Consider the following 57,671-nt stretch of genomic DNA (forward strand, 5'->3'; position numbering starts at 1 on the left):
GAAGGTGCGGCTCATCGCCTCGACCCGCCGCTTGAACGACGCCTCGCCCGCCACCGCCTCGATCAGCCCGCCGACCTGCGCCGCCGTCACCTGCTTGATGTTGCCGCGCAGCCCCAGCCCGTGCGCCACGACGCGGGCGGCGTTGAAGGGCTGGTCCCAGCGGCAGGGGAAGACGATCATCGGCACGCCCAACAGGATGCACTCCTTGACCGCCCCCAGGCCGCCATGCGAGATCATCAAAGAAGCCTTCTTTATCAGCTCCAACTGCGGTGCCCAGTTGATCAGCAGCACGTTGTCGGGGACCGGCCCTAACGCGGCGCAGTCCATATGCCGACCGATAGCCAGTACCAGTTGCCTGTCCGGCTTCGCGCGCAACGCCTCGATGAGCACGCGATAGAATGTCACGCTCTCGTCGTAGAGATGCGGCTGGCAACCAACCGAGCAGTAGATGAGCGGCTTCGACGCGTCGAGCGCGTCCCAAGGGAACGCATGCAGCTCCCGACGTTGCATGTCTATTGAAGCCTCGATGTTGAAGTGGTTCGGCTTCCGGCTGGCACCGGGGAAATTGAAGGCTTCGGGACAAAACACCAGCACGGGCAGGTCGGGATGGCCGCTGCCGGGGGCGGGCCTGCCCAGCATCGGCATCTCGAAGTACGACGCGCTCACCAACAGACTGGGGACGCCAAATTCTCTGGCCGCCTTGTAAGCCAACCCGCCGATCAATGTATCAACTATCAACAAGTCGGGTCGTACTTCCGCGGTTATCCTTTCAAGCTCATTCTCGATCTGCCTGAAGATCGCCGAAGACGCCCTGCTGGCCACTTCGATGGCGGCCAGGGCTTTCATCGCCCGGGTGACCTGCATGATTGCGGGCGCGCGGCCCGTGCCGTCGCCCGCGCAACGGCTCTCCAGGATGGGGATGAACTCCAGCCCTTGAGCAGTCAGGTACGCCTCGAACTCCGCAAAGCCCAGGTAACAGACGCTGTGGCCGGCCTGCTTCAACGCCTTCGCCAGCTTCAGCGTCGGGTTGAGATGCCCGTACTCCGGGAACGGGAAGACCATTATCGTCGCCATCAGTTTGCCCTTAATCAGGTCGCCGGAAGCTTCCGAGCTAGCCCGACAAGCGAACAGCCGTGAACGCCGTGCGGGGACCAGCCGACAAGCTGGTTCACGCCCCCTGCCGCGACGGCCACGCTCGGCGCTTACTCGGGGATGAACCACCTCTTGCTGCGGAAGTTGATGAGCGAGCGTTGCTTCTTCACGAACACATCGACGCCGATTGAAATACGCTCGCCGTCGCCCATGAAGGGGCGGACTTCATGACGGACGTAGCTCGGGAAAAGGAAGAGGCGGCCTTCTTCAGCCGGGACGCTGACGCGCCAATCTTCATCCCAGAGATTGGACGCCGTGACGGCGGCATCGACGCCGTGGCAGCGATCCATGAACCCGGGCCGGAAGTAGACGGTGTGACCGGATTCGCCCGCCCCATCGGCCTTGGCGGCACCGCCATTGCTGCCGTTGCGGACCTGATAGTGACCGCTGACGAACGCCGGGTCATGGTGATGGACGGCGAGGCCCTCGCCGAATCGCATGACGTTGGCCCAGCAGTTGATGCCGGTGATCTTCATGCCCGGGTCATCCGGGTCGCCGACCAGCGCCATGTAATCGCGCACGCTCTGCAACACCATCTGCCGGAAGTCACGGATTTCCGGGTAATCCCATTTGAGCACGTTGCTGACGAAAGCATCAGGGCGCAAGTCGGCCGCCGCGGTCACCTTCAGGGCCGCCCTGACCTTGCGTTCATGCTCTAGAATGATGCCGGCGAGCTTGGGGTTGAGGTGGCTATAGTCCTTGACCTCGACCGACAGCGTTGTTGTCGGCCATAAGACCTCGGGCCGTAGAATGGTTTCGAGCATACTCATCTCCTTGTCTTTCAGGTGCCGGCGGCAGCTCCCGTTCACGCTCGCAGGCCGTGATCTTCCGAGTGCTCCGTTTCGGCCTTTTGCTCGGATAGCTGTTCGATCTCGTTGAGCATTTCCGCGCTGCCTTCGCCATCCAACTGTTCCATCTGAGCCTGAACGATAGTCAAAGACATCTCAGCAACGGTCGGCGCTTCGAAGGCGGCAATGACGTCCAACTCGACTTGAAAGGCGTCACGAATCTGGGTGATGAGCTGGACCGCCAGCAAAGAGTGCCCGCCCAACTCAAAGAAGTTGTCATAGATGCCGACGGTCTCAAGGCCGAGGACGTTGCCGAAGATGGCGGCCAATTCTTCCTCCAGCTCATTGCGCGGGCCGGTGTATCCGTCGGCCATTTCCGGTCGCCGCGAATCGACGTCGGGCAGATTCCGGCGGTCCAGTTTACCGTTAGCGGTCAGCGGCAATGCCGACAATGACACGAAGAAGGCCGGGACCATGTATTCGGGCAGCCGTTCTTTCAAGTGGTCCCGCAGATCACTGACTGAAACCTCTGCGCCTTCTGCCGGCACCACGTAAGCGATCAGTCGTTCGTCGCCGTTAGGGCTGCGGCGCGCGATGACGACGGACTCCTTGACGGCCGGCGACTGGCCGAGGACGCCCTCAATCTCCCCTGGCTCGATGCGATGGCCGCGAATCTTCACCTGATGGTCGGCGCGGCCCAGGAAGGTGAGGTTGCCATCGGCAAGGCAAGCGGCAAGGTCGCCCGTCCGATACAGCCGCGCACCCGGCAGCGGGTTGAAGCCGTCGGGGATGAAGCGTTCCGCCGTCACGTCGGGGCGATTGAGATAGCCGCGCGCGAGGCCAGGCCCGCCGACCAACAACTCCCCCTTAACTCCTATGGCGACAGGGTTCATCAGCGGGTCGAGCAGATAGATGCGCTTATTCTCGATGGGCCGGCCTATGGGCGGTGCCTCGGACGCTGCCGCCGTCCGCTTGAACAGCGAGGCGCAGACCGCCACTTCGGTCGGCCCGTAGGCGTTGATGAAGAGACGACCCTCCGCCCAGCGCGCGGCGGTTGCCGCGGCGCAGTTCTCACCAGCCGCTATGATGGTCCGCAGCGCCGGCAGGTTTTCAGCCGCCGTCTCCGCCATAATCGAAGGCGGCAGGGTGACGGCGGTGATCCCTCTCGTCTTCAACTCCTCGGACAGGAACGGGCCGACATACATGGCCTCGGGCTCGCCCATCTCCAAGGTCGCCCCAGCCGCCAGGGTGGTGAAGACCTCCGAGACCGACGCGTCAAAGCCGAACGGGGCGAACTGAAACACGCGGTCGCCGGCGTTGATGTCGAAGGCTTTGATCTGCGCCTCAACCAGACAGCTCGCCGACCAGTGGTTAACCAACACGCCTTTTGGCTTGCCGGTTGAACCCGAAGTGTAGATGACATAAGCCGCGTTCTCTGCAACGGCGACGCCCGGCAGGTCATCCCCGCTGTGCCGCGCGATGACCGGCCACTGGCTGTCGAGCTCGACCTGGTGGGCGGCAAAATCCGGCCAGGTGTCGGCGAGGCGGGCCGGCGTCAACAGCACCGGAGCCTGCGTGTCTGCCATCATCAGCCGGATGCGTTCCTGCGGATAGGCAGGGTCAAGCGGCAGGTAAGCGCCGCCAGCTTTCAAGACCGCCAGCAGGCCGACGATGGTGGCGACAGAGCGGTCGGCGCAGACGGCGACAGTGACCTCCGGCCCGACCCCCAGCGTTTGCAGGTAGCGCGCCAGTTGGTTGGCCCGGTGATTCAGCTCGCCGTAGGTGATGTCCTCATACGCTGTCCGCAGGGCGATGGCGGCCGGGGTGCGCGCCGCCTGGACCTCGAAGAGCCTGTGCAGGCACCGCTCCCCGGCATACTCGACCGCCGTGTCATTCCATTCGACCAGCAGCTCGTGACGCTCAGGGGCGGTCAAGATATGCAAGTCGCCGATGGTGCTGTCGACGTGCTCTAGCCCGGCACTCAAAACGGCGTTGAAATGTCTGACGAAGCGCCCGACGGTGCTCGCGCGGAAGAGGTCGGTCCGGTACGTGACTTCGCCGACGACGCCGGCCGGAGCCTTATCAAGTTTGATCGCCACGTCAACGCCGACCTCAGGCATCTCGTCGTGGATGTTGGTCAGCGCCAGGGCAACGCTAAACAGCGGGTTGCGGTCTGCCGCCGGCTCAAGGCCCAGGTCCTTGACCAGGCGGGCGAAGGGGTAAGCCTGGCGGGCGTAGGCGGCTTTCAGGGTGTCCTGCACCTGCAAGAGGAAGGTACGAAAGGCCACACGGACATCCATCTCGTCGGCAATCGCCAGCGCGTTGGCATCTGCGGCAGGGGCGGCGTCCTTGCTCAACGACGGGCTGCCGACGGTGATGGCGTCACTGCCATTGTATTTCTGCAAACAGAGCTTGAGGGCCGCCATCAGAAACGTGTAAGTCAGCAGGTCGTCGCCCCCCGTGACTCTCATGAGATTCTCGTACGTGGGTCCGGTTACAGAGACGGCGATTGCCGCACGCGGCGCCGCGTCGCCCGCCGGCCTTTCAAAATCCAACCTGAGGCCGGATTCGCATCGCTCGCCCGACAGCTTCTCGACCCAATAATCCCGTTCGGCTTTCAGCTTTGCGTCAAAGATGAGATGTTCTGCTTTTGCTGTGCTCATGGAGACTCTCCTTATATATTCCTGACTGAGGAACCGGTCGGACTCATCCGGTTCGCATCATCTGGTGGTGTGTGAATGGCTGTGCGGGCAAAGGCAGTTCGGCGGCGGCATGGCCGCAGAGGAAGTAACAGCCCGCGCGGGTGGCAGTCTGGCCGTTGCGCTAGCCAGCACCCTAGAACAAAAACTGGCCCTCCGCGGCCTGTGCCGGGTCATTACTCGCCGAGGCCGCGGCGCACTCAAGGCCGTCGAGCGGTCGCAGCGAGACGTCCAGAATCCGCCGCTCCGGGTCGGCGGAGACCGCCGCCAGCAGGGCGATAAACGACTCGATCATTTCGGCGATGGTCTGCTCGTCGAAGAGGTTGCGGTCGTAGGTGAAAAGGCCCTGGACCTCTTCGCCGAAGTCGGTGATGGCCAGGTGCAAGTCTATCGGCGAGGTATTCGTATCCATCTCGAAGGCGGCCAACGTAAGACCCGGCAGAATCGCGTCGCGCCGGCCAGAGATGTGATCGAGGACGAAGACCACCTGGAAGAGCGGCGTGTAGTTCGTCATGCGCTGCGGCTGAAGCGCCTCAACAAGCAACTCGAACGGCAGGTCTTGGTGCGCCTGCGCGCCGAGCGTCACGTCGCGGACTCGCACCAACAACTCTTTGAAGGTCGGGTTCGCCGAAAGGTCCGTGCGCAAGACCAACGGGTTGACGAAGAAGCCGATCAGCGGCTCGATTTCCCTGCGATGACGATTCGCCACCGGCGACCCGACAACAATGTCGTCTTCGCCTGTGTAACGATGCAGGAGCGCCTGAAATCCCGCGAGCAACGTCATAAACATCGTCACGCGTTCTTGCGAGCTCAGACGTCTGAGCGCCGCGGCCAGCGATGGCGCGAAGCTGAACGCCTGACTGGCACCGGCGAAGTTCTGAACTTTTGGCCGGGGGCGGTCCGTCGGCAGAGCCAGCAGCGCCGGGCTCCCCGCCAGTTGCTTCTTCCAGTAGGCGAGCTGCGCCTCTAACACCTCGCCCTGTAACCACTGCCTCTGCCACAGGGCGTAATCGGCATACTGGAGGGCCAGTTCGGCAAGCGGCGAGGCGTGGCCGGCGCTGAAGGCCCGATAGAGATGCGACACCTCGCCGATCAGCACATCCATTGACCAGGCATCGCTGACGATGTGGTGCAGGGTAAACAACAACAGGTGCTGCTCGGTGCCGAGCCGCAGCAAGGCGGCGCGGGAGAGAGGGCTTTGCGCCAGGTCAAAGGGGCGGTCGGCTTCTTCGAGCGCCAGCCGGCGGGCGATGGCCTGCTTGTCGGCTTCCGGCAACGCGGACAGGTCAACGAGCGGCAATTTCACATGCCTCGGCGGCGCGCTGACCTGTACAGGGCTGCCGTCCCGCATGGCGAAAGAGGTGCGCAGGATGTCGTGCCGCCTTTCAATCTCGGCGAGCGTCTGCTCCAGCCCCGCCGTGCTCAGCCGCCCGCTCAGCCTCACAGGATTCTCAAGGTTGTAAGCCGAGTTGCCCGGCTTCAGCTGGTCCATGAACCAGAGCCGCTGCTGGGCGTAAGAAAGCGGCGCTGGCCCGTCGCCTCCCGCAGGCACCAAAGGCGGCGTCTCGACTGCCGGCTCGTTCTGCGTGGCCGTTTCGATGCGGCGGGCCAGGCCGGCAATGGTCGGCGTCACGAAGACCGCCTCCATAGGGATCTCTGTGCGGAACAGGTCACGCAGCCGGGAAATCATTTGCACGATCAGCAGCGAGTGTCCGCCCAGTTCAAAGAAGTTGTCGTCGATGCTGATGGGTTCAAAGCCCAGCAATTCCTGCCACAAGCCGACGAGCGTTGTTTCGACCGCGTTGGCCGGCGCGACGAATGGCGATTGCAGGTTTGGCCGCGCGTGAAGCGTAAGCCCGGCACCTCGCTCCGAGGGCTTCGCCTGCCTGAGCGATTCGAGCTTGACCCAGCGGTCTATGCGGGGCTGCAAGGGTGCCGTCGATACCACCAGATGGCCGAAGCGTTTCAAGGCCAGGGCCCGCCGCACCATCTCCACGCCTTCTTCCGGCGTCAGCGCCAAGTCGCCCAGCCCGAGGGCAGCGCCGGTTGTGGCGTCGCCGCCTTCTGAAGCAAAGCGCCATGCGTCCGACCCCAGGCTGATCCAGGGCGTCGAATCGCCGCGGTTATGTTTACTGGCGAAGGCGTCAATAAACAGGTTGGCCGCCGTGTAAGCCGTGAATCCCAACCCGCCCAACACAGAGGTCAGCGAGGAAAACAGGAGGCAAAAATCCAGATGGTGGCCGCGCAAGACCTCCTCCAGCACCAACAGTCCCTCCACCTTCGGACGCACGTGCCAGCCATACTCCACTTCGCCCGTAGCCTGTATGGAGCGAAATGACTGCTCCCCGACGACGCCGGCTGCGTGAATGACGCCGTGCAGAGCGCCAAATCGTTCGACGGTCTGCGTCAACACGCTGCGCATCTGTGTGGCATCGCCGAGGTCCGCGTTGAGCGTCAACACTTCGCTCCCCAGTTCCTCTAGCGCCAGTAATTTTCGTATCTTGCCGCTCGTCTGGTCCGCATCGCCATGCCGCGCGAGCCAATCGGCCCACTGCGCCCTGGGCGGGAACGGCGAACGCCCCACCAGGACCAGACGCGCCTGCACGCTCTTCGCCAAGGCTTCGGCCAGCACCAGGCCGATCTGGCCGAGGCCGCCGACGATCAGGTAGACGCCGCTTTCGCGCCACCCGGGATCGGTAGCCGCTCTGGCAGCAGGCGGAATCGCCTCGAACTCCTGCGCCCAGCGGCGATGGCCGCGGAAGGCCACGACCGTATCGGCTGAGTCGCTGACCACCTCTTCATAAAGCTGGTCAATCAACTCCGCCTCCTCCCGACTGCCGGGCCGCGGCAGTCGGACGTCGATGCTGCGGCATTCGATATTGGGATACTCCTGCGGCATCGTCTTGAGCGGGCCGAGCAAGGTCATCTTGTCCGGGCAGAGTTCCTCTTCGCCCGTGATGTCCTGCATACCGCTGGTTATGGCACAGAGCCGGAGCGGCTTGGTGATGGCGCGTTTGCTGAGGGCCTGGGCCAGGAAGACCAGGCTGTAGAACCCCAGATATTGCGACGCGGCAAAGTACTCAAAGGCCGGCTCCGGCTCTCCGCCCGGCACCGCTTGCCACAGGTGGACGATCAGTTCCGGCACCTGGTCGTCCTCGATCAGATGATCGAGCAGGCGGTCATAATCACTCCGGGCTTCAGGGTTCAATCCGTAGGCGGAGCCGCCTGCGGTAAACGACTCGCTGGCTTCGACGGTCGTCACGGCCCAGCCGGCCTGCCTGAGCCTCGCGGCCATGCGCCCGGCCAGCGCGCCTTCGGGGACGAATAACAGCGCGCGGGCGGCGTCGGCCTTGCCTTCGCGTTCGCGGATAACCGGCCGGCGTTTCCACACGGGCAGGTAGAGCCAGTCGGCGACCTCGGGCAATTTGGCGAGGCGGTCAGCGCCGCCCTGTGCCGTGGCGGCGGGCGTGTTCTGCCGCTCAACCCAGTACCGCTGGCGCTCGAATGCGTAGGTCGGCAGCGGCACGCGACGGCGCTTTTCTTCGGCGCGGAAGGCGTCCCAATCCAGGCTGGCTCCGGCCAGCCACAGCTTGCCCAACGTCGTCAGCAGGAATGCCTCGTCGGGCTGCGGGTCGAGCGAACTGGGTAATGACGAGAGCACGACCCGGTCCGCCGAGCGATCATTGGCCGGGTGCAGAATTGAAAGGCTGCTGAGCGATTGCCCCGGCCCCACTTCCAACAACACCGTCTGTGGCTCCGCCCACAGCCGCTCGATGCCGTCGGCAAAGCGCACGGCCTGGCACATATGCCTGGCCCAGTAGTGCGGGTCGGTCGCCTCTTCCACCGTGATCCAATCGCCGGTCACATTCGACACGTAAGGAATCGCCGGGGGATGCAATTCGATATGGTTGAACAGCTCTGCAAAGGGTTCGGCGATGGGGTCCATCATCCGTGAATGAAACGCATGGCTGGCCTGTAGTCTGCGGGTGGCGATGCCTTTGGCCGTCAGCTCACCCTGGAGCCGGTCAACCGCCTCGACGCTGCCGGCGACGACGCAGAGCGAGGGGCCATTGACTGCCGCCAGCGAGAGCCGTTCGTCGAGCATCGTGCGCAGTTCCGCCTCCGATAAAGGCGTTGCCAGCATCGCGCCGGCTGGCAGTTGATGAATCATCTGCGCCCGCCGCGCGACCAGGGTTAACGCGTCTTCTAAAGAGAAGACCCCCGACAAACATGCGGCGACGTATTCGCCAATGCTGTAGCCGATCATGCCGGCGGGGCGCACCCCCCAGGTCATCCACAGCCGCGCCAAAGCGTATTCAATGACAAACAGCGCAGGCTGCGCCAGAGCCGTCTGGTGCAGTTCCTGCGCCGCCTGATTGGCGCAGCCTGCCCCGCCGCGCAACAGTCGCCTCAGGTCGAGAGCCGGCGGCGTGCCAACCGGCGGCGTCTTCGCGGCCTGCCCTGCATCGGCAAACAGAGCGCCGCGAAGGTCGCGGCCCAGCAGCGGCCTGAGCATCTCGCAGCACTCATCGACCTGCTTGCGAAACAGCGGCTCGCTTCGGTAAATCCCGCGAGCCATATTGACGTACTGCTCGCCGAGGCCGGAAAACATGAAGGCGATAGGGCGGTCGTTGGCTTCGCACGCGGTCGTCGGCATGGCCTTATCGTCCCCGGCTCGCAGCACCTCCAGGGCCGCCGCAGAGCCATCGCAGACGAGCATGCGGCGGTGGCTGAACCGCCGCCGGCCTTCGCGCAACGTGTGGGCGACATCGGCGAGGTTCAAATCGGCGTGTTGCTGTAGGTGGTCCGCCAGGTTGGCCGTCCCGGCTTGTAGCGCCTCACGGGTTCGCGCCGAGAGCAGCAGCAACTGCCAGTGTCTGGAGGGGGCCGGCGGCGGCGGCGGCGGCGCTTCCTCCAGGACGATGTGGGCGTTGGTCCCCCCCATGCCGAACGAGCTGACCCCGGCGCGGCGCGGTCGGCCCTCGCTACTCCACTCGCGCAAAGCGGTATTGACGTAGAAGGGGCTGTTCGCGAAATCGATCTTCGGATTCGGTTCGGTGAAGTGCAGACTAGGCGGAATCATCTTGTGCTTAAGCGCCATCACCGTTTTGATCAGGCCGGCGATGCCGGCGGCCACGTCGAGATGTCCGATGTTGGTTTTGACCGAACCGAGCGCGCAAAAGCCTGTCCGGCGAGTTCTGGCGCGAAAGGCTTTGGTCAGGGCCGCGATCTCGATGGGGTCGCCTAGCTCTGTTCCCGTGCCGTGGGCTTCGACATATTGAATGCTGTCGGGCTCGACCCCTGCCGCCAGGTGGGCCGCGCGGATCACGGCGGCCTGGCCCTCAATGCGCGGCGCGGTGTAGCCGACCTTGAGATTGCCATCGTTGTTAATCGCCGTGCCTTTGATGACCGCGTGAATGTAATCGCCGTCGGCCATCGCGTCTTCGAGCCGTTTCAGCACGACGACGCCGACGCCGTTGCCGCCGAGCGTTCCCTGCGCCCGCGCGTCGAAGGCGCGGCAGTGGCCGTCCGGAGAAGCAATCCCCCCGTCGTGGTAGAGGTATCCGGCCTCTTCGCCGGCCCTGACTCCACCCGCTATAGCCATGTCGCACTCGCCGCCGAGCAGACTCTGGCAGGCCAGGTGGATGGCGACAAGCGAGGTCGAACAGGCGGTCTGCACAGTGATCGATGGGCCTTCCAGGTTCAACTTATACGACACCCGCGTGCTCAAAAAATCCTTGTCGTTGGCGAGGCCGATCTGAAAGACACCGACCGAAGCGACCAGCTCGGGGTTGGAATAGAGGTTGCGCAGGTAGCGGCTCATCGACGCGCCGCCATAGACGCCGATCACTCCGTCGTAACGCTCGGAGTTGTACGCCGCCTGCTCAAGCGCCTCCCAGGCGCACTCCAGGAAGAGCCGCTGCTGCGGGTCGATGATCTCGGCCTCGCGGGCCGAATAACCGAAGAAGCGCGCATCGAAGCGGTCAAAGTCTTTGAGCACGCCGCCGGCCCGCACATAATGAGGGTTGCGGTAGGTGGCCGGGCCGACCCCGGCAGACTCCATCTCCTGCTCGGTGAAGAAGCTGATGCACTCCTTGCCGTCCCGCACGTTCTGCCAGAACTCATCAACGCAGCCGGCCTGCGGAAAGCGGCCTGCCATGCCGATGATGGCGACGTCCAATTCCGCGCGCGCAGAGGTCGCCGGATCATTCATAGCTTGCCTCCGCCTGGCTCGTCATGGCGAGCTTCCGTTGCCGCAATCGCTGCCTCAGCCGGACCTGGTTCTGGTTGCGCCGCTCGATACGCTCGTCCGTCGCCGGCAACGACGGTTGCCCGTCTGGCCGGGACAAGTGCGTAGCCAGCGCATTGATCGTCGGGTGGTCGAACAGCTCAATCATTTGTAGGCGCCGCGCCAGCAGGGTTTCCAACCGCTCGTGAACCTGCATGAGCAGGAGCGAGTGGCCTCCCAGGTCAAAGAAATTGTCGTAGACGCCGACCTTCTCCAGGCGAAGCACGTCCTGCCAGATCCCGGCGATGTCACGCTCCAGCTGCGCCCGCGGCGCGACGAACGGTGCTTCTAACTCGGGCCGTTCTTCCGGCAGTTTCGCGAGGGCGTGCAGATCGACCTTGCCATTGGGGTTCAGCGGCAGGGCCGCCAGTTTGACGAAAGACGACGGCACCATGTAGGCCGGCAGCTTCTCGCGCAGGAAGCGGCGCAGGTGGTCGATGCCGGGCACCGCCCCTTCGCCCGACACCAGATAGGCGACCAGCCGCGTGCTGCCTGAACCGTCTTTCTGTGCCATCACTCTGGCCTCTCGCACGGACGGGTGTGACAACAACGCCGCCTCGATCTCGCCCGGCTCGACCCTGAAGCCGCGTATCTTGACCTGCTCATCAATGCGGCCTATGAAATGGATCTCGCCATCGGTCGCATAACGCGCCAGATCGCCGCTCTGGTAAAGCCGCGCCCCCGGCTGACGGCTGAACGGGTCGGGGAGGAATCGTTCCGCGGTCAATTCCGGCTGCCCGACGTAGCCCCGCGCCAGCCCCGCGCCGCCGATGTAAAGCTGTCCCCTGACCTGCTCCGGCACAGGATTGCCGGCCCGGTCTAACACGTAAATCTGCGCGTTTGCCGCCGGCCTGCCGATCCCCACCGTTGCCTCGGCGTCGGCCCCAGGCTCCCACTTCTTGATCATGCAGCCGACCGTGGCTTCCGTCGGCCCGTACTCGTTGTAGATCTCCACGTGGCCGCCGAAACTCTCGAAGACATCGCGGGCGAGGCTCGACTCGAACGCCTCCCCGCCGACGATCAATCGCTCGATGGGGCAGTCGAGATTATCGCGGTGCCGGATCATCATCAGGTGACTGGGCGTGAGCTTCAGGACGCCAGCCGTGCCGTCCCGCAGAATCTCGTCAAGCAATGGCTCCCTGCCCTCCTGCCGGAAGACCTCTATGCGGTTGCCCGTAATCAGCGGCGTGTAGATAGAAGTGACGGTCAGGTCAAACGAGAGCGACGAGTATAAACAGAACCCCAGTGCCGCATCCCGCAAGTAAACGTCCCGCGCCCAGACGATGTAATTGCTCAAGGCCGCATGCGAAATCGCCACCCCTTTGGGTTTTCCGGTCGAGCCCGACGTGTAGATGATGTAAGCAAGGTTCTGCCCTGAAGCCTTCGCGGGCCGCCGGTCGCCGCCGACCTCGACGCGCCGCGCCCAGTCTCCATCCAGGCAAACCAGCTTCCCGGCAAACGCCGACAATCGGGGGAGCAAGTCTTCCTGTGTCAGCAACACGGCGGCCTGGGCGCTCTCCAGCATGTAAGCCAGGCGCTCGGCCGGGTAATTCAGGTCGAGCGGCACGTAGGCGCCGCCCGCCTTCAACACGCCCAGCAAGCCGACCACCAGGTTGAGGCTTCGTTCAACACAAACCGCCACGCACGTCTCCGGCCCGACCCCTAGCGTCGCCAGGTGAGTCGCCAGCCGGTCGGCGCTGGCCTGTAATGCCCTGTACGACAACTGTCCTTCGGGGCCGGCGACGGCCACCGCATCCGGCGTGCGCGCGGCCTGCTCGTCGAACATCTCGTGTATGCACAGTGGCGCAACGTCAGGGCGGCGCGTGTCATTGGTTTCGACCAGCAAATGGTGGCGCACGGATTCCGACGCCCGGGCGATTTCGGCGACCCGGCAATCGGCATCGCCCGCCATCGTCTTCAGCGCCCGTCGCACATCCGTCAATAGTCCGGCGATGTGGTGCGCAGCAAATCGTTCGGCGTCGTATGCCGCGCGCAGGCGCAGCCGCGCGCCGGGCTCGGCCACGAGCATCAGCGGGTAATTGACGGCCTCGTTGCTTTCGACTTCGGTGATCTGAAGTTGTGCCCCGGCGCGCTCGCGGATGGCACCGTGAACCGGGTAATTCTGAAAGAGGAACAGGTACTCGAACAGCGGCACGCCGCGCGCCACCTCGCTGCACGCCTGGACCTGCATCAGCGGCGTCAGCTCATAATCAAGTGCCCGCGTCTGTCCGGCCTGCACGCGCTTCAGGAACGCTCCGACCGTCTCTTCGGCTCGCACCTGCACGCGCACGGGCATGGTGTTGATGAACAGGCCGACCATCGCGTCGATGCCTTCGAGCGGTGCCGCGCGGCCCGAAACCGTGGTCCCGAAAACGACATCGGTCTCGCCGCTGTAACGGCTCAAAATCAACGACCAGACGCCTTGCATGATCGTATTGACGCTGACCTGCAAATGTTTCGCCATCTCCGACAGTTGCCGGGTCTCGTCGGTATCGAGCAGCAGGACCTGTTCTTCCCTGCGCTTGCCTTGCTGTGCGGGCCGGCCCGCATCACAGGCCAGGTGAGTGGGCGTGGTGAAGCCTTTCAGCTCCTCTTTCCAGAATGACTGTGCGGGCTGGTGGTCTTGCCGCTTCAACCATGCGACATAATCTCTGTAGGGCCGCGCGCGCCGCGGTTGCGGCTCTCGTTGCAGGGCTTCGCCGTCATAGCAGGCGAATACTTCCTTGATAATCAGCTCGCGGCACCAGGCGTCGTAGAGCAAGTGATGACTGCTCCAGACGAAGAAGTAACTGTCTTCGCCCGTGCGTAGCAGGGCCAGGCGCAACAGCGGCGCGCGGGAAAGATCGAATCCCGCTTCGGCGTCGCTTACGAGGAACTGCCGCAGACGCGCGCACTGCTCGTCGGGGCAAAGGGGCCGCCAATCCTCTTCATGCCAGGGGACCTCGACTTTTTCGTGGACAAGCTGCAAAGGCTCTTGTAGCCCTTTCCACAAGAAGGAGGTCCGCAAGGCCGAATGCCGACCGACGACGGTCTGCCATGCGCGCCTGAAGGCTTGCGGGTCCAGCCGCCCGCCAATGCGACAGCTCGTTTGCACGAAGTAGAGGGCCGGGCCGGGCGCGTAGAGCGAATGAAACAACACGCCCTGTTGCATGGGCGAGAGCGTGTACAGGTCCTCAACCGATGCCCTGCGACCGAGCGCTCGGTCGAGCGTCTCCTGATCGAGGTTGGCGAGCGGGAAATCCGACGGCGTATAGCCGCCGACGCCCGGTGATTGGCAGTGAACGATGAGGGCGCGCAAGCAAGCGGCAAACAAGTCAGCCAGATTCGCTACCGTCTGGCGGCGGTGAATGTTCTCGCTATACGTCCAGTCGATGCGCAGTCGCCCATTGACGATCAACCCATTGAGGTCGAGCAGATGGCCGCGTGGATTATCGCCGTCCTGCACGGGGCCGGGGTTTTCTTGTGCCGGCGCAAACGGCGAAGCCTCCGAGAAGAGCTGGTCGAACTGCCCCAGGTAGTTGAAGCTGATCTGCGGGCGCGGCAGCTCGTCGAGTCGCCGCAGGCTGTCCGGGTCGCCGCTCAGGTAACGCAAAGCGCCGTAGGCGAAGCCGCGTCGCGGGAGCGCACGGAGCTGTTCTTTGATCTCCTTCAACACGTCGCCCACATGCCGCTTTCGCAATTGCAGGCGGACGGGAAAGATCGTCGTAAACCATCCGACCGTGCGCGACAGGTCAATGTCTTCGGCCAGCGCCTCGCGTCCATGCCCTTCGAGATCGATCAGCACGTCGTCCTGACCGGTCCACAGGGTGCAAGCGTGGGCCAGGGCGCTCAAGAGCGCGTCATTGATCTGCGTATGGTAAGCCGCAGGCACGTCTCTGAGCAGCGCGCGGGTTTCTTCGGCGCTCAGCCAGACCGACACGGTGCGCGCCGAAGCCACCGTGTTGCAGCCCGCCGGCTCATCGACCGGCAGCGCACTCGCGGCGCCCTCCCACGGGGCGGCGAGCCAGTACTGCGCTTCCTGTTTGAGCGCCTCCGTCTGAGCGTAGGATTGCAGCCGCTGCGCCCACTGGCGGAAAGAGGTCGTTCGGGGCGGCAACTGCACGGTCCCGCCCCGCGCCAGTTGCTCGTAAGCGCTCTGCAAGTCTTCGAGCAGGATTCGCCAGGAAACGCCATCGATGACCAGGTGGTGAATAATGATTAAGACCCGGTCAGCCTGCTGCTGGCCGAATTGAAAGAGCGCCACGCGCAGCAGCGGCCCGTCGGATATGTTAAGGCTGCGTTGCAGGTCGGCGGCAACGCTCTCCAGCGCCGCCAGTTGCTGCGCCTCCGGCACGCCCGATAAATCGACCCGCTGAACCGCCGCGCGGTCGCCGGCTGGCGAGCTGAACTGTCGCCAGTGCGTGCCCTGCCGGCGGAAGCGAAATCGCAGCGCGTCATGGTGCTGCAAGAGGTGGCCCACGGCTTCTTCCAACAGCTCCGCCTTCAGGGCCGCCCTCGCGGTCAGCAGAACGGCCTGGTTCCAGTGGTGCGGATTGGCGTAGCCCTGGTCAAAGAAGCGCCGCTGGATGGGCGTCAGTTCGACATCGCCCTCTGCCGCTTCGGGCTCCGCCACATTCGCCGGCGCTGTATGGACGGACGCGGCCAGCGCGGCGACCGTCTGGTGCTCGAAGAGGTCCACGGGGGCCAGGTTATAGCCGGCCTGTCTGGCCCTGGAGACAATCTGTATGCAGAGGATGGAGTCGCCGCCCAGCTCGAAGAAGTTGTCCTCAATGCCGACTCGCTCGACCCCCAAGACCTGCGCCCAGATGCCGCACAGCGTTTCTTCGACGGTGTTGGTCGGCGCGTCATAGCCCCGCCGCCTGGGCTGTATCTCCGGCCTGGGCAGCGCGCGCCTGTCAATCTTGCCATTAGGGGTCAGCGGCATGGCCTCTAACACCACACAGGCGGCAGGGTACATATACTCTGGAAGCCGCCCCCGCAAATAATCCATCAACTCGGCGGCGGGCGGCGCTTGTCCTGTACCCACGACATAGGCCACCAGCCGCTGCACGCCGGGATCATCTTCGCGCACCAGCGCCACGGCCTGCCCGACTGCCGGATGCTGCGCCAGCACCTCTTCGATTTCGCCGAGCTCGATACGGAAGCCACGGATTTTCAACTGGTAGTCCGTGCGTCCAATGTAGTTTACGTTCCCATCATCTAGATGCCGGGCCAGGTCGCCCGTGCGGTACATACGGGTTCCGGAGCCGGTAAAGGGGTCGGGGATGAACCGCTCGGCGGTCAAATCCGGCCTTCCCCAGTAGCCGCGCCCGAGGGCGGGGCCGCCGATGTAGAGGTGTGCGGCTGCCCCTGGGGCAGCCGGAGCGAGCTCGTCATCGAGGAGATAGGCCCGCGTGTTCGCTATCGGACGACCGATAGGGGCGCTCGGCCCCTCAAAGGGCTCGCAATGCCAGAAGAGCGTCTGGATAGTGGCTTCCGTCGGGCCGTACAGGTTGCACAACCCGCATGCCAGTTGCCGTAAGGCTTTCTCCTGCAACTCGCTGCTCAACGCTTCGCCGCCGCAGAAGGCTTGCCTGAGGCTAGTGCAGGTGTCGAGGCCGCCGGCCTCAAGCATCAGCCGCAGTTGTGCAGGGACCAGTTGCAGAACGGTCACCTGGTTTTCCCTCACGGCCTGCACCATGTATTCGCCGTCGGCATGTCCTGAGGGGCGAGCCATAACCAGCTCGGCGCCGCTCAACAACGGGGCCCAAAATTCCCACACCGAGGCGTCGAAGCTGAAGGGCGTCTTCTGTAGCACGCGGTCCGTTTCGCGCACCGAAAACTCCCGGTCGAACCACGCCATGTGGTGCGCCAGCGAGCCGTTGCTTATGGCGACGCCTTTGGGCTTGCCCGTCGAGCCGGAGGTATAAAGGACGTATGCAAGTTGTTCGGGAAAGACTCGCGGCTGCGGGGCGAGGCCGCTTTCCTGCGCGATGATCTCCCAATCGGCGTCTACACAGACCTCGATGGCGAAGCCCTGCGGCAGCCGCGCCCGCAGCCGCGCTTGCGTCAGCACGATTGCCGCCCCGGAATCTTCCATCATGTAGGCCAGGCGCTCAGCCGGGTAGCCGGGGTCAAGGGGCACGTAAGCGCCGCCGGCTTTCAGGATGGCCAGTAGCCCGAGCACCAGGTCAATCGACCGCTCCATGCAGATGGCGACTCGCACGTCCGGCCCGACGCCAAGCTGTCGCAGGTAATGGGCTAGCTGGTTGGCCCGCAGGTTCAACTCGCGGTAGCTCACCTGTGCGTCTTCATGGCGCACGGCCACGGCGTCGGGCCGCCGTGCCCCCTGCGCCGAAACTTGCTCGGCGATGCTGCCCTCACCTGGAAGCGGCGACCGCGTATCGTTCCATTCAACCAACACCTGATGCGTTTCGGCCTCGCTCAGAAAGGCGATTTCGCAGATGCGCTTGTCGGCCCCGCAAGCGATCTCGTCCAGCATGCGTTGCAAGTGTCTGAGGATGCGCGCAGCGGTTGCCTCATCAAAGCGGCGGCTGTTGTAGAGCAAGCGCAGTTGCAACTGCCGGCCAGGAATGGCGACGACCAGCAGCGGATAATTAGGCTGCTCGTTGATCTGCACCTCGCCGATTTCGATGGCGCCGCTGTCACCGGCAGGGCTGCTCGACGTGCCGCGTGTCGGGTAGTTCTCGAATACCAGGTAGGTGCTGAACAGCGGCACGCCGCGCGGCACGTCGCTCCAACCCTGTACGTCGACCAGCGGGCTGTATTCGTACTGGCGCGCTTCGGCCTGCTGCGATTGCAGGGCTTGCAGCCACGACAGCAAAGGCGTCTGCGGCGACACCTGCACGCGCACGGGCAGCGTGTTGATGAACAACCCCACCATAGATGCGACGCCGGGCAGGTCTGCCGGGCGTCCGGAAAGGGTCGCCCCGACGACCACGTCTGGATCACCGCTATAACGGCTCAGCAGGAGTGTCCACGCGCCGAGGATGAGCGTATTCAAGGTGACGCCATGGCGGCGGGCCAGCGCCTGCAAGGCTTCCGTCATGGCCGCCGGTAAATCGGCGCGCACCTCGCGGTCGCTCGCCTCCTGTGTCGATGCCGCCGCGCTAGAGGCTTGCATCGGCAGCGGCGTTGGGGAGCGAAAGCCGCCCAGGAGCCGCCGCCAGAACCGCTCAGCGCCCGCCATGTCCTGTTGCTTCAGCCAGGCGATGTAATCTCTGTATGGGCGAGGGCGGTCCAACGCCAGGTCACGCCCCCGCCTGAAGGCTTCGTAGTAAGCCAGGGTCTCTTCCATGACGATCATAGAAGACCACCCGTCGAGCAAGAGGTGATGCTTGGTCCAGACGAACTGGTGCGCGTTCGAGCTCAGGCGGATCAACGCCATCCGCATCAACGGCGGCACGCTCAGGTCAAAGCTACGCTCCCGGTCAATCCGCAAATACTCTTCCAACCGCTCCTGATGTCGGTCTTCGGGCAGGTGCCGCCAGTCGGCAGTTTCCCAAGGCAACTCGACCTGCGAGCGGACAATTTGCAGTGGCTCGTCGCGCTCCTGCCAGGTGAAGAGGGTGCGCAGGATGGGGTGTCTATCAACGACCCTCTGCCAGGCCCTTTTAAACGCCACGACGTCGAGATTGCCGTAGAGAGGGCAGCTTAACTGCACCACGTAGGCGGCTCGCGAGTCGGGGGCATAGATGCTGTGAAACAGTATGCCCCGCTGCAATGGCGACAGGGGATAGATCGCTTCGATGTTCCGCTTAGTCATAAGCTGTCCGGTCAGGCAGTGGGTTAGCCGAATTTCGCCATCAGGGAATCTAACTCGTTCTGGCTCAGGGCCACGTCGGGAAAATCCGAAGGGGTCAGGCCGCCGCTCGCGTCGGTCAGGCAGTGGTTGATGATCGCTCGCAAAGCCGCCAGGAAGTCCTCGCCGAGTCGCTCCATCGTCACGCGCCGGTGGACATTTTGACTATAGCGGAAAGAGAATTGCAGCCGCCCCTCGGCGACATGCCCGATCACCTCCAGCAGGTGCGGGCGGGCGGCTCGCGGGCTATTGTTGGGAGCGCGCAACTCCCGCATGCCCGCAAACAGCGGGCTGTTAGAAAAGACCTGGTCGAACTGTCCGACGTAGTTGAAGCTGATCTGGGCTTGCTGGCAGGCTCGCAACCGCGCGGCGACCGCGGCGTCGCCGCTCAGATAGCGCAGCAGGCCGTACCCTGTTCCGTGCTGCGGCAGCCGCCGCAGTTGTTCCTTGATCGATCTTAGGGCGGCCCCCGGTGCCGGCGAGTCTCCGGCATCCAACAGCACGGGGAAGCGCGTCGTGAACCAGCCGACCGTGCGCGATATATCGACGCCGGGCAACAGGTCGTGTCGCCCGTGGCTTTCCAGGTCGACCAGCAGTCTTGAGGAGCCGGTCCAGCAGGCAACCGCCTGTACCAGGGCGGTCAGTAGGATGTCTTCAACTTGGACCCGGTAGACGCCGGGGACCTCGCGCAGCAGTGCCTCGGTCGCTTGCGCGTCGAGTAACACCGTCACCGCACACGTCGAGCCTTCAGAGTTGACCCCGCCGTTCAGCTCGGCTGGGAGCATGGCCACAGGTTCGTCGGCGCCACTCAGCCAGTAATCGCCCTGCCGCCGCACCTCAGGCGATTGGGCGTACTCGGTCAATTGCTCCGCCCATTGCCGGTAAGAGGCCGTCTTGACGGGCAGAGTCACGGGCTGCCCGCCTGCAAGCTGCCCGTAGCCGGTTTGCAGGTCGTCGAGCAGCACATGCCAGGAGACCACATCGACGGCCAGGTGGTGAATGATAATCAACAGCCAGTCGGGTCGGCTGCCGCCGCGTTGAAAGTGGAGCACCCGCAGCAGCGGCCCTTCGGCAAGGTTGAGACTGGCCTGCGCTTCGGCGGCCAGGCGTTCGACGGCCAGCCTTTGGTGCAATTCGGGCAGGGCCGCAATATCGACCTCGGCAAAAGGCAGCCCCGCATCGGGTCTTGAATAAACCTGGCGCACCGCCTCGCCGTGGCGAGTGAACCGCAGCCTGAGCGAATCGTGATGCTCTAACAAGCGCCTGAGCGTCTCAGCCAGCAGGCTCGCGCTCAAGGGCTGCCGCGTTTCGAGCAGTAGAGACTGGTTCCAGTGGTGCGGGTCGGCGAAGTCCTGCTCGAAGAAACGGCGCTGAATCGGTGTGAGCGAAACCTCGCCGCTTACCGGCCCCTGTTCGGCCACAGGCCGACTGTGCTTACGCACGACCTCGGCCAGTTCGGCAATCGTCTGGCGCTCGAAGATGTCCCGTTCCGTCAGTTGATAGCCGGCCTCTCTCGCCCGCGAGACAATCTGAATGCTGAGAATGGAATCTCCCCCGAGCCGGAAGAAATTCGCGCCGGTGCTGACCCGGTCGAGGCCGAGTACGTCAGCCCAAATTCGTGCCAGGTGCGCTTCAACCTCAGTCTGCGGGGCCGTGAAATCGGCCTCAGAGCCCTGCTCGCGCGTCTCCGGTGCGGGAAGTGCCCGCCGGTCAACCTTGCCATTGGCGGTCAGCGGCAACGACGGCAGCAGAACATAATCGGAGGGCACCATGTAGTCGGGCAGCCGGTCCCTGAGATAGCCCCAGATCGCCTCGGGTTCGAGGGCGGTCCCGCCGTTGGTATCGATGTAGGCGACCATCCTCTTGTTTCCGGGGCGGTCTTCGCGCGCCAGCACAACCGCCGTGCGCACGAGCGGGTGCTCGGCCAGCACGGCTTCTATCTCGCCTAACTCGATGCGGAAGCCGCGAATCTTTACCTGATGATCGAGGCGGCCCAGGAAATCGATAGCCCCATCGGCCCGCCGCCGTGCCCTGTCCCCCGTACGGTAGAGTCGCCCCCCGGCCTGCCGCGCGAATGGGTTTGGCAGAAATCTCGACGCCGTCAGGTCGGGGCGGTTGAGATAGCCGCGGCTCACCCCCGCGCCGCCCAGGTAGATTTCCCCGCTCGCGCCGCCGGGCAGGGCATTCAAGCCGTCGTCCAGAATGTAAACCAGCGCGTTGGCGAGCGGCGGGCCGAGCGGCAGACTGGCTGACGGCTCGCCGCCGCTCTCGCCGGCCTTCACCTCGTAGGCCAGAGCGCCCACCGTCGTTTCCGTCGGGCCATAATGATTGATGACTTTGCAGTCCGGCTGCGCCTCTTGCAACTGTCGCACCCATGCGGCGGACGCGGCCTCGCCTCCGAGTATCAAGGTACGGCGCGGGCGTATACGTTGCCCGCCGCGCGTCGCGTGCAGGGCCGCCAGGTGCGAAGGCGTTATCTTGAGGTAATCGATGAAATGATTCTCGAAGTAATCGCCGAGCGCCGCCGCATCCTGCATGGCCTCGGCGGAGATGACATGCAGGCAGCCGCCCGTGAGCAGTGCCGGGAATATGGCCGTGTTTCCGAGGTCGGCAGCGAGCGTTGACAGCGTCGCGTGCCCTTCGCCTTCCCTGATCCTAAGCAGGCCAGCGATGGCGCGGCTGTAATTGACCAACTGGCGATGTTCAACCGCCACGCCCTTGGGCTTGCCCGTCGAGCCCGACGTGTAGATGACGTAGACGAGATTCTGCGGGCTTACCGCCGAGGCCGCGACGGCGGCGCTGACCGAGCCGGGCGATTCCCATTCCGCGTCGAGGGCGATCATCTCCACCTTGAGATGAGACATCTCCTTCGCCATCCGGCGCTGCGTCAGCATGAGAGTCGCCTGACTGTCTTCCAGCATGTAGGCCAACCGGTCCTTCGGGTACGCCGCATCAAGCGGCACGTAAGCACCGCCGGCTTTGAGCACGGCCAACAGGCCGACCACCATATCGATGCCGCGCTCCGCGCACAAGGCAACCGGCACGTCCGCCCTTACCCCTCTTCGCCGAAGCTCGTGGGCCAGGCATTCGGCCCGCCGCCCCAAGGCGGCGTATGTGACTTGTTGGTCCTCGCACACGACCGCTATCGAGTCTGGCGTCCGCTTCGCCTGCTTCTCAAACAGCTCGTGAACGACCTCTTCAGCGGCGTCGCCGGCCCCTGTATCATTTAGCTCAACCAACTGGTGCTGCCGCTCTAACTCTCCGAGCAGCGGCAACTCACCGACGTGCGCGCTGGGGTTGGCAATGGCCGACTCAAGCAGGACTTTCAGCGCGTCACCTAGCCGCCGCACCCCTTCCACGTCAAAACGTCCGGCGTCATAGTGCAACTCCAGGTCCGGCCCTTCTTCTTTTTCGAAGCAGGCCAGCTTCACCTCATAGGGCTCGATACATTCAAAGCGGCCGGCGCTGGAGAAGTCGCCGTCGCCGCGGTATGAACGGGCGGGCTGAGCGACAAACTCGAAGAGGGCCGAGCAGAATGGTGGCCGCTCCGGCTCAGGCCCCGACGGCGCGAGCCGTTCCCAGGTGAAACAGTCCTGCCAGGTGTAGCTCTCCTCGACCGACTGGCGGACGCAGCCTAAGACCTCCGCGAAGCGCGAATGACTCTCCATGCCGCACTCGACCGGCAGGTATCTCGCAAACAGCCCGAGTGCCTTGTCCAGTTCGGCATATTTACGCCCATCAGAGCGAACGCCTACATTGAAAGCGCGCCCGCCGGTCAGGCGAAATAGCAGAGCCATCCAGGCGCTCAACAGAAAGACGGACGGCGGCACATCAAGCCCGCGGCTGACGCCGGCGAGCTGCGCCGCCCTCGCCGCGTCGAGCGGGCAAGCGATCATGGCCGGCGTAAAGGTGGTCACGCGGCGGCTCGCCAGGAAAGGCAGATCGAGCGCGAGATCAGACGAAAGGACTTTCCGACGCCAGTACCGTCTGCCCGCCTCTGCTTCCTCCGAGTCAATCGCTTCGCGCTGCCACTGGGCGAAGTCCGCATACTGCAAAGGGTCGAGGCGGTCGCCGTCATACGCGGAACCCTCAAGGCCAACGCCGGCAAGCTCGGTGAGCAATTGAGCCAGCGTCGCCGAGTCGCCGCAAAGCGCCGCGATGGACGCCAGCAGGACGTGCTTGTCGTCCGACAGCTCGATGGCCTGCACCCGCCAGAGCGGGCCATTCTCAAAATCGAAAGGCTTGCGCTTCATCTCGTCGAACCGCCGTCCGACTTCATCCTGTTGATCCCGCAGAGTGCGCCCGATCAGCGAAACCCGCTCAAAGGCCGGCCAGAGTTCCGGCCTGACGACCTGTGCCAGCCTGGACTCCGACGGCAGGTAGTCGAATGTCGTGCGCAGGATTTCATGGCGATTCATGGCGGTGACCATTGCGCGTTGCAACCTCTCCGCGTCAAGGCGCTGCCGGATCAGTATGGCCTGCTGTGAGCGGTAGGCCAGCCCTCCGCCGTCCCGCAACAAGGACCACAAACGCTCCTGTTGGGGCGAGGCGTAGTAGCGGTGCGCTTCTTCACTCTGCCCGCCATTTTTGAGCGCCGCTTGACCTTCCATGAAATCTCCTGTCGATGAGTTAGGGCTCTTGACCCGACTGCCCGCCGGTGGGGCGGCAGGGGTCTGTGGCCTCGCCCATCAGTCGGCGACGTGAACCTTGACCCATTCGGGATGGCGTTGAACTCTGAGCCAGTCCGAGGTCGTGTATTTCACCCAGTCCGCGCCGACCGGCTGGCTCAGGTCGTGTTTGAAGATGATGAAATCGCCGGAGCGTTTGACTTGCCGGAAGCCGGCGAGCTTGAAGGTCAACAGCATCATGCGGTTCCTCTGGTTGGCGAGAAATTCGGCCTGTAAGCGGACGCCCGCCGCACGGGCGAGCTGAAGCAAGTGGTTCATCATGATGGTTCCGACGCCAAACGACATCACGCGGCAGGACATCAGGAAGAGCTTGATCGTCCAGAGGTCGTGCCCCTTCTCGACCAGCGTCAGGCCGATCTTCCCATAGTCTCCGAAGTGATCTTTGAGGCTCGCGACCAGGAAGAGGTGGTCGGCGGATTGGCGCAGGGCGTTCAACTCATCGGGCGAGTAAACATAGCCGGTGGTGTTGAGCTGGTGCGTCCGCAGGGTCAATTCTTCGGCGCGCTGCAAATCCTCCGCCTGGAGGGTGCCGATAGTGAACTCCAGGCCGAGGGTAGCGAGAAACTCTTCGCTCGGCCCGACGAACTGTTCCTCGGCCAGCTTGCGCCGCGCCGCGGCGCGGTACATCTCGCGGCGGCGGGCGGCGTCTTCGGTGACCAGGCGCGGCGAGAACTCCGGCCTCTGCGTCAGGGTCGCCAACTCGCTGGCCGCCAGCGTCATCACTTCGGGGAGGGCGTGTTTCACCTCTTCGCGCTCGTAGGCTTCGTCGTCAATGAAAGCCACCGCATCGAGACCGATGTTAATGGAGCCGGCGATTGAGCGGATGCTGGACGACTTCGCGTTCCAGTTCACCTGGGGGTAGAGGAAGTACTCATCCAGCCCCGCCTCTTTCAGCTTTGCCATGGCCTGCTCATGGTCGTTCTTGCTGGCAATTGAGTGCAGAATGCCGCGCTGGTCCAGGGCCTTGAGCGTCTGGTGTACGCCGTCCCGCACCTGCACGCCGTCGCCCTCAAGCAGGGTGCCCTGCCAGATCGTATTATCAAGATCCCAGACCAGAAGCTTGATCAGCCGTGCGGTTGTTTCCTGTCCGTCTTTCGAGGTGGAAGGCAGAGCTATTGACACAGGAACTCCTTCGGATGGGTGTAGTGCTCGCGGGAGGGTTGAGCGCCCGTCTTGCCCGGCGGCTCTTCGGTCCTGGGCTAACAAGATTGGGCGAAGTGGCACAGGCTACAAAGGCATTTCTGCGCTGACGCCGATGGTTCTCCATGCCACTCCGGTCTTTTATCCCAATCTTGCGTCCTCTCAATTTAACTTGAGACGACACGACGCCGGACTTGCTTCAACTGCTGATGAAGCGCGCTTTCGTATTTCGCCGCCACGCGGCTCTGGTAATGCCTGCCGGCCATTCGCAGGTGCTCATCGAGCGCCCGCAAGCTGAGGCCCGGCTGCCTCGTCGCCCTTTCAAGGACCGCTCGAAAGGACTCGCATAGATCGGCTATAGTGCCGGCTTCAAACAGGTCGCCGTTATACTCGAAGTTGCCGCTGATGCCCGCCGCGCCATCTACGAAGTGGACGGCCAGATCGACTTTGGCGGCCTGCGAAACCGTCTCGAGCGGAGTCAGCGTGGCGGCGGGCAGTTTCACGGTCGGCAAAGCGCCGGCGTGCAGACCGAACCAGACGCGGTACAAGGGAGAATGGTTGACCGTGCGTTCCGGCGCAATGGCCGCCACCAGCCGCTCGAATGGCAGGTCCTGGTGAGCGTATGCCTGTAGGGCCACGTCGCGGACGCGCCCGAGGAGTTGGCGGAAGGTCGGGTTGCCGGACAGATCGACCCGCAAGACCAACGTGTTGACGAAGAAACCGATGAGCCGCTCGAACTCGGCGCGGTTGCGCCCTGCGATGGGCGACCCGACCGTGATGTCGCTCTGCGCCGTGTAGTGGTGGAGCACCACAGAGAACCCCGCCAGCAGGGCCATAAACAGTGTGCTTCCCTCTTTCCGGGCGAGCCTTCTGATTTCGTCTGAGAGTTCTTTCGTGAGAGTCAGTTTTTCAAACGCCGCGGGGCTTACACTCCGCCGCGGGCGCGGCCTGTCGGCGGGCAGTTCAAGCTCGGCAGCCGGCCTGGCAAACTGCTGCTGCCAGTACGCAAGCTGGCTTCGCAGAAGGTCGCCTCGCAATTGCCGGCGCTGCCACAGGGCGAAATCCGCGTACTGAACCGGCAGCGGCGCTAGCGGCGAGGCGTTGCCCGCCAGATAGGCCCGGTAAAGGGCAGCCAACTCGTCCAGCAAAACTCCGAGCGACCACGCATCACTGATAATGTGGTGCAGCGTCAGCAGCAACAGGCTCTCGTCGGCTGACGAGCGCAGCAGGCGCACGCGTAGCAGTGGCCCCTGCTTGAGGTCGAAAGGGCGTCGAGCTTCTGCCGCCGCCAGCTCGTCAGCCTTGCCGGCTGCCACGCTTCCCATATCAACCAGCGGCAGCCCGATTTGCGCCGCCGGCTGTATGACCTGCGCGAGCTGGCCCTGGCGTTCTCTAAAAACGGTTCGCAAGGCGCTGTGGCGGAAGGCAATCTCTCTGACCGCCTGCTCCAGCGCAAAGCGATTCAGAGAGCCGACCAGGCGAAACGCAACCGCGATATTGTAGGCCGGATTGCCCGGCGTCAACTGGTCCAGGAACCACAACCGCTGCTGACCGAACGAGGGCGGAAAGTCCGCCTCCTCGTTGGCCGGAGCGGCCGGCTCTGAAGGCGGCTCATCAACCGGCCTCGTCAGCTCGGCGGCTGCCAGCAGGGCGAGCCTGGAGATACTTTCCTCCTGCAAAAAGGCCGACATGGGCAAGAAAATCTTCAACCCCGTCTCGATCTCATTTTGCAGTTCCATCGCCTTCAGCGAATCCACTCCGAGCCGCATCAGCGGTTGCTGCAAAGGCAACTGGCCGGGCGCCAGTCCCAGCAGCCGTGCCACTACACTTTGCAGGTGGCGCTCCAGCCGCAGCCGCCGTTGAGGTTCCGAATCAAGGGCCAGCAACTCTTCACGGGAGACCGTCGGCTGATCTGATTCGACAGGCAGGTCGCCCGGCTCTGTGACCAGGCTCGATTCAATCGCGTTTAGTGCGCCGGCCAAGAACGCTTCGCGGCAGGCCGAGCGCTGCACTTTGCCGCTCGAAGTCTTGGGCACGCTGCCCGGTTTGCTTAAAACGACCGCGTGCGCCTGGACCTCATGCGCTTCGGTCACTGCCCCGCGGATGGCCTCGGCGACCTCGTGCAAGTCCGCTTCCTGATACTGCCGCTCGATCTCTTGAACGATGACCAGTCGCTCTTCGCCGCCGACCTCCACGGAGAAAGCGGCGCCGCCGCCGGGCCGCGCCGCCGGATGACAACGCTCGACGGTGAATTCAATGTCCTGCGGATAATGATTGCGACCGCGAATGATGATCAGGTCTTTCGAGCGCCCGGTCACGTACAACTCGCCATCCTCGATGACGCCCAGATCGCCGGTGCGCAGGAAAGGGCCTGCGCCGCTGTCGGCCAGATAAGCCTTGAAGGTGCGACGCGATTCGTCAGGCAGGTTCCAGTAGCCGGCGGCGACGCTCGCCCCCGCGACCCAGACCTCGCCGACGTGGCCGGTCGGACATTCCGTCAGAGACAGTGGATCGACGATCCTGATTCGCCCGCCCGCGCCGCTCTCCCCGCAACTCACCAGATGGCGCGCGTCGGCGTCTTCAGCCGCCGCCGGCTCCAGGCGGTTTCGTTTGAGGGCTTCGCCACGGACCGATTTAATCGTCGGCCCGCCCCCGCTCTGACTGCCTGAAACGAACAGGGTGGCCTCGGCCAACCCGTAGCAGGGGTGAAAGGCCGTGGGGCGGAATCCGCAGGGCGAAAAGGCGGCGGCGAACTGGTCGAGCGTCTGTTTGCGTATCGGCTCGGCCCCGCAGTAGGCCGTCTCCCAGGTGCTCAAGTCAATGGCTTCGCGTTGCTCGGCGCTGACCTTACGCGAGCACAGGGCGTAGGCGAAATCCGGCCCGCCGCTGGTCGTCGCCCGGTAGCGCGATATGGTTTCGAGCCACGCCGAGGGGTTTTGCAGAAAGGTCGTCGGCGACAACAGGATGCAGCGCGCGCCGGCGTATAGCGTTTGCAGCACGCTGCCGATCAGTCCCATGTCATGGAATAGCGGCAGCCAGCAGACGATGATTGACGCTTCAGTCTGTCGAAAGGCGTGCTTAATCAGGCGCTCGTTGTCGAGCAGGTTCTCATGCGTCACCATCACGCCTTTCGGCGTTGCCGTCGAGCCTGACGTATACTGGAGGAAGGCCAGTGTATGTCCGGCCACAGAAGGCCGCCGCCAGGTGTCCGCCCATTCGTCTTCAATGGCATCGACGGCGCAGATCGCCGCCTTCCGTCCTGCCCCCGCCTCGCGCAGCCACTGTATCTGCGGCAGCAGGCGGCTGGCGGTGAGAATGATCGCCGGCGACGCGTTTTCGATGATGGCTTCGATGCGGCCAAGGCGCCGGTTGGAGCGCGGCGGGTAGGCGGGAACGGCCACCGCCCTGGCATAGAGGCAGCCGAAGAAGGCCGCGATGTAATCAATGCCGGACGGAAAGAGCAGTAAGACGCGCTCATCGGCGGCCCTGCGGGATTGCAGCCATGCGCCGATGGCCCGCGCCCGCCGGTCCAGCTCGCTGTAGGTCATGCAGGCTGCCGGCGTCCTCGCATCGGCGAGGAAGGTGTAGCCCGCTCGCTCGGCCTGCGCCGCGGCCCTGTGGCGTAGCAGCTCGACGAGGTTGAGCGGCTCAAGGTCCGGCACCAACCGGCGGTCTGACGTGGACACCGTGTTCTTCATCTGCGTAGAAGGAGGGCCGGGCTGTTTATCGGCGCGCCGGCGGGCTCAGCTTGACGACCCGTTTGGTCCACAAGCGGATGATCTCGTCAACCTGCGCCTTTTTGCCGTCGCCGCTGCCGTGGCGGTCGAGTAGCCTGCCCAGGCTGGCCTTGCCATCGGCGCTCGACAGCACGGAGAAGACTTCGGGGCTGACTTCAATCTGAAAGCGTTGATCGTAGGTGTTGCTGATCTTGCAAGCCGTGCGCGTCTGGTTACTGGAGACATAGCCTTTGACCTGCTGCATGCGGGTGTACAACGGCATGGAAGGGATCATATCCAGGTAGGCTAGATAGTCATGCTCTCGTCTGCGCACCAGATAATTCCCCACGACCAGGTAATGCAGGCTCGTCGTCAGAAAGCAGACCACGGCGTCCTGGGCGGAATCGACAATCGGCTCGACGTTGTTATTGAAGGACGTGTTGAGGAGCACGGGGACGCCGGTGAGTTTGCCGAACTCGTTGATCAAGTTCCAGAACGGCTCGTTAGTCGCTTTGGAGACCGTGTGGACTCTGGCGCTGCCATCAACATGGGTGACGGCCCCGAGCAGCGCCTGTTTGTCTTTCCGCACACGCACCACAAAGACCATGAAGGGGAGGCGCGCCTGGCCGGCGGGCAAGTCAAAGTAATCGCCGGCGCACTCTTCCAGGACCGAGGGCGCAAAGGGCCTGAAGCCTTCACGCTTCTTGACCATCGCGTTGATAATGTCTTTGTTTTGAGCCGGCCTCGGGTCGGCCACGATGCTGCGGTTGCCGAGCGCACGCGGGCCAAATTCCGAACGGCCTTGAACCCACCCGATGATCGCGCCGTCGGCGAGCAGCGCCGCCGCGCGCGCGGCTATATGATCGACGCGCTCGTACTCGATCAATCGCCGCCAGGGCCATAACGTCGCGGCGATGAGCGCGTCGTCGCCGACGTCGGTTCCCAGGTAAACATGCTCCAGGCGGCGTGCCTTACCGGCCGGGTGGTTTTCGCGGTAGACCTGTAAGGCGGCGCCGATGGCCGTGCCCGCGTCGTGCGCCGCCGGCTGCACGAAGACATCCGAAAACAGGCCCGAATAAAGAATCTTCCCATTCAGCGAGCAGTTGTGCGCGACCCCGCCGGCCAGGCAGAGATTGCGCTGGCCGGTCTTTCTCCTGAAGTATCTCAGCAAGTGCAGGACGATCTCTTCCAGAGACTCCTGCAAAGCCGCCGCCACGTCCATGTGGAGCTGGGTGATCGCCTCGGCCTTCTTGCGCGGCGGCACCACGTCGTACAGGGCCTCCAAACGCTCCTTATGCAGGGCGTAGCCGCCGTTCGGCATCAGGCTGTAAAAGGTCTTGAACAGGTCACGAAACCTGCCGGGGTCGCCGTAAGGGGCCAGCCCCATCACCTTGTACTCCTCAAACTCTTCAAACCCCAGATACCGGATGACGTCATCATAAAACCAGCCGAGGGATTTCGACGTCGGGATGGTGTTGATGACCGACAGGTGCGGGCCTTCTGCCTGCAAGAGCATGCCGGCTATCCCATCGCCGTGGCCGTCAATCGTGAGGATCAGGCTCTGCTCGAACCCCGACAGCGCAAAGGCGCTGACGGCGTGGGCCATATGATGATGGACGAAGGTCATTTTATCGTCGGCGATTGTGAAACCCAGTTCCTCGTTGAATATGCGCCGGATTAACCCCCTGGCGTCGGTAAAGTCCGACTGGCGGTGGTGCAAGTGATGGCGCTTGAGGAAGCCATTCAGGAACCCTTCCGTGCCGAAGAAGGCGACCCGGTCCACGTCATTGAGGCTGACTTTCGCACTGTCGAGGCAGAAGCGTATGGCCGCCGCCGGGGCCTTATTCGTATGCTTGATTCGATTGAGCCGCTCCTCTTCGATGGCGGCAACGATTCTGCCGTCATCAACCAGGGCGGCGGCGGCATCGTGGAATGAACCTCGACTGACCGGGTAGTGATCTTCGTAGACGAGATTCATGCCGCCCGAAATTCCCAAGACTAGCATGTGGATTCCTCTCGCTTGCCCGCTATTCGCGCCGTCTGAATCAGGGTAGGCTTGCCGGGCGAGACTGGGGCACCGGCCCAACAGGCCGATGGCCTGCCGCCGAAACGGTCGCGGTCGGCACGGGTGGTCTGACTGTCAATGTCGGCCCGCCCGTGCCCTGCTCCCGTGAGTCAAACGGCGTGAGCCAGGGCCGGACACGTTACAGCCCCGTAGGGCGGCCCCGATGCGCCCCACAGTCTCGCGCGGGGCCGGTGGCGTGCCGCCTTTACGGGTAGTCGGTCAGTTCGGTGAACGGCAGGCCGCAAGGGTAGAAAAGGTTGAAAATGGGCTGATCGACGGCCTCGGCGAAGCGCAGCGTCAACGGCGCGTACTGCTCCAGCGGGCTAACGCCACTCTCGACGGCGGCGAGTTGCTCGACCGGCCAGCCCAGTTGCGTGGCCAGGGTCTCGCGGCTCAGGCCGCGACTCTCTCTGTGCGCGCGGATCAGCCGCCCGCATTGGCCGTCCTCTTGTGCGGCTTGCGCCGACTTGCCCGTTTCGCTGATCAAGCGCGAGGTCGGGGTCGCCAGCTTGATGGCGATCTCGGCCAGTTTCGGCGCCCAGTCTTCAATCGGCGACGACCCGCCTTCCACCTCCGTGTAGGCGGTCGCCGTCAGGCCGAGTCTTGCCGCCGCATCATCGACCGTCAGTCTCTTGCGCTCACGCTCTTTTTTAAATACATCGCCAAGCTTCATGTCTCTCCCTCCTAATCATCAGTGACGCCGGCCACAATGGTCATCAAAGGAGCTGCCGACGTATTCAGCCCGCCCTGATGCGGATAAATTCCCGCCCCGCCATCTCCGCCTTCCGGCGAGGCGCGATCTAGCTTTTCCAGCACGACGACTTCATTCGGCAGCGTGACGACGGCGGCGCTGACCGCTCCCGAGCTGCCGGTCTTGAACTCGACGGCGTACCCGGGAAGCCGCTTGAGATAGAACTCCGTCGCCGAGGTCCTGACCAGTGCGAAAGGCGGTTGACCGGGCGTCGAAACGGCCAGGCGGTCGCCTTCCAGACTGACCGTCATCAGCTTGTCAAGCGTCCTGTAGGTGCCGACGAAGGGCTCGCCAGAGGCCGCCAGGTTATCGCCCGCGACCGGCGCGCGAAAGAAGACCTGGCGGTTGCCGAGGCGATTGCCCTGAAACAGCGCCAGCACATTGACGCGCCCTCTGCGATCCGGCAGAAAGGCGAACTGGTAGCCCGACATGGTGCCGCCGGCCACCTCGAACAGGTCGCCGTGGCGGCGCTTGAGCGGCGAAGAGATCTTCGACCTGATAGCCGCCCCGCTCCCCAGGGTCGCCCGCAACCCATCCTTTTGCATTTCGACGACCACGCGGCCATGGCGTTCATGCTCAAAGGTGCCGACATAGCCGTGCAGTGATCGCTCGCGGACAGGCTCATCGCCTTCCGGCCCTCGTTTTTCGCCCGCTGCCGCTTGCAGGGTTTCACTGATCTGGCGCGTCAGGCGCTCAGGCCAGGCCACCTCCTGGCGCTCAAACAGGATCTCCCGCCGCTTCGTCACGGTCTGGTTTTCCAGCACGCAGAAGTCGATTCCCGTCGATAGCAGCGTGTTCAGCGCGTCTTGCGGGGTCTCGACAATCGGTTCGCCGGCAACATTGAAGGAGGTGTTCAGAATGATCGGCACCCCCGTCTTTTCGTAGAACCGTTTCGCCAACTGATACAGCGAGCCGTTGGCCTCGCGTGTGACGGTCTGTAAACGGCCAGTGCCATCGACATGCACGACCCCCGGAACCTGCGCCTGCTTGTCGTCATGGAATTTGCAGATGCGCAGCATGAAAGGGCTGTGCGGGCATGCGCCGTCCAGGTCAAACCACTCCCTGACGTTCTCCAGCAACACGACCGGAGCAAAGGGGCGAAACGATTCGCGGTGCTTGACCTGATGATTCAAGACGTCTTTGGCTTCGGGCCGGCGGGCATCGCAAAGTATGCTACGCTGCCCTAGCGACCGCGGGCCGAGTTCGGAGCGGCCTTCGAACCAGCCGACGATCTTCCCCTCGCACAAGCGGTCGATGGTCTCGGCAATGGGGTCTTCGCAATCCAGCGGCTCGACCGCCGGCGTCTCGGCGATGGCCGCGCGTATTTGCGCCTGCGTGTAGGGCCGACCGACCGCATCGTGGACCAGCCGCTTGCGCGTGTTGTTTTTCGTCAGGTGCCACAGGCCGTAGTAAGCCGCGCCGATGGCCGTGCCGCTGTCCTCGGCTGCCGGAATGATGTACACATTCTTGAATGGCGACTCGCGCACGATCCTCTCGTTGGCGACGCTGTTGAGCGCCACGCCGCCCGCGTAGCACAGGTTGTCGTTCGGGCAGAGTTCGTAGAGGCGCTCAGTGAGCCGCAGCACCGCCTCCTCCAGCGCCGCCTGCACCGACGCCGACAGGTTGGCGTAAGCTTCTTGCCGCAAGGGCCAGCGGTCATCATGGCGGAAGCGTTTCGTCACCTCGTCGTGGAAAAGGAAACGGCCATCCTCAATGTGGAAAAATTCTTCGGCGGCGATCTCCGGCTTGCCATAAGGGGCTAGTCCCATGACTTTGCCGGCCTCGTGGAGGTCTCCGAAGATCTGATGAGCGACCGCCGCGTACATGCCGCCGAGGCTGCCGAAGGTCCGCATCCCGCTCGGCTCTTTGCCGACCCAGGCGAAGTCTTCGACCAGATGTTTCTCAAGCGGCTTGATGGCGGTGCCGGCGGCGGCGTAGAGCGAGATGGTTTCCCAGCCATCTGCCACGGGCCAGCGGCAGGCCGCCTGCTCTTCCGCCGTGAAATCTTCAAAGGGTGAGCCAACGCCGTCGAGAACCAGGACCGCCGCCTCGGCAAAGCCAGAGGTGGCGAAGGCGCTGAAGGCGTGACCATAGTGATGCGGGATATAGATCACAGGCGTCTGGTGCGCGCGGGTCCGCAGGGCCGGGTTCAACGACAGGTCCTGCTCGGAGACCTTCGCGCGGTTGGTCACGCAACTGACGACGAGGCTGAGGTCGCCCGGCCCGATGCCGGCGTAGTCAAGGCAGTATTCAATGGCGAGCGAGGGGTAAGCCCCATAGATGGCGGCCCGCTTGATGCGATTGAGCCGCTCCTCCTGAACCGCCGCCACGATCTCGTCGCCCTTTAGCAGGCAGGCCGCGCCGTTGTGCGGCGACGCGCTGATGCCGAGAACCCACAAGTTGTTTTCGCTGGTCATTGCGCTCTCTCTCGTCGGAGGTCAGGGCGCGGGCTTTGCGCCCGCGCCGGATGTCGGACACGATTCCGCTCTACAGCTTTTCCTTGGGCGCCGCCAGAATCAGGGTTTCTTTCGTCGCTTCCGCCACCGCCGCCCGGCTGAAAGCAAAGGCAGGCGGCTTGACTGTCTGCCAGCTCTCAAGCTGGTCCTTCCAGTGCGGGCTGGCCGGGTCGCCCGACTCGCCGAGCGGGATGCCCTGTCGCGTGTCATCCCAGTTACTGAGGTCGGCGATCAAGCGCATGGAGACCAGCGCCCCGCGGTTGACTGTGTAGTTGCCGCCGTTCTGCGGCACCGGCTCGACGGCGAACTTAGAGCCGACCGAGGGCAGCCCGGCCAGCGGGTGCTGGAAGCGCACCTGCGCCAAGCGCCCCCAGGTCCATTGCGCGCGGTTGGTGCCGAGCCGCTTCGTGATCAACTCCTGGGCGTCCTTGTAGACGGCCAGGTAGAGCGCCTGGTAGGAGTCAAATTCCTTGGGCAGCCACTCGCGCGGTTGCGTCGTGATGACGCGATTCAAGAAGGTGCCCGAACCCGACCACGCGTATCGCTTCGCCAGCTCGTCGCCGAGCGTGCCGGCGAGGATGCGCCGCAGCAAGGCATCGCGCATGGCGGCTGAGAGCGCGCTCGAATCCGCTGACAGTGTCGCGTCGCTCCCCTTCAGCGCGCCCAGCAGGTCCTGCCATTCAGGTGAGCTCTCCTGGAGCGGCTGCCCGATCCTGGCCAGCTCGGCGACGAAGGCGGCGTCCGGATACGAGTAGGTATCGCCCTGAATGGCGCGGAAGTCTTCGACGCTCAGCTTCTCTTTGGCCGTCAGCAGCTCGTAGATACGGCGGGCACGGTAGGGGGCGGCCCAGTTGTCGGTGATGTAGTAGGGATAATCGCTGCCCACCAGACGATTGTTGGCGGTGACGATGATCCCTGATGGCGGGTCATAAACATGCGGCGTCGAGTCAAAGGGGATGTATCCGGTCCAATCGCCCGCGTCGGTCGCCCCATCGTAAGGAGTGGTGCCGTGACCTGTCTTCCGGATCGGGTAGCGACCCGCCGCCCAGTAACCGATGTGGTCGTTGACATCGGCGTAGATGAAATTCAGGGGGAAGCCCGTATAGCCGCTCAGCGCCGTCCGAAATTCGTTCCAGTTGCGCGCCCGGTTGATCTGGTAGTAGGCCTCAAACTCGTTCGCCGCCGGGTCGAGCGTCGGCCAAGCCACCGCATAGCGTGCGCCATCTTTTTCGAGCAGGACCGGCCCGTGCCGCGTCACCACGACCTCGACCGCGACCGGCTCGGCGGCCGGGTCGGTCGGGCTCTTTCTGACCTTTATCTCCTCAGAGCGCGTTTCGGCCTCGCGCCACCCCGTCGGGCTCTGATAGCGCCGCGGGTTGTCGGGGTCGAACTTTTCAAGGTAGACATCCTGGACGTCGGCCTCAACGTTGGTGATGCCCCAGGCGATGGCGTCATTGTGGCCGATGAAGACGCCTGGGTTGCCGGCGACGGTGACCCCGGCGACGTGTAGGCCGGGCGCGCTCAACTCGATCATATACCAGATGGATGGTGCCGAAGGTTGCAGGTGCGGGTCGTTAGCCAGAAGCGGCTTGCCGGTCACGCTGTGCCGTCCACTCACCACCCAGTTGTTGCTGGCCGCCAAGTCCTCCGCGTAAACCCCTACGCGCTGCAACGAGCGGTTCAGAGTTTCGGTGATCTCGGAAATCTCGCTGAGCATTTCCGCCGACGCGGCGCGGTCAGGGCGGGCGGGCGGGCGATCATTGACGGCTACACGCTTGTTGACCGCCTTATCGCTGCCGACCATGATGAGGTCGAGCGGCGAGGTGCTGGGCAACAGGTCGTTCACGCGTTCGGGCGGCAGGCCGGCGAAGGCGTCGCGCATCATATCCGTCTGCCAGGTGCTGCTCAGTGTCTCAGCAAACAGTTTACCGATCATCAGCGAGTCTGCCGGACGCCAGGGCCGCGGCTTGTATTGAAGCGTGCGGAACTCTAGCGGCAGGCTGTCCTTGTCCAGCGCAGCGATGTAGGCATTCACCCCGTTCGCGTAAGCTTCCAGCGAGGCGCGCACGGGCGGAGACAATCGCCCGACCAGTTGCTCGGCGAGCGCCGCGAAGCCAAAGGCCCGCCGCCGCTTGTCCTCTTCGAGCGCATTCTGTCCAAGAATTTCGGCCAGCTCCCCGGCTGCCGTGCGGCGCAGCAAATCCATCTGCCAGAGGCGGTCAGAAGCCACCACATAGCCTTGGGCAAAGTACAGGTCATCCTGATTCGCCGCCTCGACGTGTGGGACGCCGCGTTCGTCGCGCCTGACGGTCACGTCGGCGCGCAGCCCGGCCACCTCCAGGGTGCCGGATTTTGCCTGCGCCCTCATGGCGACCGAGCGCGCGCAGGCCCACTGCATGGACAGCGCTATGGCCGCTAAGCCAAGCGCCAGACAGAAGCATAGCTGATGTTTCTTCATGGGGTTCTCCGCTGAAACTGGAATTGAAGATTCGAGCGACCTCGGCCCGCCGTGCGCCGCCACGGCCAGAACAACCGGGCTTTGCGAGCCGGCGCGGTCAGCTCAGCCGTGGGCTTCGGCAGTGGCGATCAGGTCAATATCGTCCGGCACCCTGAATTGCAGGGTGCCGACACAAAACGCTTCCCAGTCCGGGGTGACCTGATTGAAGATGACGTTCTCGTTGTGCCACATCGACTCGGTAACCGTGAAATCCTGGTGAATGAAAACAACGCTTTCCTCGTCAAAGGCGGCTTCGCTGCCCTGGCCGTTAGGCTTCTGCTTCCAGTTGATCCGCCCTTCGCTCCAGGCCGGGTACTGCCTGAGATCTCCCAGGTGATAAGCCTTACAGTATTGGCGCGGCGGGCGGGCGGGCTTCTCCCCGGGGTAGCTGTCTTCAACCTCTCTGAGGAACTTGACCACCGACAGCCGACCGGCGGCCAGGGCGATCATGTAGGGCGTCCGGTGGTCACGCCCGGTTTTGAAGACGTCGGCGCCGCCATTGACCAGCCGCTTGACCAGCTCCAGGTCTCCCTTCCCCGCGGCGAAATTGAGCGGGGTCCATCCCTGCTCGTCCTGCTGGTTCAGGTCAGCTCCGGCCCCGATCAGCCTGTCCACTTCGGCGAGGTCGCCGGCCTTGACCGCCTCGATTAATCCCAAATCTTGCATACTCCCTCCTTAACAACAAATCCGTCTTCAGGCGACTGGTCTGTGTTCTTCTGCCGGCGATTGGCTCGGGCAGGCCGACGCCCGCGCCGGCCAGATTCCCGGCAATGGCAGGTCGCACGCGACGTGCGCCGCCGGCTCAATCTCCGGCACCGGCCTCCACCCTTGCGAGGTGTCCGGTGCCTGCCAGGGTGCTCAAGTCGATGTCGGCAATGCACCTGACCTTAACGTAATCGAGCGAAAGACCACCTTCGAGGTGGACGGGGCCGCTGCCTTGGTCGAAATCGGCCCGGCTGAAATCGCAAGCCTCACGGTCCAACCTGACGCCGAGTTCCGTGCCCCCCCTCGTGTCGGTGAACTTGATGTGAACGTAATTTCGGTCAATGGCCTCCTTAAACAGCTTCACCGTCCTTTCGGGGCGCAGGCCGGCTTCGACCGGGTGGTCGGCTTCGCAAAGGCGCTCGACCAGGCTCTTCTCCTCAGGCGCGGCGGGCGCGGGCGCGGCGGGCGGCGGCGGATTCTTAGCCATCTCCTCCATCTTTTTGCGCAGGCTGAGCGGCCTCATGTCGGTCCACACTTCTTTGATATAGGCCAGGCAGTCGGCTTTCGGCCCGACCTTTCCGGCGTCGCGCCACCCGAGGGGGTTCTCTTTGTACTCCGGCCATATCGAGTATTGTTCTTCATGATTCACGACGACCTTGTAGATGGTCGTGTCTTCTCTGTCGGCATCGTTCCAGCTCATCTTTTCAACCTCCGTAATTGAGATGTTCATCTGGTGGCTCCAGGCGATGGAGCCGTGATCAGTCGTTTGCGCGCCGTGCGGCTCGGCGCGCGGCGCGGCGGGCGGCTAGGCGGTCGGCGTAGCCATCTCCCTTTCCATTCGCCCCGACGGCTCCGGGCGTTTGTCGTACTCCAGTTGGCCGCTCTCCAGCTTAATGATGCGGTCGGCGAGATGGTAGAAGCGGTCATCGTGGCTGATGACGATGAGCGTTTTACCCGCCGCCTTAAGCTCGGGCAGGATTTCGCAATAGAAGAATCGCTTGAACACGGGGTCCTGGTCGGCGGCCCACTCGTCGAAGATGTAGAGTGAACGGTCTTCAAGGTAGGCCGTCAGCAGCGCCAACCGCTTTCGCTGCCCCGAAGACAGGTCGAGCGAAGAGAGCCGCCCGTCGGCGACCTCGACTTTGTGGTCCAGTTGCAGCCGGGTCAGGTAGTACTGTGCCCTTGCACTCTGGTTCTCCGAATCGATCCCCAGCAGGCGATCAAATAGAAAGTAATCGGAAAAGATGGCGGTAAAATTCTGGCGGTACTGGTCGCGGTTGTGGTTCGCCACCGGGGCCCCGTCCAGCCGAATCTCTCCCGACTCCGGGGCGTAAAGACCGGCGAGCAGCTTCGCCAGCGTCGTCTTGCCGCTGCCATTGCCGCCGATCAGGAAGATTAGCTCGCCGGGGCGGAAGGATAGGTCGAGCGGGCCGACGGTGAAGCTGTGTGCCCCTTGATCGGACTTGTACTGATGCGTGATGCCGATCAGGTCAAGCCGCCTCCAGGGCGGTGCCGGCCCGGACAGTGGCGCGGCTTCGGGTTCCGACGATTGGTTCCCCAGTGAGAGGCCGAGCGCCTCGATTTTTCGGAAGGCCACCTGCGCCCGCCCCAGGTTAGGCAGCGTGTTCAGGACCGCCGCCAGCGGTCCATTCATATAGAGAATCGTCAGCGCGTAGCCGGTCAGCACATGGCGGTCTACACTGAAGAAGATCGGCGAGACGAACAAGACCAGCCCGATGAAGATGAAGAACAGGACTTGCCCCAAATTGGCGGCGGCGAAACTGTAAGAGCTGCCGCTGACGCTGAGCCGGCGAATCGCCTCCATGTCGGGGTCGAGCTGCTGGGCGAAGAAGGCCCGGCGGCGCGCGCCATGGAGCTTCAATTCCTTGCTCCCATCCGTCAGCGCGCGCAGCGACTTGAACAGCGCGTCCCACTCCTCGCGCAAGGCCCGGAAATGAGTCAGCGCCTTTGCAAAGGGGACCTGATAGCTGAGAATGCCGACCGCCATGTAAATGATCACCGACAGCAGAAGCGGGCGCGAGAGCCAGCCCAGGTAGGCCAGGCAGCCGGCGATGATCGCCAGTTGGGCCAGCAGGACCGGCAGGCTGGAGATGGTCGTCGTCACCGCCGATATGTCGTCGGTGAGCGTGGCGAACAGGCGGTGCGTTCCGAGTTCTTCGAGCACCCGGAAGGGCGCTGAAAGCATCTGCCGGCACAATCGCCGTCTGATGTCGTAGGCCGCCCTGGCCGTCAGGCGGACCAGCAGGACCTGCGAGATGTAGGCGCTCGCAGGGATGAAGAGGCACAGCCCGACGAACATCGCCAGCAGCCGCATGCGCGAGCCCGGCGCGCCCAGCAGGATGGCGTTGATGACGCCGATCAGCGCCGTATTGCCAAGCCCGGCCAATACGCCGGAGGCGATGATCAGAACCACGGTCCGCCGCGACCCGTTAACCTGGCGAGACCAGTGGAACAGGACCGGGAAGACTCGGAATAGATCGCGGATGACTTTCATCAATTAAGCCCTTTACGGTCTGGCGCGGCGGCGCGCCGCCATGACTCAAGGAGGGTTGAAGCGCAGAAAAGGCGGGCCACCCAGGGCGCGCCGCTCCGCTAGAGACTGCCGTTCAGCCGGCGAAGGCGTCCGGCTCGACCGCCTCCCGCGGACGCGCCGCAAGAGCGCCGTCGCCGGAAAAGATGCGTTTGGCCGCCATCTCGAAAGCGACGTTGATGTGGTAGAACTCCTGCTCCTGCGGCGCGATCTCCAGGATGAACGTGCGTATGCCGCGCTCTATGAGGCGGACCAGGAGGCCGGCGACGTACTCGTAATCGCCGACGACGGTCGGACAGTCGGCCTTGAGGTTGCGAAAAGGCGTCAGCCAGTAATTCGGCGGCAGCGACCGCGGGTCGTCCGAGATGCCCTTCAGGTCCCGCTTCCAGACCGAATCGGTGTTGCCCATGGAGAAGTCGAGAACCTCGCGGCCCTCCTCATCCTCCGGGTAGAGGCGCTTTGCCGCCTCCCATGCCTCCGACTCTTTACCACGCGTCACGATGCCGAAGTGGATGCCGCGTTGACTGGTGACGGCTTGTTCAAGTTGCGGCTTGAGCATCTGCATCCCCGTGCCGCCGACCTCCGCACAGATCCGCTGCGCGGCTTCCGACTGCCCGGCGATCAGGAATCCGGGGAACAACTCTGCGGGGACGCTGGGCAGCAAAAACAGGTTGGAAACCTGGTAATATTTGCCGGAGAAGTTCACCAGGCCGGGGCCGCTTAATAGCAGGCTTACAATCTGCACGTACTCCTGAAGCCGCTCGTAACGCTCGTCGTGCGACAGCCCGTCGCCGAGGGCTTCCAGGTAAGACAGGGCCGTGCCCGTCACCAGATTTAAATAGACCTTCCTTTTATAAAGGTAGGCAAACGACGAGATCATCTTGGCGGCGGTAAACGGATGCATGTAGACCGGGTTGACCGCAATCAGCGGGCACAGCGTCTCGGTTTCGTTAAGTAACTGATGGGCGACGAGCCAGGGGTCTACATAGACATCATTGCCCGTGAAGATCAATACGCCCGTGCAATCGAACTTCTGGCTCAGGCGCGTGACGGTTTGAATATCTCGCCAATACAGCACCTGGTCCGTGGTGCGCGGGTTGATCGTAAAGACGTCGATAGGCCCGTCGGCCAAATTCATTCTCATAACGAAGTCCCTCGTTTCTGCCCGGTGGGGCGGCAAGGCGGCACCCGTGCGGCGGTGATCGTCTAGGTCGTTTCTGCGGCCGGCAGGAGTGCGGCGGCCTCTTCAAGACAGTCTCTCATCTGTTGGGCGAGCACGCGCACCTGCGGCTCTCGCATAACCGTCCAGTGCGGGCCGGCGATCTCGCGCAGGCTCAGCGGCTCACTGGAAAGGCGGCTCCAGGCGGCCTCCCTATCCGTCTCCGACTCGACCTGAAACAAGGTGATCTTGCCGGGATAGACCTTCGCCTCGTACTCGCCGAACGCCTTGATGCGCGACATATAGCCCTTCACATAGTTGCTCAGATAAGCCAGGCCGCTCTCCCGCTCAAGCCCCTCGGCGATAAGCCCCCAGCGCTGCAAGCGCTCCAGCGCGTGGCTGTAGAGTTCGACACGATTGAGCGACGCCAGCCCTTCTTCGCGGACAAAGAGGTCCCGTTCCTCGGCCGGGGCCAGAGCCTGCAAAGCCTTTAACAGGAAGACGGCCTCGTCCTCATGGCGCGGCTTCACGCGAGCCGACCACGGCGCGACCGAGTCGACGAGAGCCAGCAAGCCGACCGGCTGATTTTGGCGGGTCAGTTGTTGGGCCATTTCAAAGGCCACGGCGCCGCCCCAGGAGAATCCCCCCAGCCAGTAAGGCCCCGCGGGTTGAACTTCGCGGATGGCGTCGAGGTACCGAGTCGCCACTTCTTCCAGGGACCGGTTGTCGTCAACCGGCGCGGCCCCGAGAGGGGCTTGCAGCGCGTAGAAAGGCTGGTCGTCGCCGAGCAGCCGGGCGAGCTGGTAATACTCCAAGACCTCGCCGCCGATGGCGTGGACGAAGAATAGCGGCGGGCGGCTCCCCTCGCGGTGGAGTGCCACGAGTGGCGAATAACGGCGCGGTGTCACCTTCTCCTGCAACAGCTTCGCCAGGTTGGCGATATTCCCCTCCTGCATCAGGACGTTGAGGGTCAACCGCTGGCCGAATTGCTTTTCGATCTGGGAAGCCAGCCTGACCGCCGACATCGACGTGCCGCCGAGGCTGAAGAAATTATCCCTGACCCCTACAGATGCGACCCCGAGCACTTTTTCCCACATCTGCATGAGTTGCATCTCCAGCAGGGTGCGGGGGGCCGTCTCTTGCCCCGGCGCGGCGGTAGCGGCAGGGGCCATTTTCGCCAGGGCGATGCGATCCACCTTGCCGTTTGGCGTCAACGGCAGGCGCTCGACGATCACCAGGCCGGCAGGAACCATGTAGTCGGGCAACCGCTCCTTCAAATAGCTGATCAACGGCTTGTCGGCCAGCGCGACGCCTGGCCTGGCGACGACGTAGGCCCTTAACCTTGGGTCGCCGAGCTGGCTGTCGCCGGCAATCACCACCGCCTGCTCAACATCAGGGTGTTGGCTCAAGGCGGTTTCGATCTCGCCGAGCTCGATACGGAAGCCGCGTATCTTGACCTGAAAATCGCGGCGGCCGAGGTATTCGATTCCGCCATCCGGCAAGCAGCGCGCGATGTCCCCGGTTCGGTAAAGCCTGCCGCCGGCAACGCCGCCCAGGTGGTCCGGGACAAAGCGGTCTGCCGTCAGGTCGGGCTTACCCAGGTAGCCTCTGGCCGGCGCTAGCCCGCCGACGTAGAGCTCGCCGTGCGCGCCGAGAGGGCAGGGGTTGGCGTTGCGGTCCAGCAGGTAGACGCTCGTGCTCGAGATGGGATGGCCTATCGCCACGGGCGAGGTGCCGCCGCGCCATGTCTTGAGATTGAAGTAGGTGACATCAGCAGCAACTTCCGACGCCCCATACGAGTTCAATAGCTCTCTTCGTGGCAGCCGGTGCTGGAAGGCTTCGGCCAGATCGGGGCTGAAGTATTCGCCGCTGGTCACCCAGAACCTGAGGGCAGGAATCTGCGTTGCAAGCTCCTGGCCGCTTTCAAAAAGCATCCGCAACAAAGAAGGCACCAGGACGATGTGCGTCACTTGCCGGCTGCCCAGATTGCGAATCAGCCGCGTCGGGTCCTTGACCGCTTCTTCGGGGATGATACTCAGCCGCACCCCCTGAAGAAGCGGCCCCAGGGTTTCAAAGATTGAATCGACAAAGCTAATGATCGTCTTCTGGCAGCAGATGTCGCCTGGCTGAAACGGGTGTTCGGCCCACATCCATTCCAGCCGGTTCAGCGTCGCCGTGTGCGACGCGACGACACCTTTGGGCGTCCCCGTCGAGCCCGACGTGTAGATCACATAGGCCGCATTGTCACCCCCAGCCGGCGAATCGAGGTTCGATGAAGGCGCTTCGGAGATCAATTGCCAATCGGTGTCCAGGCAGATGGCCTGCGCACGTTCGGCGGGGATTCGTCCGGCCAGCCGCCGCAAGCTTAGGACGAGGGCCGCGCCGGAATCTTCAATCAGGAAGCGCAGCCGCTGGTCAGGCTGCGAAGGGTCCATAGGGATAAAGGCCGCGCCCGCTTTCAAGGTGCCGAGGATGGCGACCACTAGATCGACCGAGCGCGGCATACAAATGCCGACAAAGCTCTCGGCCCCCGCCTGGAACCCGCGCAGGTAGTTCGCCAGTTGATTGGCCCGCCGGTTCAGCTCGCCATAGGTCAACTGCCGCTCGTCATCTTCGATGGCAATCGCCTCGGGCGTCTGCGCCACCTGCGCCTCGAATACTTCACTCAAGCAACGGTCTCGCCGGTAAACGCCCACGGCCTGATTCCATTCGATCAACAGCCGGTGCTTCTCCGCTGCGGATAACACCTCGACGGCGACCAATGGCAGGTCGGGGTCGGCGACCGCCTGCGTCAACAAGGTCGCGTAGTGCCTGACCATGCGCTGGACGGTCGTGGCGTCGAACAGGTCGGTGTTGTATTCGAACGACACGCCGATCCGGTCCGGCATCTCGGCCATCGTCACGGTCAGGTCGAACTTGGCCTCATCAAACTTCGCCTGCTGCTTGCCGGCGAGGCCGCTGAAGCGCAATTCCGCAAAGGGCGAGGACTTCTTCTGGTCGGCGGCGGGCGGGGCGCTCGACATCGAGAACATGACCTGGAACAGCGGCGCGTAGCTCAGGCTACGCTCAGGCTTCAACTCCTCAATCAGTCGCTCGAAAGGCAAATCCTGATGCGCCTGCGCTCCCAGAAAGACCTCGCGCACATGGCCTATGGCCTCGCGGATCGTCATGTCGCTGGGAAGCTTCGACCGCATCACCACCGTGTTCAGGAAGAAGCCGATCAGCGGCTCCGTCTCGATGCGGCTGCGGCCCGCTAACACCGTGCCGACGGCGATATCTTGCTGCCCACTGTGGCGGCAGAGCAGGACCTTGAGCGCCGCCAGAAGGACGACGAACAGCGTCACCCCCTCGCGCTGGCTCAGGGCGCGGAGCCCTTCGGTCAGTTCCGCCGACAGCGTCAGCCCTTCAGTAGCCGCCCGGTAGGTGCGCCTGTCTGAGCGCCGCCGGTCGGTCGGCAAATCCAGGGCTTGGATGCCCTCCAGTTGTTGTTTCCAGTAGGCGAGCTCGCCGGCCAGCACGTCGCCCTGTAACCACTGCCGCTGCCAATGACTGTAGTCGGCAAACTGTATTGGCAAGTCGGCCATCGGCGACGGCATGCCCGTGCCATAGGTCTGGTAGAGCATTCCCAGTTCCCGCATAAATATCTCGCCCGACCACAGGTCAGAGACGATGTGGTGCATCGTCCGCAACACCGCATAGCATCGCTTATTCTTAATCAAGCTGACCCGCAAGAGCGAATCTTCGGCCAAATCGTAGGGCCGACGGGCCTCTTCTGCGGCCAGCCGGCGAGTGACGGCCTCCTGCTCAGGCTCGCTCAATCCTTCGAGATCAACGGTCGGCAGCGGCTGCTGTCGTGCGGCGGCAATCACCTGGACGGCTTGACCATCCTCGCTTACAAAGTTGGTGCGCAGGGATTCGTGCCGCCTGATAACCTCGTTAAGCGCCTGGCTCATCGCCGACACGTTGAGCCGCCCGCTGATCTGCCCGGCCAGCGATATGTTGTAAGTCACGCTGCCGGGATTTAACTGATCCCATATCCACAGCCGCTCCTGCGCAAACGAGAGCGGTATCGGCTGATCGGGCGGGCGCGGGGGGATACTGCCGGGGCGGGAATCCTCCGGCGCGGCGACTTGCAACCGGCCCAATAGCGCCGCCTGTTTTTCCGATGGCAGGCTGGCCCGCCGCATGGCGAGGCGGCCGCGGCGGCGCTCGATCTCCTCTCTTGCTGTCGTCATAAAGGTTCTCTGAATGGGCAGACGATGGGCGGCCTTCGTTTCTGCATCACCGTCAGTTTGCGGTGCGCCGCTTCGGCGAGAAGGCCGCGGCGGCCTCGTTCGCCGGCCCGGCCGCTTCAGGGCGTAGCTGGGAGAGTACCAGGCGGACGGCATCGGCTGCCGCTTCACGTTGCTTGAAGCATTCTCCCATTTGCCTGCACCGCGTCTGGAAAGAGGGGGTGCGTGCGATCTCGTCGATCATCGAATGGATCATCTCGACCGATATCTGATTGATGTTTCCCCGCAGCCCGAGTCCATGATGGACGACGCGAGCGGCGACCGCCGGGTGGTCGCGAATCAGCGGGAATACCAGCATGGGAACGCCATAGAAGATGCACTCCTTGACCGTGTTAAACCCGCCGTGTGTGATCATCAGCGTGGTTTTCTGTAAGACCTCTAGCTGCGGCGCGCGATTGACAAGGATGATGTTGGGCGCGACATCACCGAAGTCTTCGGGGTTCAAGTGCGCGCCAGTGGTCAGAACCAACTGCCAGTCCTGGCGCGCCGAGATGGCGTCGATGACGGTCTGTAAGACCTTCCGACCGCCGGTGATCAAATGGCTCTGGCTGCCCAGCGAGCAGTAGATCACCGGCCTGTGGAGGTCGAGCCGCTCCCAGGGGAAAGCGACGTCCCGCCGCTGCTGGTCAATGGAAGCCTCGACATAATGGCAGTTGTCTCGCATGCGGGCGCGCGGGAAGTCGAATTCCTGCGGACACAAAATCAGTTCCGGGACGTCCAGAAGCCGCCGGTAGTCTGCGGCTTTGCGCGCGTCTTCCCACGGGTCGTAAAACTGCGTGTTCAGAAAGACGCTGGCGAGCTTGAGCTGCTTGGACAGCAAGGCCACCATCGAAAGCAGCAAGTCGATGACCAGTACGTTTGGCCGCAGGCTGGTTACAGTCTGCGCCAATTCCGCCATCAGGTCAGCGGCCTGCCGCCCTCGCTGGGCGGCGGTTAGGATGGCCGCAAAAGGTTCGACCTCGCGGCTGGCGACGTGCTGACTGATGAACCCTTTCGCGATGGTGTCAGGAAACAGCGGTTGGAATTGGAACTGCTGAAGCCGCACGGGCGCTTCAAAATCCGAGATTCCCAGATAGGTGACCTCGTGGCCGAGCGCCTTTAATTGCCGGGCCAGCTTAAAGCTGGCGTACAGGTGCCCGGTTTCGGGGAACGGGATGAATACCATTCTTGCCATAAGATGGTCAGGGAATCTGGGTCCGCGTGGGAACTGCGCCCCGCGCAATCAAGCGCGACGCCGGGGCTCCAGGCGCGCGCCGAGTCAGGACTCAATGGGCCGGCGGTCGGCGACGGCCTCGGCGAAGCCGTTGCGCGCCTGGTCATCATTGGTGTGCGAAAGGAAGTTGAGGGCCAGCCGGCGACAGGCTACCGCATGTTGCACCGCCTCGCGTGCCGCTTTGCGTTTCGCGTTTCAGCCCTATCAAAGGTGAACAGGCTACCGCATGTTGCACCGTCTTGTGTGCCTGCCTTAAAGGGCTATGTATGGATGCTGACCGGGCGATACGGCCTGGGCGTCCGCCCGCAGCCGCGACTGAAGGGCCTGGTCCAGCGGCAATGAGCCGACCTTTACGATCACTCTGCCGCCAAAGAGAAAATAGCCAATCGCGAGTCGGAAGTCTTGAAGCCTACATCAATTTCCATTCAAAGTTTTTTAAACCTTCTTCATGCGTCTTTATCGCGACGCCGGGCAGGGTCGGGCCCGCTCGCGTGGCCTGCGGCATTTTGCTTTCGCGCCGATTTCGAGAGAAATCGGCTGAGTCCGTGCCGCCGGAGGCGCGCGGAGATTTGCTGCTGCGACAGGCGGACGCCGTACTCTGCAAGGACCTTTTCAGCCAGGGCCTTCAGCGTCCAGCGGCGGCCATCCGGGCGGCCTTCTTTGATGGCAGTCAGCAGCGCCGCCTCCTGCTCAGGGTTCAACTTTGCGGTGCGTCCGCCCGTATGCTTGTACTTTAGCGCTTCAGGCCCGGCAAGGTTGAATTGTTTGATCCAAGTGCGTACGGTTTTTGGCGAGCGGCCCAGAATGCGGGCGATTTCGGTCGGGGCCATCCCCTGGCCGCGTAAGTAGATAGACTTCAGGCGCTGGCGCGTCCTGCGGTCGGTCGCTTGCGAGCAGAGTTGCTCAAGGGCAGTGAGATCGTAGCGGTCTAGTCGTTTCATAGGCGCGCGCGTTCTGACCTCCGGCGACCGATCTGGCCGCGAAGTTGTTGTGATTTTTTAACAAGTAGTCGCTGTGCAGCTTACGGCCCATCTCAATCCTGAAATGCTCTTGTAGCGTCTGTGGGTTTACTGTAAAATGCGATTCGGTATACGCTTGAGAGGGGTAAGGATCGAACTCGCGGGCGGCGATACAGCCGGAATGTCTGGCATGATACGCTGCTTCCGAATTGATCAGGGCCAGTGAAGGTTGGGACTGATCTGGCGTCGTCCGGCTTGAAGGCAGTTACGCTTGGAGACGTCTCCACTGGCTTTAATCCTGGCATCGACAGAGCGGTAGGCCCATCACTACTGAGTATCCCCCCTGATTTAACTTATTGATAACCTCAGGCGTGTCCATCTTCTGCGTCCGGTTTAAATTTCTCAATTCTCGATTTAGCTATGCCAGGAGTATCTATGGTAAAGGCGGCGATTGAGTTTATCTACATAAAACAGATCTACCGATTCGGCCCGTTCACCCTCGACACCGGACAGCGCCTGCTGACGCGCGACGGTGGAGTCGTGCCGCTCACTCATAAAGCTTTTGAAACGCTCGCGCTGCTAGTTCAACACAATGGCCGCGTTCTTCAAAAAGAAGAGATGATGAAGAGCATCTGGCCCGACAGCTTTGTCGAAGAGGCCACGCTGGCACAGAATGTATTCATCCTCAGAAAGGTTCTGGGCGAAACCCCGCTCGGGACGCGTTACATCGAGACCGTGCCGAAGTACGGCTACCGCTTTGTCGCCGAGGTCGAAGAGGTCGCGCCGAGTCCCGGCGGACAGGTGACCGAAGCCCGAAACGGCAGCCGGACGGCCAAGTCTGTCGCCGTCCTGCCCTTCAAGGTGCTGACCAGCGACACCGGCAGCGAGTATTTCGGCATCGGCATGGCCGACGCCCTGATCACCCGTTTGAGCAACATTGAAGAGGTCACCGTCCGCCCGAGCAGCGCCATTTTGAAATACGACCGGCCGGATGTTGACCTCTGCGCCGCCGGCAGCGAGTTGAAGGTCCAGTTACTTCTGGACGGCATCATCCAGCGTTTCGGCGACCGCATTCGTGTCACAGTCCAACTGGTCAACACAGAAGACGGCGCGCCCCTGTGGGCGGGCAAGTTTGACGAGAAGGTCACCGACATCTTCGCCATTCAGGACATCATATCGGGGTTGGTTGTCGAAGCCCTGACCCTTAAGCTGACCAGCGCCCAACGGGTGCGGCTGACCAAGCACCACACCAAGAATTCGGAAGCTTATCGCTACTACCTCAAGGGCCGCTATCTTTGGAGCAAGTGGACGAAAGAGGGATTCAACAAAGGGATCGCCCTGTTCGAGCATGCCATCAAACTAGAGCCTGATTACGCCTTGCCTTATGCCGGCATCGCCGACACTTATATTTCCATGTGCTTCTATGGGCACATGCGCTCTTACGAGGCAATGACGAAAGTCAAAACCAAGGCCAGAAAAGCGTTGCAGCTCGACGACCAACTGGCCGAGGCGCGCTTGCCGCTGGCGGCTGCCCTATTCTTTTATGACTGGGACTGGGCGGGTGCCGAAGAAGAATTTAAGCGCGCCATCCAAGCCAACCCGAATTACGCCGCCGCGCACCAGTCATACGGCCTGTACCTGATCGCCATGAGCCGCTTCGACGAAGCTCTGGCGAGTATGCACAGGGCGCAGGAAATCGACCCGGTTTCCCCGCTCATCAAGACCACAATCGGCTTCCCCTACTACTACTCCGGCCAATACGAGCAGGCCATCAGGCAGTACCACGAAGCGCTGGAGGAAGACCCGTCCTTCGGCCTGACCCGTGTGGCGCTGGCCGATGTCTACACGCGATTGGGGAGCTATGAGCAGGCCATCGAGAGTTACGAGCAGGGGCTGGCGATGTGGGAAGAAAAATCGGTCCTGCCATACCTGGGTCATGTTTACGGCTTGTCAAACCGGCGGCAGCAGGCTCTCGACGTCCTCAATAAGCTGAAGCGGCTGTCCGGCCAGGAGTATATTTCGCCCTTCTCTATGGCGGTCGTTTGCGCCGGCCTCGGTGAGGCCGACGAGATGTTCGACTGGCTTGAAAAGGCTTACGAGGAGCGTTCCAACAAGCTCGTCTTTCTCGACGTTCAACCGGTCTTTTACCCGTTTCGCGGCGACGCGCGCTTCATCGACCTGCTGCGGCGCATCGGGTATGAGCCTTGAGCAATGGCTCAGAGGGGCTGTGCCAGCCGCATGAGTTCTTCAGACAGCGCCTTCAAGACCTCGGTTTCGGCGCTGTGAATAAAGAAGTGGTCGCCGCCGAACAGGCGCAGCGCGAATCGCCCGGTCGTCTCTTCCCGCCATGCGTCCAGGTCTTCGCCCGTCACTTGCTGGTCGTCAAGTCCGCCGAAGGCGCTGATCGCACAATCCAGCGGCGGCTCTGGCTCATAGCAATAGCTCGCACACAGCGCCAGGTCGGCCTTTAGCGCCGGCAGCATTAATTGCACGAGCGCCGCCATGTCCGGCGTCAACCGGCTCATCTGGTTGAGACGTTGCACCTCGTCGAGAAACTGAAGCGGCTGCTGATTCTGTACCGAGTCAGGCCAGCGCAGGCGACGCGGCGCGCCCGCCGCCGAGATGAACAACTGGGCCGGTCGCAGGCCATAAGCCCTGCGGAGGTGTCGGGCAAGTTCAAAACAGATCAACCCGCCCATGCTGTGCCCCCAGAAGGCGGCGGGGCGATCTAAATAAGGGAGCAATGGACGCTCAAGCGCCTGCACCAACTGCGACAAGCGGTCAAAGGGCGTCTCCTGGAGGCGGCGCTCCCGCCCGGGCAGATGCACCAGACATAGTTCGACCTGATCAGGCAAGCGGCTCGCCCATCTGTAATATACGTTACTTCCTCCGCCCGCGTAGGGGAAGCAGAACAAGCGCAGCGCGGCGGCCGGGTTTGGCTTCGGGAAGCTAATCCAGGCGTGGGAAACCGATCCTTCTGTCCTATTGAAGAATGTCATAAAACCTACACCGACATGGTTGGGCGCTGCGCCGCCGCTCTTCACGTCAGGGACGGGCGTCGTCCGGCTGGCGCGTGTCAAACGGCCAGTGGCGGCATATTCATAATCCGACAGTCGAGGTCTGCAAGCATCACCTCGATGAGCTTCTGGTAGCCGGCGGCCATCTGAGTTATCTCCTCTTGGTCGAATAAGCCGCTGTCGTATTCGATCCTGCCTTCGATGACCCGCTCCGTTTCTCTCAGGACAAGGGCCAGATGGCCATGACATGCGCCGGTCTCCGGCTCTTCTTCGAGGATCTTCAGGTCGCCGGCCTGGTACGTCAATGCTTCGGCATCTTCCATAGCGAAGGTCACATCGAGGGGGCAATCCACCGCGGGGTCGGCGACAACCCATTCGCGGGGGATTTCCTGGTGCTCAAAGGCTTCGATCAGGCTCTCCTTCAGCCTGCGAAATATGACGCGAAAGCTGGGATTGCCGCTCAGGTCGAGCTTGATCAGCAGGAGGTTGGAGAGCGGCCCGACCAGGGATCGCAGTTCGGTGCGGTTGCGGTTCGCGACCATCGTGCCGACGGCCACCTCTTCCTGCCCGCTGTAGCGGCTGAGCAGCACCTGCCAGCCGGTGAGGAGGATCATGTAGGGAGTCAGGCCCTCGCGGCGGCCCGTCCGTCGAACATGCCGGCTCGCCGCCTCGCCGAGGTTCACTTTATGCCGCTTTACTGACCCGCTCACCGCCTCTCGACCGCCGCGCGCGCTCAAGCGCCCGTGCGGCAATCCCCCTGCCGGTTGTTGCCGCCAATACTCAAGGTCCAGATCGAAGTCGCCGGCCTCGAAGCGGCTCCTCTGCCACATCGCAAAATCGCCGTAGCCGACCTCCAGTTCGTTCAAGCTGCAAGGGACCCCCGCCGTGATCGATTCGTATGATCGGCTCAGTTCATCCACCAGGATCTTCTTCGACCAGTCGTCGCAGATGATCTGATGCAGGGTCAGCATCAACAATTGCTCATGCGAGCTCAACGCGATGAGGCGGCTGCTGAACAGCGGCAGTCGCTCAAGGGCAAAGACCATGTCGGCCTGCTCGCCGCACAGCCGCTCGCAGTTAGTGACCTGCGCGGAGGCCGGCAGGCGGCTTAAATCGGCGAGGCTGACTTCCAGGTTCACAGACGCCGCGGCCTGCTGAACTAGAAGGCCGTCGCTCTCGACAAACCTCGTGCGCAGAAGTTCATGCCGCCTGACCAGGCTGTTGAGGGCCTCGTCCAGGGCCGTGACATTGAGAGACCCTGAGAGGCGAAGCCTTACCACTTCATTCTGGCCGATGCGGCGCGGGTCAGCATGCCAGGCTTTCCAGAGGCGCTCCTGCGCCGGCGTCAGCCGGCAGGGTTCAGCCGCGCTCCGGTTCGGAATCGGCAGCCGGGGAGGCAGGGCGATCCCACTGTCCCTGAGCAATTGTTCAAACAGCCGCTGTTTTTCAACCGAGAACGGTTGTATCTTGCTTTTAGAAGAGTCTTTCATCAACCAAATCAGCGGGGCATCTGATTTCAGACCATCAACAAATGGGCGAGGGAGAGTGGTCCGTTATTACTTCGATTAGCGAATCAATCGCCGGCTTAGCTCGGCGAATTCAGAGGCTGCGTTAAACAACCCGAATCCCGCTGCTCCAGAATCGCGTTCGTGTCCCGGTCAGACAGTTGCTCGACCTGTAAGAAGGTCCAGGCGATCTCCTCGACAATCTCACTTCCTCCCCAGAGATCCGACAAGACTTTGACGACGCCGCTAACCGTCGGCGCGTCGAACAGGGCGCGAACCGGAACCTCAACCCGGAAAATCTCGCGCAGTTGCAAGACGACCTGGCTAGCCAGCAACGAATGGCCGCCGAGAGTAAAGAAGTCGCTGTTGATACCCACCTTGTCAATACACAGGACATCTTCCCATATCCTTGCCACCAGTTCCTCGGCTGGTGTACGCGCCGGAACAAATTCCTCTGTCGTCTCGACAGCCGGCCCACCACTCAAGGCGAGCGCCGCCCGGTCAACCTTGCCATTCGCCGTCAGCGGCAACCTGTCCATGACTAAGTATGCCGAAGGGAGCATATAGTCAGGCAGCCTTTCTTCTAAGTGGGCGCGCAAGCTCTCGGCGGTGAGCCGGTGCTGCGGGTCGGCGGCGACGTAGGCCAGCAGGCGTCGCTGGCCGGGGCTGCCTTCTCTGGTAACCACCACCGCCTCGCGCACCGCCGGGTGGCAAGCCAGTATGGCCTCTATCTCGCCCATCTCTACTCGAAACCCGCGAATCTTCACCTGGTGGTCGGCGCGACCGATAAATTCGATATTCCCATCTTCCAGGTAACGCGCCAAGTCGCCTGTCTTGTACAAGCGCCCGCCAGGCCGCGGGCTGTAGGGGTCCGGCACGAAACGCTCCGCCGTGAAGTCCGGGCGATTCAGGTATCCCCGCGCCAGGGCGATGCCACCGATATAAAGCTCTCCGAGCGCGCCCGTGGGTACAGGGCCGAGCAGTTGGTCCAGCAGATACATACGGGCATTGGCTATGGGCCTGCCGATGCAAGGGCGTGCCGCCCACGAGTCGGGCGCGCCTTGCAGCGACAGCGCCGTCACCACATGGCTTTCGGACGGGCCATAGTGGTTATGTAGCGTGCACGAACTAAAGTCTTCAAAGAAGGCGACGACGGGCTGGGTGATTTGCAACTGCTCGCCGGTCGTGATGACTTCCCTCAGGCATCTGAACAATTGTTTCCGATAGCGGTGTTCTTCGGCAAGCTGTTGCAGCACGACCACCGGCAGGACCATTTTCTCAATTTCGTGGCTGGCCAGAAAGCCGGCCAGTCGCGGGATGTCCTGGCGGAACGCCTCAGGGGCGATAAACAAGGTCCCGCCCGACACCCAGGTGGCAAACATCTCGTAAAAGCTGACGTCGAAGCTCGGCGACGCGAACTGTAAGGTCCTCGCCTTTGGCGATAACTCGCCCGTGTGCCATCGGATCAGGTTAGCCAGGACGCCCTGCGATAAGCTCACTCCCTTCGGCCTTCCGGTCGAGCCCGATGTGTAGATCACGTAAGCCAGGTCATCAGCCGTGGCCGGATTGATGGGACCGGCGTCGCACTGGCCGTTGGCGGCCTCTTGTTCCGCCTCCAGGCAGACGACGGTCGCGCCGCTATCGGGCAAACGCTCAAGCAGATGGGCCTCGGTCAGTAAGACGGGCGCGCCCGCCTCTGTCAGCATAAAATGCAAGCGCTCGGTCGGATAGCTCGGGTCCAGGGGCAGATAAGCGCCGCCGGCTTTCAGTGTGGCAAGCACGCCGATGCACATCTTCGGCGAGCGTTCAACGCACAGGCCGACCAGCGCCCCCGGCTTGACCCCGAGCCGCCGCAGGTCGCCGGCCAGAAGGTTAGCCCGGCGGTTCAAATCGCGGTAGGTGAGTTGCTCGTCGCCATAGACGACCGCAATGGCTTCGGGCGTTCTCGCCGCCTGCCCTTCAAACATCTGCGACAGGTTCTGGTCAGCCGGGTAAGCCAGGTCGGTGTCGTTCCACTCGGTCAGCAGCCTGCGCTGCTCAGCCTCAGTCAGCACGGGCAGTTCACTCAACCGGCGATCAGGGTCGGCGAGCGCCGCCGCCAGCAGCCGTTGATAAGCCTCGGCCATGCGCCTGATTTTCGGCTCGTCGAACAGGTCTGTGCTGTAATGGATGTGGCCGGTGAATCGCCCGCCGCTCTCTTGTATGACCATCATCAGGTCGTACTTGGCGGTCCCCATGTCGATCTTTTCTTCGCTGACGGTCAGGCCGCTTAACCCTGCCTGCGCCGTCAACCCTTGCTCCATGACAAACATCACTTCGACCAGCGGCCTGCGGCTGACGTCGCGGCCGACGGCCAGCTCGGCCACCAGCTTTTCATAAGGCAGCTCCTGATGCTTGTAGGCGCCGACCGCCGCCTCTTTTACCCTCGCCAGCATTTGCCTGAAAGTCGGATTTCCCGTCAGGTCGCCCTTGATGATCAGCGTGTTAACCATCAGGCCGACGATGCTTTCCAACTCGGCGCGCCCCCGGTTGGCGGCGACGCTGCCGACGGCCACTTTATCCTGGGCACAGTAACGTCCGAGCAACACCTGCCACGCGGCCAGCAGCGCCATGTATACGGTGACGCCGCTGGACTGGCTCAACGCTTTGACGCCATGACCGACCGCCGGACTCAGCTCGAACCTCCAGGCCGCGCCGCAATAGCTCGGCACAGGCGGCCTGGGGCGGTCGCCGGGCATATCCATAGACGGCAGCGAGCCGCCTAGCTGCTGCCTCCAATAGTCCATTTCGGAGTCCAGGTCGCCCCGGTTAATCCGCTCCTTTTGCCACGCTGCGAAATCGGCATAGTGCAGGTCCGGCTCGGTCAGAGGCGACTCGCCGCCACGGCCATAAGTCTCGTACAAGCGGCGCAGCTCATGGATGAGTAACCCTTTCGACCACCCGTCACAGATGATGTGGTGCAGGCTAAGCACCAGCAGATGCTCTGCCGGTTCGAGCTTGACCAGGACGGCCCTGATCAGGCGCGGCCGGCTAAGGTCGAAGCGCCGGCAGGCCAGCCGCCGCGCCTGTTCGCGCGCCACTGCATCACGGCCTGACCGGGCCACCCGGCACAGATCAACTACGGGAAGGGGGAGATGCCCCTCGTCCGATACGCGCTGGTAAGGCTGCCCCTCGACGACTTCAAAGGAGGTTCTGAGCACCTCATGGCGGCGTACCAGCTCATTGAGGGAGTGTTGTAGCGCCGGAACGTTTAACGTCCCGACCAGGCGAAGCGCGATGGCCTCGTTGTAGAGCGCCGTATCCGACGCCAGCTGGTCCATGAACCACAGGCGCTCTTGCGCGGGCGCGAGCACGCACAGCCCCGCCGTGGTTTGACGGCGCTGGGAAGCTTCCGTCTCTAAGCAAGCCAGGGAAGGGTCCAGCTCTTCCCTGCTTGGGAGCTCAGGCCCGCGCCGCGCCGGCGCGACGGCTCTTTCAGAAGATGGATGAGACCGCCGCCGCCTGGCTGCCGTCCCTTTACCTTCCCGGCCCGGATGGGTTGATGAGAGTGCGAATGCGATCATTGTTTCCCCCCTCGCTGTTGACCGCGACATTCGATGCCCGTTTGCGACAGGTTCGGATGTCAAGGTCCAGCGCCCTTGGCTCGTACCACATTCCATCCTGAAAAGCCCTCGCCAGGCTCCTGGGTGATGGGTAGCTGTAGAACTCCTCAATGCCCGGTCGGCAGTTGAACTCTTTTTCGAGCCGGGTCGCGATCCTGGTTATGTCAATGGAGTTCGCGCCCAGTTCGAGCAGGTTGGTGTCCGCGCCTACGTGATCTAGCTTGAGAACGTCGGCAATGCATTCGGCAATTCGCTCCTCGACCGACATGCCTCTTTGCGCCGGCGGGTCGGCGGGCAGGCTCGCTGTCCTGGCCTGGCCGGCCAGCGCCTTGCGATCAACCTTGCCATTGGCCGTGAGCGGCAGGCTGTCGCTGATGACGAAGGCCGAAGGTATCATATAGGCGGGCAATTTCTTCCTGAGAAAGCGGCGCAACTCATCAACGGTCGGGGCCGAGCCGGGGTCGGCAGCCAGGTAAGCGACCAGCCGCTTGTTTTCGCGCGCCCCCTCGGCGACCACCGCCTTCGAGCGCACGCCGGGGTAATTGCCCAGCGCCGCTTCGATCTCTCCGAGTTCGATGCGATAGCCCTGAATCTTCACCTGAGCGTCTACGCGGCCAAGAAATTCGATAGTTCCGTCAGGAAGATAACGGCCAAGGTCGCCCGTCCGGTAGAGCCGCTCGCCGGTGCGCGGGTGGGTGATAAAACTCGCCTCGGTGAGCCGGTCATCCCGCCAATAGCCCAGGGCCAGGCCGACGCCGCCTATATACAAGTCGCCGGCAACCCAGACCGGGCGCGGCTCCAGCGCCTGGTTCAAAACGTGGAAACGCTGATTAGCTAGTGGCCGCCCATAGGGAATGCTTGGCAGGTCGGTCGGCTGGCCGTCGGCCGGGTGGAAGATGGACCACACGGACGCTTCGGTCGCGCCCCCAAGGCTAATCACTTGAGCAGCAGGGGCAAGCGCCTTGATCCTGTCAGGCAGGGTGACGGAAATCCAGTCGCCGCTCAAGAGCACGAGGCGCAATGACCCGGCGGGCCGGCCGCCGCGGCCAGCCGCGCAGGCCACCAGCATCTCCATCACGGCCGGCGCAGAATTCCAAACCGTCACCTCCTCGCGGTCAATCAGGTCGAGCCAACGCGCCGCGTCACGGCTCGCAGAGGCAGCCGGCATGACGATAGTGCCGCCCGCCGCCAACGTCCCGAAAATATCATAGACGGAAAGATCGAAGCTCAGGTTTGAAACCGCCAGGACCCGATCATCTGGCCCTATCCCGAAACGCCTGTTGATGTCGAGCAAGGTGTTTACGGCCCCCTTATGATCGATCATCACGCCCTTGGGCAATCCCGTCGAGCCGGACGTGTAGATGACGTAAGCGAGATCATCGGGCTGCTGCGCCGGTTCGGGCGGCGCGCCGGCCTCGCCGGGCGGCTCAAAATCGACCGCCAATCGCTGTAGCTCGCGGGGCCATTCGAGGGCTTCGTCAACCCACGACTGGGTTAGCACAATAGAGACTTCGCCGTGGCTGAGCAGGTGCCAGAGGCGTTCCTGCGGTAAGCCCGGGTCAAGCGGCAGGTAGGCCGCCCCGGCTTGTAGGATCGCCAGAACGGCGGCGACCTGTTCCACCCCCTTTTCCATAACCACCGCGACCAGCGTGTTGGGGCGAGCGCCCATCAGCCTGAGCTTGCGGCTCAGGCCGTTGACTCTCGCTTGCAGTTCTTCATAAGTGAGCGAGCCGCTCGCCGCGACGACGGCGGTCTGCTGCGGTCGCCTTTTGGCCTGCTCCTGGAATAAGCCCTGCAACAGGGCCGGCGCGGCGGCCACTTCAGTCTGATTGATGGCGTCGCGCTGGCGGCGCTGAGCGGGCGGCAGGAGACTGCCGGACGGTTGCCGCCAGGCGCGCGGGTCATCACTCAGCCGCCGCAATAACGAGCAATAGGTCTCGAACATGTCATCGAGCAGGCGCTCTGGGAACAGGCTTTCGACCGCATCCCAGTTGAAGACCAGGTTGCCGCCCTCTTCGAGCACTTGATGATCGAGCCAGACCTGCGGCGTCTGGGTGATGCCGTACACAACGTCACCCATCCATAACGTCTTCTCCGTCCGCTTGCCGGCCTGGTGGGGCGACAACAGGCTGGTGAAGACGATGGGCAGGGCCGCGCCCGGCGTGCGCCCATGCGCCCGCGCCAGTTCGCGCAGAATTTCAACGCCGCTGACGAACCGGTGGTCGAGGTCTTCGAGCAGTTGCGCCTGCACGCGGCCAGCCCGCGCCGCGAACGAAATTCCCGACGCCGTGTCGACGGACAGCGGCACCAGCGACGTGAAATCGCCGATGATCTCTTGCACCTGCGGGTGCAGCGGCAAGCGGTTGAGCAGCGTCACGTTGAGCGTGAACTCGGGTTTTCTGCTCCAGGTCGCCAGCACGTCGGCAAAGGCCGTCAGGAGCGCGCCGGAAGGGGTCAGGCCGAGCTCGGCGGCATGGGCCTTGATTTGCGCCCACGCCCCGGCCTGCAACTGCCCCGTGCGCCGCACGAATCGGGGGCGGGCCTGCGAACCTGGGTTGTTGGCAAGCGGCAGGTCGGGCGCAGGCGGCAGGCTGGACAGACGCTTCGCCCAATACTGCTGCGATTG

Annotated in this window: 23 protein-coding genes and 1 pseudogene (1 of these 24 running past the window's edge); 1 reads left to right on the plus strand and 23 read right to left on the minus strand. The window is 63.3% G+C overall.

What is annotated here, in order from left to right:
• The 19 genes and pseudogenes from VJ464_24165 to VJ464_24255 all read right to left on the minus strand — a co-directional run.
• Positions 1-1,074, minus strand: a 1,074-nt coding sequence (locus VJ464_24165) for a glycosyltransferase (GenBank protein ID HKQ08243.1), incomplete at its 3' end; no start/stop codon positions are given.
• 128 nt (positions 1,075-1,202) lie between these two features.
• Positions 1,203-1,916, minus strand: coding sequence for a putative 2OG-Fe(II) oxygenase (locus VJ464_24170; protein ID HKQ08244.1), 714 nt, complete (start codon positions 1,914-1,916; stop codon positions 1,203-1,205).
• Between the two features lie 41 nt (positions 1,917-1,957).
• Positions 1,958-4,603 (minus strand): amino acid adenylation domain-containing protein, encoded by a 2,646-nt coding sequence (locus tag VJ464_24175; protein HKQ08245.1) that lies wholly within the window; start codon positions 4,601-4,603, stop codon positions 1,958-1,960.
• 172 nt (positions 4,604-4,775) lie between these two features.
• The gene (locus VJ464_24180; protein ID HKQ08246.1) at positions 4,776-10,853 is read right to left on the minus strand and encodes a condensation domain-containing protein; all 6,078 of its coding nucleotides are present in this window, start codon (positions 10,851-10,853) and stop codon (positions 4,776-4,778) included.
• Positions 10,846-18,693: an amino acid adenylation domain-containing protein gene (locus VJ464_24185; protein ID HKQ08247.1), complete on the minus strand. Its 7,848-nt coding sequence runs from the start codon at positions 18,691-18,693 to the stop codon at positions 10,846-10,848. The genes VJ464_24180 and VJ464_24185 overlap by 8 nt, the downstream gene beginning before the upstream one ends.
• A 23-nt stretch (positions 18,694-18,716) precedes the next feature.
• On the minus strand, positions 18,717-23,339 hold the full coding sequence (locus VJ464_24190) for an amino acid adenylation domain-containing protein (GenBank protein HKQ08248.1): 4,623 nt from the start codon (positions 23,337-23,339) through the stop codon (positions 18,717-18,719).
• A gap of 78 nt (positions 23,340-23,417) precedes the next feature.
• Positions 23,418-24,539 (minus strand): HAD-IIIC family phosphatase, encoded by a 1,122-nt coding sequence (locus tag VJ464_24195; GenBank protein HKQ08249.1) that lies wholly within the window; start codon positions 24,537-24,539, stop codon positions 23,418-23,420.
• Between the two features lie 185 nt (positions 24,540-24,724).
• Positions 24,725-28,243, minus strand: coding sequence for a condensation domain-containing protein (locus VJ464_24200; GenBank protein HKQ08250.1), 3,519 nt, complete (start codon positions 28,241-28,243; stop codon positions 24,725-24,727).
• 37 nt (positions 28,244-28,280) lie between these two features.
• Entirely contained in the window at positions 28,281-30,278 is a 1,998-nt protein-coding gene (locus VJ464_24205) for a carbamoyltransferase C-terminal domain-containing protein (GenBank protein HKQ08251.1), read from the minus strand.
• A 265-nt stretch (positions 30,279-30,543) separates the two neighbouring features.
• Positions 30,544-31,011, minus strand: a complete 468-nt coding sequence (locus tag VJ464_24210; protein ID HKQ08252.1) for a helix-turn-helix domain-containing protein — start codon at positions 31,009-31,011, stop codon at positions 30,544-30,546.
• A gap of 11 nt (positions 31,012-31,022) precedes the next feature.
• The gene (locus VJ464_24215; GenBank protein HKQ08253.1) at positions 31,023-33,506 is read right to left on the minus strand and encodes a carbamoyltransferase C-terminal domain-containing protein; all 2,484 of its coding nucleotides are present in this window, start codon (positions 33,504-33,506) and stop codon (positions 31,023-31,025) included.
• Between the two features lie 70 nt (positions 33,507-33,576).
• The gene (locus VJ464_24220) at positions 33,577-36,003 is read right to left on the minus strand and encodes a penicillin acylase family protein (GenBank protein ID HKQ08254.1); all 2,427 of its coding nucleotides are present in this window, start codon (positions 36,001-36,003) and stop codon (positions 33,577-33,579) included.
• A 102-nt stretch (positions 36,004-36,105) separates the two neighbouring features.
• Positions 36,106-36,708, minus strand: coding sequence for an ankyrin repeat domain-containing protein (locus VJ464_24225; protein ID HKQ08255.1), 603 nt, complete (start codon positions 36,706-36,708; stop codon positions 36,106-36,108).
• Between the two features lie 514 nt (positions 36,709-37,222).
• A pseudogene (locus VJ464_24230) lies at positions 37,223-37,447 on the minus strand (MbtH family NRPS accessory protein).
• Positions 37,448-37,552: 105 nt separating this feature from the next.
• Complete coding sequence (locus VJ464_24235) at positions 37,553-39,181, minus strand: cyclic peptide export ABC transporter (protein ID HKQ08256.1); 1,629 nt, start codon at positions 39,179-39,181, stop codon at positions 37,553-37,555.
• A 193-nt stretch (positions 39,182-39,374) separates the two neighbouring features.
• Complete coding sequence (locus tag VJ464_24240) at positions 39,375-40,442, minus strand: LLM class flavin-dependent oxidoreductase (GenBank protein ID HKQ08257.1); 1,068 nt, start codon at positions 40,440-40,442, stop codon at positions 39,375-39,377.
• Between the two features lie 62 nt (positions 40,443-40,504).
• The gene (locus VJ464_24245; protein HKQ08258.1) at positions 40,505-44,692 is read right to left on the minus strand and encodes an amino acid adenylation domain-containing protein; all 4,188 of its coding nucleotides are present in this window, start codon (positions 44,690-44,692) and stop codon (positions 40,505-40,507) included.
• Positions 44,693-44,744: 52 nt separating this feature from the next.
• Entirely contained in the window at positions 44,745-45,923 is a 1,179-nt protein-coding gene (locus VJ464_24250; GenBank protein ID HKQ08259.1) for a glycosyltransferase, read from the minus strand.
• A 485-nt stretch (positions 45,924-46,408) separates the two neighbouring features.
• Positions 46,409-46,903 carry a helix-turn-helix domain-containing protein gene (locus tag VJ464_24255; GenBank protein HKQ08260.1) on the minus strand — a complete coding sequence of 165 codons (495 nt, stop codon included), beginning with the start codon at positions 46,901-46,903 and terminating at the stop codon, positions 46,409-46,411.
• A gap of 453 nt (positions 46,904-47,356) precedes the next feature.
• On the opposite strand from VJ464_24255, the gene VJ464_24260 reads away from it, so the two are divergent.
• Positions 47,357-49,129 carry a winged helix-turn-helix domain-containing protein gene (locus tag VJ464_24260; GenBank protein HKQ08261.1) on the plus strand — a complete coding sequence of 591 codons (1,773 nt, stop codon included), beginning with the start codon at positions 47,357-47,359 and terminating at the stop codon, positions 49,127-49,129.
• Between the two features lie 8 nt (positions 49,130-49,137).
• Here the strand turns inward: VJ464_24260 and VJ464_24265 are convergent, their stop codons facing one another.
• The 4 genes from VJ464_24265 to VJ464_24280 form a co-directional block, all read right to left on the minus strand.
• A complete protein-coding gene (locus VJ464_24265; GenBank protein ID HKQ08262.1) occupies positions 49,138-49,965 on the minus strand; it encodes an alpha/beta fold hydrolase in 828 nt (275 codons plus the stop codon).
• Between the two features lie 32 nt (positions 49,966-49,997).
• On the minus strand, positions 49,998-51,428 hold the full coding sequence (locus tag VJ464_24270; protein ID HKQ08263.1) for a condensation domain-containing protein: 1,431 nt from the start codon (positions 51,426-51,428) through the stop codon (positions 49,998-50,000).
• Between the two features lie 95 nt (positions 51,429-51,523).
• Positions 51,524-55,036, minus strand: a complete 3,513-nt coding sequence (locus VJ464_24275; protein ID HKQ08264.1) for an amino acid adenylation domain-containing protein — start codon at positions 55,034-55,036, stop codon at positions 51,524-51,526.
• Positions 54,960-57,671: the 3' portion of an amino acid adenylation domain-containing protein gene (locus VJ464_24280; GenBank protein ID HKQ08265.1), read on the minus strand. Its footprint extends 780 nt past the window's final position; 2,712 of the gene's 3,492 nt are visible here — the last part of the coding sequence; the start codon falls outside the window, past its right edge — the gene reads right to left on this strand; the stop codon is at positions 54,960-54,962. The genes VJ464_24275 and VJ464_24280 overlap by 77 nt, the downstream gene beginning before the upstream one ends.

This window comes from Blastocatellia bacterium (assembly GCA_035275065.1).
In the GTDB taxonomy this organism is placed as follows: Bacteria; Acidobacteriota; Blastocatellia; order UBA7656; family UBA7656; genus DATENM01.

Bases quoted from the DNA above. Each gene is read 5' to 3' on its own strand.
- VJ464_24170 (HKQ08244.1), bottom strand. From the start codon at position 1,916: ATGCTCGAAACCATTCTACGGCCCGAGGTCTTATGGCCGACAACAACG.
- VJ464_24175 (HKQ08245.1), bottom strand. From the start codon at position 4,603: ATGAGCACAGCAAAAGCAGAACATCTCATCTTTGACGCAAAGCTGAAA.
- VJ464_24180 (HKQ08246.1), bottom strand. From the start codon at position 10,853: ATGAATGATCCGGCGACCTCTGCGCGCGCGGAATTGGACGTCGCCATC.
- VJ464_24185 (HKQ08247.1), bottom strand. From the start codon at position 18,693: ATGACTAAGCGGAACATCGAAGCGATCTATCCCCTGTCGCCATTGCAG.
- VJ464_24190 (HKQ08248.1), bottom strand. From the start codon at position 23,339: ATGGAAGGTCAAGCGGCGCTCAAAAATGGCGGGCAGAGTGAAGAAGCG.
- VJ464_24205 (HKQ08251.1), bottom strand. From the start codon at position 30,278: ATGCTAGTCTTGGGAATTTCGGGCGGCATGAATCTCGTCTACGAAGAT.
- VJ464_24210 (HKQ08252.1), bottom strand. From the start codon at position 31,011: ATGAAGCTTGGCGATGTATTTAAAAAAGAGCGTGAGCGCAAGAGACTG.
- VJ464_24215 (HKQ08253.1), bottom strand. From the start codon at position 33,506: ATGACCAGCGAAAACAACTTGTGGGTTCTCGGCATCAGCGCGTCGCCG.
- VJ464_24220 (HKQ08254.1), bottom strand. From the start codon at position 36,003: ATGAAGAAACATCAGCTATGCTTCTGTCTGGCGCTTGGCTTAGCGGCC.
- VJ464_24225 (HKQ08255.1), bottom strand. From the start codon at position 36,708: ATGCAAGATTTGGGATTAATCGAGGCGGTCAAGGCCGGCGACCTCGCC.
- VJ464_24240 (HKQ08257.1), bottom strand. From the start codon at position 40,442: ATGAGAATGAATTTGGCCGACGGGCCTATCGACGTCTTTACGATCAAC.
- VJ464_24245 (HKQ08258.1), bottom strand. From the start codon at position 44,692: ATGACGACAGCAAGAGAGGAGATCGAGCGCCGCCGCGGCCGCCTCGCC.
- VJ464_24250 (HKQ08259.1), bottom strand. From the start codon at position 45,923: ATGGCAAGAATGGTATTCATCCCGTTCCCCGAAACCGGGCACCTGTAC.
- VJ464_24255 (HKQ08260.1), bottom strand. From the start codon at position 46,903: ATGAAACGACTAGACCGCTACGATCTCACTGCCCTTGAGCAACTCTGC.
- VJ464_24260 (HKQ08261.1), top strand. From the start codon at position 47,357: ATGGTAAAGGCGGCGATTGAGTTTATCTACATAAAACAGATCTACCGA.
- VJ464_24270 (HKQ08263.1), bottom strand. From the start codon at position 51,428: ATGAAAGACTCTTCTAAAAGCAAGATACAACCGTTCTCGGTTGAAAAA.
- VJ464_24275 (HKQ08264.1), bottom strand. From the start codon at position 55,036: ATGTCGCGGTCAACAGCGAGGGGGGAAACAATGATCGCATTCGCACTC.